This is a genomic window from Plantactinospora sp. WMMB334, assembly GCF_049179095.1.
GTDB lineage: Bacteria > Actinomycetota > Actinomycetes > Mycobacteriales > Micromonosporaceae > Plantactinospora.
On sequence record NZ_JBMHME010000002.1, the window covers coordinates 2,355,020 to 2,412,690 of the forward strand.

General features: G+C 72.4%; 47 protein-coding genes (2 of these 47 running past the window's edge). 19 read left to right on the plus strand and 28 right to left on the minus strand.

The annotated features are described in order from the left end of the window. Positions 1-276: the 5' portion of a hypothetical protein gene (locus ACN27G_RS09975; protein WP_421492498.1), read on the minus strand. Its footprint begins 642 nt before the window's first position; the window shows 276 of its 918 coding nt (coding positions 1-276); the start codon lies at positions 274-276; its stop codon lies off the left edge, out of view. A gap of 200 nt (positions 277-476) precedes the next feature. Here ACN27G_RS09975 and ACN27G_RS09980 point away from each other — a divergent pair, with 200 nt between their 5' ends. After that, positions 477-980 (plus strand): helix-turn-helix transcriptional regulator, encoded by a 504-nt coding sequence (locus ACN27G_RS09980; RefSeq protein WP_421492499.1) that lies wholly within the window; start codon positions 477-479, stop codon positions 978-980. 67 nt (positions 981-1,047) lie between these two features. Here ACN27G_RS09980 and ACN27G_RS09985 read toward each other — a convergent pair whose 3' ends face one another. From ACN27G_RS09985 to ACN27G_RS10020, 8 genes are read right to left on the minus strand one after another with little or no spacing between them, the layout of a single operon-like run. After that, the gene (locus ACN27G_RS09985; protein WP_421492500.1) at positions 1,048-1,416 is read right to left on the minus strand and encodes a holo-ACP synthase; all 369 of its coding nucleotides are present in this window, start codon (positions 1,414-1,416) and stop codon (positions 1,048-1,050) included. After that, positions 1,400-2,599, minus strand: coding sequence for an acyl-CoA dehydrogenase family protein (locus ACN27G_RS09990; RefSeq protein WP_421492501.1), 1,200 nt, complete (start codon positions 2,597-2,599; stop codon positions 1,400-1,402). Before ACN27G_RS09990 ends, ACN27G_RS09985 begins: the two co-directional genes overlap by 17 nt. Continuing rightward, positions 2,592-3,245, minus strand: coding sequence for an acyl-CoA dehydrogenase family protein (locus tag ACN27G_RS09995; protein WP_421492502.1), 654 nt, complete (start codon positions 3,243-3,245; stop codon positions 2,592-2,594). The genes ACN27G_RS09990 and ACN27G_RS09995 overlap by 8 nt, the downstream gene beginning before the upstream one ends. After that, on the minus strand, positions 3,242-4,084 hold the full coding sequence (locus ACN27G_RS10000; protein ID WP_421492503.1) for a hypothetical protein: 843 nt from the start codon (positions 4,082-4,084) through the stop codon (positions 3,242-3,244). Before ACN27G_RS10000 ends, ACN27G_RS09995 begins: the two co-directional genes overlap by 4 nt. Positions 4,085-4,089: 5 nt before the next feature. Continuing rightward, the gene (locus tag ACN27G_RS10005; RefSeq protein WP_421492504.1) at positions 4,090-4,347 is read right to left on the minus strand and encodes an acyl carrier protein; all 258 of its coding nucleotides are present in this window, start codon (positions 4,345-4,347) and stop codon (positions 4,090-4,092) included. Then, positions 4,334-5,659 carry a diaminopimelate decarboxylase gene (locus ACN27G_RS10010; RefSeq protein WP_421492505.1) on the minus strand — a complete coding sequence of 442 codons (1,326 nt, stop codon included), beginning with the start codon at positions 5,657-5,659 and terminating at the stop codon, positions 4,334-4,336. Before ACN27G_RS10010 ends, ACN27G_RS10005 begins: the two co-directional genes overlap by 14 nt. Next, positions 5,656-7,023 (minus strand): ATP-grasp domain-containing protein, encoded by a 1,368-nt coding sequence (locus ACN27G_RS10015; RefSeq protein WP_421492506.1) that lies wholly within the window; start codon positions 7,021-7,023, stop codon positions 5,656-5,658. Before ACN27G_RS10015 ends, ACN27G_RS10010 begins: the two co-directional genes overlap by 4 nt. 14 nt (positions 7,024-7,037) lie before the next feature. Further along, on the minus strand, positions 7,038-8,006 hold the full coding sequence (locus ACN27G_RS10020) for a 3-oxoacyl-ACP synthase III family protein (protein WP_421492507.1): 969 nt from the start codon (positions 8,004-8,006) through the stop codon (positions 7,038-7,040). Between the two features lie 290 nt (positions 8,007-8,296). Between ACN27G_RS10020 and ACN27G_RS10025 the strand changes: the two genes are divergently transcribed. From ACN27G_RS10025 to ACN27G_RS10060, 8 genes are all read left to right on the plus strand, one after another. Beyond that, positions 8,297-10,123 carry a condensation domain-containing protein gene (locus ACN27G_RS10025; protein ID WP_421492508.1) on the plus strand — a complete coding sequence of 609 codons (1,827 nt, stop codon included), beginning with the start codon at positions 8,297-8,299 and terminating at the stop codon, positions 10,121-10,123. Further along, on the plus strand, positions 10,120-11,007 hold the full coding sequence (locus ACN27G_RS10030; RefSeq protein ID WP_421492509.1) for an ABC transporter ATP-binding protein: 888 nt from the start codon (positions 10,120-10,122) through the stop codon (positions 11,005-11,007). The genes ACN27G_RS10025 and ACN27G_RS10030 overlap by 4 nt, the downstream gene beginning before the upstream one ends. After that, a complete protein-coding gene (locus tag ACN27G_RS10035; protein WP_421492510.1) occupies positions 11,004-11,828 on the plus strand; it encodes an ABC transporter permease in 825 nt (274 codons plus the stop codon). The genes ACN27G_RS10030 and ACN27G_RS10035 overlap by 4 nt, the downstream gene beginning before the upstream one ends. Positions 11,829-11,841: 13 nt before the next feature. Continuing rightward, on the plus strand, positions 11,842-13,656 hold the full coding sequence (locus ACN27G_RS10040) for a carbamoyltransferase (RefSeq protein ID WP_421492511.1): 1,815 nt from the start codon (positions 11,842-11,844) through the stop codon (positions 13,654-13,656). A gap of 64 nt (positions 13,657-13,720) precedes the next feature. Beyond that, positions 13,721-15,496, plus strand: a complete 1,776-nt coding sequence (locus ACN27G_RS10045; RefSeq protein WP_421492512.1) for a glycoside hydrolase family 15 protein — start codon at positions 13,721-13,723, stop codon at positions 15,494-15,496. Between the two features lie 86 nt (positions 15,497-15,582). Then, positions 15,583-16,182, plus strand: coding sequence for a helix-turn-helix domain-containing protein (locus ACN27G_RS10050; RefSeq protein ID WP_421492513.1), 600 nt, complete (start codon positions 15,583-15,585; stop codon positions 16,180-16,182). Then, positions 16,183-17,568 carry an MFS transporter gene (locus ACN27G_RS10055; RefSeq protein ID WP_421492514.1) on the plus strand — a complete coding sequence of 462 codons (1,386 nt, stop codon included), beginning with the start codon at positions 16,183-16,185 and terminating at the stop codon, positions 17,566-17,568. Continuing rightward, complete coding sequence (locus ACN27G_RS10060) at positions 17,549-18,433, plus strand: tetratricopeptide repeat protein (RefSeq protein ID WP_421492515.1); 885 nt, start codon at positions 17,549-17,551, stop codon at positions 18,431-18,433. The genes ACN27G_RS10055 and ACN27G_RS10060 overlap by 20 nt, the downstream gene beginning before the upstream one ends. Before the next feature lie 59 nt (positions 18,434-18,492). Here the strand turns inward: ACN27G_RS10060 and ACN27G_RS10065 are convergent, their stop codons facing one another. Together ACN27G_RS10065 and ACN27G_RS10070 are read right to left on the minus strand one after the other, a co-directional pair. Then, a complete protein-coding gene (locus ACN27G_RS10065; protein WP_421492516.1) occupies positions 18,493-19,422 on the minus strand; it encodes a diacylglycerol/lipid kinase family protein in 930 nt (309 codons plus the stop codon). Between the two features lie 97 nt (positions 19,423-19,519). Then, positions 19,520-20,650: an NYN domain-containing protein gene (locus ACN27G_RS10070; RefSeq protein ID WP_421492517.1), complete on the minus strand. Its 1,131-nt coding sequence runs from the start codon at positions 20,648-20,650 to the stop codon at positions 19,520-19,522. Between the two features lie 119 nt (positions 20,651-20,769). Between ACN27G_RS10070 and ACN27G_RS10075 the strand changes: the two genes are divergently transcribed. Then, positions 20,770-21,462, plus strand: a complete 693-nt coding sequence (locus tag ACN27G_RS10075) for a DUF2202 domain-containing protein (RefSeq protein ID WP_421492518.1) — start codon at positions 20,770-20,772, stop codon at positions 21,460-21,462. Positions 21,463-21,580: 118 nt separating this feature from the next. Here the strand turns inward: ACN27G_RS10075 and ACN27G_RS10080 are convergent, their stop codons facing one another. Both ACN27G_RS10080 and ACN27G_RS10085 read right to left on the minus strand, forming a co-directional pair. Continuing rightward, a complete protein-coding gene (locus ACN27G_RS10080) occupies positions 21,581-22,969 on the minus strand; it encodes an ATP-binding protein (protein WP_421492519.1) in 1,389 nt (462 codons plus the stop codon). Continuing rightward, the gene (locus ACN27G_RS10085; RefSeq protein ID WP_421492520.1) at positions 22,959-23,657 is read right to left on the minus strand and encodes a response regulator transcription factor; all 699 of its coding nucleotides are present in this window, start codon (positions 23,655-23,657) and stop codon (positions 22,959-22,961) included. The genes ACN27G_RS10080 and ACN27G_RS10085 overlap by 11 nt, the downstream gene beginning before the upstream one ends. A 165-nt stretch (positions 23,658-23,822) precedes the next feature. Here ACN27G_RS10085 and ACN27G_RS10090 point away from each other — a divergent pair, with 165 nt between their 5' ends. After that, entirely contained in the window at positions 23,823-24,890 is a 1,068-nt protein-coding gene (locus ACN27G_RS10090) for a serine hydrolase (protein WP_421492521.1), read from the plus strand. Positions 24,891-24,926: 36 nt separating this feature from the next. Here ACN27G_RS10090 and ACN27G_RS10095 read toward each other — a convergent pair whose 3' ends face one another. The 8 genes from ACN27G_RS10095 to ACN27G_RS10130 all read right to left on the minus strand — a co-directional run bounded on the left by ACN27G_RS10095 (position 24,927) and on the right by ACN27G_RS10130 (position 37,725). Continuing rightward, complete coding sequence (locus ACN27G_RS10095; protein WP_421492522.1) at positions 24,927-27,110, minus strand: alpha-glucuronidase; 2,184 nt, start codon at positions 27,108-27,110, stop codon at positions 24,927-24,929. Continuing rightward, a complete protein-coding gene (locus ACN27G_RS10100; protein WP_421492523.1) occupies positions 27,107-29,263 on the minus strand; it encodes a beta-galactosidase in 2,157 nt (718 codons plus the stop codon). The genes ACN27G_RS10095 and ACN27G_RS10100 overlap by 4 nt, the downstream gene beginning before the upstream one ends. Beyond that, positions 29,260-29,949, minus strand: a complete 690-nt coding sequence (locus ACN27G_RS10105; protein WP_421492524.1) for a hypothetical protein — start codon at positions 29,947-29,949, stop codon at positions 29,260-29,262. Before ACN27G_RS10105 ends, ACN27G_RS10100 begins: the two co-directional genes overlap by 4 nt. After that, positions 29,946-31,511, minus strand: a complete 1,566-nt coding sequence (locus tag ACN27G_RS10110; protein ID WP_421492525.1) for a GH39 family glycosyl hydrolase — start codon at positions 31,509-31,511, stop codon at positions 29,946-29,948. The genes ACN27G_RS10105 and ACN27G_RS10110 overlap by 4 nt, the downstream gene beginning before the upstream one ends. Before the next feature lie 109 nt (positions 31,512-31,620). Then, positions 31,621-33,261: an extracellular solute-binding protein gene (locus tag ACN27G_RS10115; protein WP_421492526.1), complete on the minus strand. Its 1,641-nt coding sequence runs from the start codon at positions 33,259-33,261 to the stop codon at positions 31,621-31,623. A 59-nt stretch (positions 33,262-33,320) separates the two neighbouring features. Continuing rightward, complete coding sequence (locus ACN27G_RS10120) at positions 33,321-34,289, minus strand: carbohydrate ABC transporter permease (RefSeq protein WP_421492527.1); 969 nt, start codon at positions 34,287-34,289, stop codon at positions 33,321-33,323. Then, the gene (locus tag ACN27G_RS10125) at positions 34,286-35,281 is read right to left on the minus strand and encodes an ABC transporter permease (protein WP_421492528.1); all 996 of its coding nucleotides are present in this window, start codon (positions 35,279-35,281) and stop codon (positions 34,286-34,288) included. The genes ACN27G_RS10120 and ACN27G_RS10125 overlap by 4 nt, the downstream gene beginning before the upstream one ends. Then, positions 35,278-37,725 (minus strand): glycoside hydrolase family 3 N-terminal domain-containing protein, encoded by a 2,448-nt coding sequence (locus ACN27G_RS10130; RefSeq protein ID WP_421492529.1) that lies wholly within the window; start codon positions 37,723-37,725, stop codon positions 35,278-35,280. Before ACN27G_RS10130 ends, ACN27G_RS10125 begins: the two co-directional genes overlap by 4 nt. Before the next feature lie 293 nt (positions 37,726-38,018). Between ACN27G_RS10130 and ACN27G_RS10135 the strand changes: the two genes are divergently transcribed. Continuing rightward, positions 38,019-39,053 (plus strand): LacI family DNA-binding transcriptional regulator, encoded by a 1,035-nt coding sequence (locus tag ACN27G_RS10135; RefSeq protein WP_421492530.1) that lies wholly within the window; start codon positions 38,019-38,021, stop codon positions 39,051-39,053. Between the two features lie 9 nt (positions 39,054-39,062). On the opposite strand, the gene ACN27G_RS10140 is transcribed toward ACN27G_RS10135, so the two are convergent. Next, positions 39,063-39,977, minus strand: coding sequence for a cation diffusion facilitator family transporter (locus tag ACN27G_RS10140; protein WP_421492531.1), 915 nt, complete (start codon positions 39,975-39,977; stop codon positions 39,063-39,065). Positions 39,978-40,133: 156 nt separating this feature from the next. Then, positions 40,134-41,123, minus strand: a complete 990-nt coding sequence (locus tag ACN27G_RS10145; protein WP_421492532.1) for a LacI family DNA-binding transcriptional regulator — start codon at positions 41,121-41,123, stop codon at positions 40,134-40,136. 303 nt (positions 41,124-41,426) lie between these two features. Here ACN27G_RS10145 and ACN27G_RS10150 point away from each other — a divergent pair, with 303 nt between their 5' ends. Together ACN27G_RS10150 and ACN27G_RS10155 are read left to right on the plus strand one after the other, a co-directional pair. Further along, complete coding sequence (locus tag ACN27G_RS10150; protein WP_421492533.1) at positions 41,427-42,644, plus strand: MFS transporter; 1,218 nt, start codon at positions 41,427-41,429, stop codon at positions 42,642-42,644. Positions 42,645-42,793: 149 nt separating this feature from the next. Next, positions 42,794-44,245 (plus strand): alkaline phosphatase PhoX, encoded by a 1,452-nt coding sequence (locus tag ACN27G_RS10155; protein WP_421492534.1) that lies wholly within the window; start codon positions 42,794-42,796, stop codon positions 44,243-44,245. An 82-nt stretch (positions 44,246-44,327) separates the two neighbouring features. Here the strand turns inward: ACN27G_RS10155 and ACN27G_RS10160 are convergent, their stop codons facing one another. Together ACN27G_RS10160 and ACN27G_RS10165 are read right to left on the minus strand one after the other, a co-directional pair. Continuing rightward, positions 44,328-45,992: an MDR family MFS transporter gene (locus tag ACN27G_RS10160; RefSeq protein WP_421492535.1), complete on the minus strand. Its 1,665-nt coding sequence runs from the start codon at positions 45,990-45,992 to the stop codon at positions 44,328-44,330. Next, entirely contained in the window at positions 45,989-46,522 is a 534-nt protein-coding gene (locus tag ACN27G_RS10165; RefSeq protein ID WP_421492536.1) for a MarR family winged helix-turn-helix transcriptional regulator, read from the minus strand. Before ACN27G_RS10165 ends, ACN27G_RS10160 begins: the two co-directional genes overlap by 4 nt. 109 nt (positions 46,523-46,631) lie before the next feature. On the opposite strand from ACN27G_RS10165, the gene ACN27G_RS10170 reads away from it, so the two are divergent. The 5 genes from ACN27G_RS10170 (at position 46,632) to ACN27G_RS10190 (ending at position 52,081) form a co-directional block, all read left to right on the plus strand. Beyond that, positions 46,632-47,216 (plus strand): TetR/AcrR family transcriptional regulator, encoded by a 585-nt coding sequence (locus ACN27G_RS10170; RefSeq protein WP_421492537.1) that lies wholly within the window; start codon positions 46,632-46,634, stop codon positions 47,214-47,216. A gap of 111 nt (positions 47,217-47,327) precedes the next feature. Then, on the plus strand, positions 47,328-48,458 hold the full coding sequence (locus ACN27G_RS10175; protein ID WP_421492538.1) for an endonuclease/exonuclease/phosphatase family protein: 1,131 nt from the start codon (positions 47,328-47,330) through the stop codon (positions 48,456-48,458). Positions 48,459-48,528: 70 nt separating this feature from the next. Further along, entirely contained in the window at positions 48,529-49,506 is a 978-nt protein-coding gene (locus ACN27G_RS10180) for a hypothetical protein (protein WP_421492539.1), read from the plus strand. Continuing rightward, on the plus strand, positions 49,503-50,096 hold the full coding sequence (locus ACN27G_RS10185; RefSeq protein WP_421492540.1) for a hypothetical protein: 594 nt from the start codon (positions 49,503-49,505) through the stop codon (positions 50,094-50,096). Before ACN27G_RS10180 ends, ACN27G_RS10185 begins: the two co-directional genes overlap by 4 nt. Then, positions 50,093-52,081: a DNA recombination protein RecN gene (locus ACN27G_RS10190; protein WP_421492541.1), complete on the plus strand. Its 1,989-nt coding sequence runs from the start codon at positions 50,093-50,095 to the stop codon at positions 52,079-52,081. The genes ACN27G_RS10185 and ACN27G_RS10190 overlap by 4 nt, the downstream gene beginning before the upstream one ends. 72 nt (positions 52,082-52,153) lie before the next feature. On the opposite strand, the gene ACN27G_RS10195 is transcribed toward ACN27G_RS10190, so the two are convergent. From ACN27G_RS10195 to ACN27G_RS10205, 3 genes are all read right to left on the minus strand, one after another. Then, entirely contained in the window at positions 52,154-54,148 is a 1,995-nt protein-coding gene (locus tag ACN27G_RS10195) for an adenylyl cyclase (RefSeq protein WP_421492542.1), read from the minus strand. Between the two features lie 333 nt (positions 54,149-54,481). After that, positions 54,482-55,990 carry a hypothetical protein gene (locus ACN27G_RS10200; protein ID WP_421492543.1) on the minus strand — a complete coding sequence of 503 codons (1,509 nt, stop codon included), beginning with the start codon at positions 55,988-55,990 and terminating at the stop codon, positions 54,482-54,484. A 76-nt stretch (positions 55,991-56,066) separates the two neighbouring features. Continuing rightward, positions 56,067-57,671: the 3' portion of a PQQ-dependent sugar dehydrogenase gene (locus ACN27G_RS10205; RefSeq protein ID WP_421492544.1), read on the minus strand. The gene runs 1,230 nt beyond the window's last position; only the last 1,605 of its 2,835 coding nucleotides appear in the window; the start codon falls outside the window, past its right edge — the gene reads right to left on this strand; its stop codon occupies positions 56,067-56,069.

A 57,671-nucleotide genomic window follows, 5' to 3' on the forward strand; every position in this document is an offset into this window, starting at 1 on the left:
GTGGACCTGCCCGGCGTCGTTCATGCCCCACAGGCCCGGTGCGCCGGTCGGGCGTTCCTCGACGCCCCCGGCGGTGATCCGGACGGTCCCGCCGAGGTCGTCGAGCCAGCCCATCGCGAGCGACCTGTCGTGGAAGAGGATGTAGGCGTCCTGGGCGGTCTCCGGGTCACGCCACGGGTGTGGGCGCAACTCGCCGTAGAGCGCCGCGGACATGGTGCCGACGGGCCTGTGGAGGCCGGGCGCCAGGCCCGGCCGGGGCACTTCCCCACTCGTCACGCGTCCTCCTCGTCACGCCGCCGGACCATCACACCACGGTACGGATTCTCGGATCGGCCCGACGCCAACCTGGCCGGACATCAGCACCATGTCGGCATATCGAGGAATGTCACTCAGTGGGGTTCAGTGGACGTCCACGTGCCGTCCAGTTCATCTGGCTACGTTCTGTGTTGTCGATGACACGGACGGGGAGCCGAACAGTGCCAGACATCAGCGAGCCAGCGACGGATCCGGCTGGAATCGAAGAGATCCTCGGAGAGCTCGGTGCCGGCGCGCACGTCGTCGAGGTCACCGGCGAACCCGGCACCGGCCGGACGAGACTGCTGGCCGACATCGCGCGCCTGGCCCGGGTGCGGGAGATCCGGGTGTACCCCGTCGGGGCGCCCCCGTCGGCCGACGGCCCCCTGGTGATCGTGCTCGACGTGCCCGCCGCACCCGCTGCCGGGCCGAACCCACCCGCCGCGGTACGCCCGCGCCGGGGCCAGCGCCGGGCCGGCCGCCCGCTGCTGGCCGCGCTGACCAACCGGGAGCGGCAGGTCGCCGAGCTGGCCGGCGAGGGGCTCACCAACCGCGAGATCGCGGCCGCGCTCTTCGTCACGGAGAAGACCGTCGAGATGCACCTCACGCACGTCTTCGCCAAGCTCGACGTCCGCAACCGGGTCGGCCTGGCCCGGCGGCTGCACGCGACCGGCCGCGGCGAGTGACCGGTTACCGGTCCGGCGGTTACCGGTCCGGCGGTTACCGGCGTGCGGGATCCGCTGGGTGACCGGTTCACCAGCCCATCGCGACGGCGGCGACGAGGCCGCGCTTGTGCGTGATCGAGACGGTGACCTGCCCGACGCCGGCCCGTTCGGCGGCGGCCCTCGCCGCCCGGTGCAGGCGCACCTGGGGAGCGCCGCCCGGGCAGGAGGCCACGGCGACGTCGCGCGGCGCCACACCCTCGAACAGGCCGGTGCCGAGGACCTTCAGCACCGCCTCCTTGGCGGCGAACCGGCCGGCCAGGAACTCCCGCCGCCGCTGCGCCGACAACCCGTCCGCGTGTGCCAACTCGACCTCGGCGAAGGCGTACCGGGTGAACCAGGGCCGCCGGCCGAGCCGGTCCAACTCGTCGACGGCCATCAGGTCAATGCCGAGCCGCACGGCCGTTGCCGCTCGGCTCGGTTGTGGCGAGGAAGGTGCCCTTCAGCACGCCCCGGAAGACCGACATCCGGTGCAGGTTCGTGGTCCCCTCCATGATCTCGAAGGCACGTACGTCGCGGTAGATCTTCTCCAGCCAGGGATGCTCCACCAGCGCGGCCGGGCCGAGCAGCCGCGCGGCGAGCAGCGTGGCCTCCTCGGAGAGGCGGGCGGCCTGCGCCTTGGCGGCACCGAGCCGGTGACTGTTGATCGCCCCCCGGTCGACGTCGGCGGCGCCGCCGCGGATGAGCCGGCGGACCGCGGCGATCCGGTCCAGCACGTCGTCCAGGTGCAACCGGTCGAAGCCGGTGAGGGCCGGGCGCTGCGCCTGCACGTAGTCGCAGACGGCCTGGGCGCAGCCCAACGCCATGGCCGCGATGGTGGGCCGGGCCCGGTAGAGCACCTGGGTCGCGCCGTACAGGCCACGGCGGGTGCGGCGCAGGTGCGCGCCGAGCAGGTTCTCCGCCGGTATGCGGACCCGGTCGAACCGGATCCGGCTGATCCGGGCGCCCCGCAGGCCGACGGTCGGCAGCAGTTCCCCGGTGAAGCCGGGTGCGTCGGTCTCGACCAGGACCGCCTCGATGCCGAGCGGCCCAGGTGCCCGCCGGGCGAAGACGATGCCGAACTGGGCCCGGGCACCGTTGCCGATGTAGCACTTCTCGCCGTCGAGGATCCAACCGTCACCGTCCTCGGCCGGGGTGATCGTGGTGGTCAGCTCGGTGGCGGCGGAGCCCTTGGCCGGCTCGGTCAGCCCGAAGAAGGTGTGCTGCGGCTCGGCGACGAGCCGGTGGTAGTAGCGGTCGGCCTGCTCGGGGGTGGCCAGCACGTCGACGACCCCGCCGGAGAGGGCTGGCCCGGGGCTCGCCAGCCAGACGTTGGGGTCGCCGTAGGCGAGCCGCTCCCACGCCACGCTCTGCCCCAGCACCGTGCGGAGCAGGCCCACCAGGTTGGCCGGTGCCTCCGGACCGGGCCAGTACCGGGGCGGGATGGCGCAGAACCGGGAGAGCCGTACCCCGGGCCGGTCCAGGTGGTCGCCGATGGCGTCTGGATCGTGGTCGAGCAGCCGGCCCAGCTCCCGGAAGTCGGCGGAGACCTCGGCGCAGAACCCGTCGAGCTGGCGCAGGGTGTCGTCGAGCGGCTCAGGCATCGGAGTCCTCCGTGCGGGTTCGCGGGTCGGGCGTTCCGAGAGCCGGGTCGGGCGTGCCGGGAGCCGGGTCGGGCGTGCCGGGATGCAGGTAGAGGTTGCCGGTCACCTCGGCGAGATAGAGCTCACCGGCCGGGCCGTCGAGCAGGAAACCGGCGGCACCGAAGAGGTGGAGCACCGTGCGGCCGAGCCGGACCAGCCGCTGGTGCGTACGCCATCGGGCGGCCACGTCGGCACTGCGCCGCTCCGGCGGCATCGCCTCGTCCTCGCGCAGCGCCATCGCGATGTCGGCGAGCTGTGCCTGGACGAGCTGCCGGGCCAGCAGCGAGGCCCCTTCCGAGCTGCGCTCGCCGAGGTGGCGTACTGCCTCGTCGAAGGCGCGCCGCAGCACCGCCCGGTGCAGGTCGAGCAGCCCGGTGGCGAAGGCCGCGGCGACCTCGGCCGGTGCGGGTGGCCGCGGCCCCGGCAGCACCGCGAGGCCGAAGCGGTGCAACGGGGAGGGCTCGACCGAGGGCAGCGCCGTCACCGGGACCGCGACGTGGCCGGTCGGCGCGGGGACCGGCTCGCCGGAGCCGACCCGCCGGTGCAGCCCGTCCAGGGCGCGGGGATATCCGGTGACGCCGACGTGCGGGGTCAACGTACTGGTCACGGCGCTCTCCTCGGGGTCGGGGCGGTGCCGCGCAGCCGCAGCACGGCGGCCTGGCTCTGCCCGGTACGCGGATCGGTGTCGCAGAGCACCACGGACCGGTACGCGGCACCCCACTCCTCGTGGTGGCGGGCGAGGTCGAGCCAGACCCCGGTGCAGTACGGGCCCGGCGCGCCCCGGTGGATCGGCAGCCCGGTGGCGGCCAGCTCCCCGGCGTCCGCCCACGACCCGGCGACGAGCAGGGTCGAGTCGGGCTCCAGGCCGGCGGTGACGTGGCCGAGCAGGGCGCGCAGCGGGGTGCCCCGGGGCGCCATCCTCGTGCCGTGGAACTCGTACCGCCCGGCGTCGTCGAAGTAGAGCAGTGCCGCCGAGTTGGGCACCTTGTTCTCCTCGACGAACGGGTCGGGGTAGGCGTAGGTGTTCTGCTCGCAGACGATCAGGGCGAGAGTGCGGCACCGGCCGGATCGGGCGAAGGCGTCGGCCACCCGCAGCGCGGTGAACGGCGCCCGGAGCCCCTGCTCGGAGACGGCGAAGCAGTGGCTGCCGCCGCCCAGCAGATAGCTGACCCGCTGGGCGACGTGCTTGAGCGCGATCATGTCCGGCAGCCCGAAGGCGAAGACGAGCAGGTCGGGGCTGGTCAACCGGAACGGCAGCGCCCCGATCACGCTCTCGGCCAGCTCGGTGAAGCCGAGGTTGGCGCCCTGCCTGAGCCGCTCCTCGTCGCGCTGGATGCCGAACCGGACCAGCAGGTCCCGTTCGAAGATCGCGCAGTCGGGATCCGGCCGGTACGGGAGGCTGCCGGGCTCCAGCACCAGGGCGGCGGATGAGAGTGACAGCGGCATGGGAATCAGGTGTTGTCGTTCAGGTTGCCGGTCACGTACTCGGCGAGGGTCTCCAGCGACGTGAAGTCGGACATCTCCAGGTTCTCCGGGTCGACCTCGATGCCGACGCTGTCCTCCAGCGCCATCAGCAGCTCGAGGATGGAGGTGGAGTCCAGGTGCAGGTCCTCGAAGAGCCGGGTCTCCTTCGGCATCCCCGAGACCGGCCGCTGCAGTACCTCGCTGAGCGCCCGCTCGATGTCAGCGATGATCTTACCGTTCTCCATGGCTGGGAATCCTTTCTCCGGTGGCGGTGGCCTCGGTGGCGGTGGCCTCGGTGGTGGCGGCGGTCGCCGGCGCGGGGGGCGTGACCAGGTGTTGCGGCCTGAGCAGGTCCTCGACGGTGTCCCGGCTGCGGATCAGGTGTGGCGTGCCGTCGAGCAGCAGCACCTCGGCCGGGTGGCCGTGGCTGAGGAAGAGCACCGGCGAGGCGCTGGGGCCGTACGCGCCGGAGCGCTCGACCCCGAGCAGGTCGCCGGGGCGCACCTCGGGGAGCCGGACCTGCTTGCCGATCACGTCGCCGGGGGTGCAGAGCGGGCCGGTGACGTTGTAGACGTGCCCGGCCGGCTCGTCGGGCCGGCTCAGCGACCGGATCGGGAAGTTGCGCTTGACGAAGCTGCCGACGCCGACGGCGGCCATGTGGTGGTTGGTGCCGCCGTCGGCCACCACGAACCACTCGCCCTTGGAGCGCTTGACGTAGCGGGCCCGCACCACGTAGGTGCCGCACCAGCCGACCAGGTAGCGGCCCAGCTCGGTGACGACCCGGGTCTCCGGGTGGCGCTCGCGGAAGAGGTCGACCTCCTCGTTGACGCCGTCGGTGGCCGCGTCGCCGTCGAGGTCGGTCTCGTTGTCGAAGTACGGCACGCCCCAGCCGCCACCGACGTCGACCATCTCCAGCGGGATGTCGAGCGCCTTGCCGAGCGCCTCGGCGGTGGCCAGGACGCCCCGGGTGTTGTGCCGCACCGTGGCCGCGTCGAGGATGCGGGTGCCGAGGTAGGCGTGGATCCCGGCGACGCGTACCCGGCGCAGCCCGGTGAGCGCGGCCGGGCCGTCCCGGAGGATCTCCTCGTCGATGCCGAACTGGCGCGGCTTGCCGCCCATCGCCAGCCGCGAGCCGTGGGTGTCGAAGTCGGGGTTGACCCGCAGCACCACCCGGATGCCGTCGGCCTCCTCCATCGCGTCGAGCGCCACGACCTCGTCGAGCGACTCGCAGACCACGGCGTGGATGCCACGCTCGCAGCAGGCGCGCAGCTCCTCGGCGGACTTGCCGGGCCCGAGGAAGATCACGTTCGCCGGGTCGACGCCGGCCCGCTCGGCGGTGACCAGCTCGGCCAGCGAGGAGACCTCCAGGCCGGCACCGAGGGCGCCGAAGAGGGCGCAGATGCTGAGGTTCGGGTTCGCCTTGGCGGAGTAGAAGATGTCCACGTCCGGCCGGAGCCGGGCGCGCAGCCGCGCGTACCGTCGGCGCAGCAGGTCGCCGTCGTAGACGTAGACGGGGGTGCCGAACCTCTCGGCCACCTCGGCGTGGATTCCGGTCATCGCTGCTCCTTCGCGGTGAGATCGGCGAGGGCGGCCTGCGCGGCGCGGTCCAGCGCCGCCAGGCGCTCCTGGTCGGCGGCGACGAGCAGGGCGTAGAGCCGGCCGTCGAAGGGTGCCGGGCGGTCGGCGTCGGCGTTGACCGTGCCGAAGCAGGTGACGACGAAGCGCTCGGCGCCGTCGCGCTCCAGCACCGGGGCGAGCGTCCGGGCGAGCTGGTCGAAGGAGACCGGTGCGGCGAGCCGCAGTGGGTAGTGCCTGGCGAGCGCCATCTGCCCGTCGCGCTGGTGGCGCTCGGTCACCCCGCCCTGGTAGCTCGACATGTTCAGCCGGGCGTTGATCTCCAGCACCGGGTAGAGCTCGCCGCCGGTGGCGACGACCGCGTCCACCCCGACGACCCCGGCGTACCCGTCGGAGTGCAGCCGGACGCCGACGATCTCGGCGGCGTGCGCCAGCTCCGTGCGCTGCGCCGGGGTGAGCGCGACCGGCATGAGATGTCCCTTGTGCACGCCGTTCTCGGTGATCGCCCGCTTGACGAAGTCGAGGGTGATCCGGCCGTCGTCGGCGACCGTGAACTGGTAGTTGAGGTCGTGGCTCTTCTCCACCCACTCCTCCACGACCACGTGCAGCCGGTCGTCGCCGCTGCGCTCGGCCCGGCGGTCGACCATCCGGAGCAGCCGGTCGGCCGTCTCCGGGCGGTCCAGCAGCAGCAGGCCCTTGCCGGAGACCCCGTAGGCGTCCTTCACCACGATCCGGGTGCCGGTGGCGAGGGCCGCCCGCCGCCGGCGCAGCACGGCCGCGAGGTCGTCGCGGGTCTCGCAGCAGTCGCCCGGGACGGCCCGCAGCCCGGCGGAATCGGTCAGCCGGCGCGAGTAGATCTTGCCGTTGACCCGGGCGAAGGTGGTCGCGTCGGGGACCGCGAGCGGCAGCCCACACCGGTCGGCGAGCTTCTGCTCCAACACGGTCGTGCCCATCGGCAGCAGCCGGGCTCCCTCGGCGCCGAGTGCGGAGAGGCGCCGGAGCAGGTCGGGGGAGTCCAGGACGTCCTCGGTCGTGGACCGGTCGGCACGGACGTTCTCCGGCACGAGTACGGTCGGCAGCGGCATCCCCAGCCGGGACAGGTACTCCCGGTATCCGGGGTCGAGGGGATGCTTGAGGAGCAGGACGTCGTCGGCACCGGCCAGCAGGACGCCGTGCTCCTCCATCCGGCTCACCACCGAGGTCGGCGCGGAGAAGCGCGGCGCGGGCAGCCCGACGTGTCCCTCGGCCCACCAGTTCTCGGCCTCGAAGTTGCAGACGAGGACCAGACGACCGTCCGGTGTGCCGAGCAGGTTGGTCTTGAGCGTACGCAGATAGCTCGTGTCCATCGCCCGTCCTGGAGTCAGTATTCGATGACCATGGCGGCGTACGTGGCGCCGACCCCGACCGAGGTCAGCAGGTAACGCTCGCCGGGAATCAGCAGATTGCGGTCGCGCATCGTCGCCAGATTGATGAAGGGATCGGAGCAGTAGGTGTGGCTGTAGCGGGCGATGTTGTCGAGAAAAACGCGACTACGGTCGAGGCCGACCTTTGCGCACAGTCGCAACCAGAGCGTGCGGTTGACGTTGTGCGGGACCACCATCGCGATGTCGGAGATGTCCAGTCCGGCCCGGCGTAGCGCCTCCTCCATCATTTCCCACAGATGGATGTTGTAGGTGTCGTCGAATTCCCGTTGCCGCTCGACGGTCATCCGGAAGCCGTCGGCGAACTCCCCGGCCGTGTGTGCCGCGTAGGAGAGGATCCGGCTGCCGGTGCCGTCGATGCCGAGCAGACAGGCCGCCGAACCCTCGCCGGTCACCGACACGTTGAGCATGTAGCGCACCAGCCCGGTGAAGGGTTTCTCCCCGGTGACCACCAGGGCCAGCGCCTCCGGGTCGCCCTCGGCGCGCAGCAGCTCCCCGGCGACGTCCAGCGCGGCGAGGTTGCTGGCACACATCTGGTGGGTCACGGCGAACGCGTCCGCGCCGGTCAGCCCCAGCCGCTCGCGGAGCCGGTCGGCGGCGAAGACGAAGGAGGGGGTGAGGTCCGGGAAGGTGTGCGCGTAGATCAGGTACCGGATGCGACCCGGGTCGGGTACCGCGCGGACGACCTTCTGGGCCGGCGCCGCGAGCAGCTCGAACAGGTCCATGTCGGGGTCGAGGTGTATCCGGTCGAGCCCGCGGATGCGCCGGAACATGCGCGCCTGGTGCCGGTTCAGCCCGTTCGCCTCGGCTATCTCCTCGACGGCCCAGGAGCGTTCCGGCGCGAACCCCTCGACGCGCAGCAGGCTCGTGACGGGCCCGGCCACCGACTCGTCCACGTGAACGGCCACCGAATTCCTCCAAATAGGCGGGTGCGCCGTGACGTCCCGATCGGTGACGACGGCGCGGCGATGTCAGACTATGTGTGGCGGCCACCATGAGGAACTGGGGAATACCCTAGGAATTCTTTCGACGCGCTTCAATGCACAAAGGGCAGGGTTTACCCGATTGCCAAGGGGTGGCCAATTCGCCTAACGTGTCCGACAGTCGTGCACGTAATAGATGCACGACGATCCCGTGTGGTCGCGTCGACGTGTCGGTCGGGTGGCCGCCACGACCCGGTCGACCTGAGAGGACGGCAATGGGAATAAAGCCTATCGACCTCTTTCCGCCCCCGGTCGTCGGACCCCGTACGTCCACTGTCGAGCTGCGCCGGGTCCGGCGGCGGTACGTGAAGGTCGCCGGCGCCCGTGGCGGCGACGGGCCGCTGACCCTCGGCCACCTCGGCATGCTGAAGTGGATCACCGAGGAGAAGCCGTACGGCCGCTGGGCGGCGGCACCGCTGGAGCTGCCCCCAGGCGCCACCGTCGACGACGTACTGGCCGCGCTCGGCGTGCTGGTCGCCCGGCACGAGGGCCTGCGTACCCTCTTTCCGGCCGAGGGCGGGCGCGTGCAGCGGGTGCTCCAGGACTGCGAGCTGGCCCTGGACGTCTACGAGCACGGCGAGGCGACCCCGGCCGCGCTGATCGAGGAACTCTTCCACCGGCTCCGGGAGGGGGAGTTCGACCTCGCCGAGGAGCTGCCGCTGCGCACCGCCGTGGCCGTACGCGACGGTGTCCTCACCGCCGGCGCCGTCGTCTACTCGCACGTCGTCGTCGACCTGATGAGCGCGGAGCTGCTCGGCCGGGAGTTCACCGCCCTCGCCGCCGACCCCGCCCGCCGGGACGTCGGCCCGCCGCGCCACCAGCCCCTCGACCAGGCGGCGTACGAGCGCTCGCCGGCCGGCCGGCGCCGGCTCGACACCGCCCTCGACTACTGGGGGCGCCACCTGCGGCGGCTTCCGCAGTGCACCTGGGCGGCGCCGCGCTCGACGGCACCACCCGGTGGCGCCACCTCCGGCTGGCTCTGGTCCCGGGCCGGGGCACTGGCCCTGCCGCACATCACCGCCCGGGTCGGGGCCAGCGGGTCGATGGCGGTGCTCGCCGCGATCTGCGCGGTGCTGGCCCGCCGCACCGGCCACCGGAGCTTCCCGCTGCCGACCCTGGCCAGCAACCGGACCGAGCGCCGGCTGCGGGAGTACATCGGCCCGCTGGCCGCGGACAGCCTGGTGCCGATCGACGCCGACGCCGACAGCTACGACGACCAGGTGCGGCGGGTCGGCGGCGCGGTGCTGCGGGCGGGCCGTCAGGTCATGGTGGACGACACCGCCCGGAGCCGGGTGATCGACCGTATCCACCACGACCGGGGCACCTGGTACGGCCGGGACACCACCTTCAACGACGCCAGCACCTTCAACGACGCCAGCACCTTCAACGACGGCGAATCCGCCCCCACCGTGACGGACCCGGGCACGGCCGATCCGAGTACGAGCGACCCGGCGCAGGTGCGGCGGGCGCTCGGCGAGAGCCGGATCTGGTGGCAGGACTGGCCGGCCATCTCTCCGCTGCTGGCGTTCCGACTGATGCAGAAGCGCGGCGAGCTGGTGCTCGGCGTGATCAGCCACGACCGCAACCGGATACCGCCGGAGGAGATCGAGCCGCTGCTGCGCGGCGTGGACCGGGTGCTGGTGGCGGCGGCCGAAGGGGACTTCGCGCTCTCCCGGATCGGCGAGGTGAGCGGCATCGGGCCGATGGAGCGTGGCCCGGGATGGCGGCGGGTCGACTCCTGCTGGGTCGAGCTGGCCGAGGTCCAGCGACTCCTCGACGAGGCGCTGGACGCCCCGGTCCGGCGGGTCTTCGCGATCCCGGACGGCGACGGGTGCCGGCTGGTGGCGTACCTGGTCGGCGGCTCGCACCGGACGCCACGGGAGGCGCACGGCGCCTGCGTGGCCGCGATGCCGGGCCGCCGCACCGCGATGACCCCGCAGCGGTACGTCTTCTGCGCCGCACCGCCGGAGGACCCCGCCGACCCGGCGGCCTGGGCGCGGCAGCCGGTGCTGGTCGACGGCGACGGCCGGATGGAACCATGAGCGGGCGGACCGTCCCCCGCGACGTGCCCGGTGCCGATCCGGCCATCCACGTCGTGGACCTGCGCAAGTCGTACCGGGGCCGGCCGGCGGTGGCCGGGATCGACCTGACCATCCCGCGCGGGGAGGTCTTCGCCCTGCTCGGCCCGAACGGCGCCGGCAAGACCACCACGGTGGAGATCCTGGAGGGGCACCGTCGCCGGGACGGCGGGCACGTCCGGGTGCTCGGCGTCGACCCGGCGCTGGGCCGGGCGGACTGGAAGGCCCGGATCGGCATCGTGCTGCAACGCTCCGACGACCTGACCCAGGGCGGTGCCCTCACCGTACGGGACTGGGCGCGCGCGATCGCGGCGTGCTTTCCGAACTCCCGGGACCCGGACGAGGTGATCGATCTGGTCGGGCTCGGTGACCGGCGGGATTCCCGCGCGGCCCACCTCTCCGGCGGGCAGCGCCGCCGGCTCGACGTCGCGCTCGGCATCGTCGGCCGGCCGGAGCTGCTCTTTCTGGACGAGCCGACGACCGGGTTCGACCCCGAGGCGCGGCGCCGGTTCTGGGACCTGATCACCACCCTCGCCCGGTCCGGCACGACCATCCTGCTCACCACCCACTACCTGGAGGAGGCCGAGCATCTCGCCGACCGGGTCGCCGTGATCGTCGGCGGCCGGATCGTGGACGTCGGCCCGCCACAGACCCTCGGCGGCCGGGCCACCGCACCCGCCACGGTCCGCTGGTTCACCCCCGACGGGCCGCGCAGCGTCCGGACCGGCACCCCGGCGAAGCTGGTCGCGGAGCTGGCCACCGAGTACGGGCCGGACGTGCCGGGGCTGGCCGTCGAGCGGCCCAGCCTGGAGGAGATCTACCTGCGGATGATCGGGCAGCCGGCATGAGCGCGCCGGGAATCCCCGCACGGGTGCCGGCCGTGCTGGCGGTCAGCCGGGCGCGGGCCAGGGTGGAGTTCCTGATCTTCATCCGGGAACGCATCTCGGTGGTCTTCACCTTCTTCTTCCCGGTCCTGCTGCTGATCGTGATCGGGGCGATCTTCCACGGGCAGCAGTTGCCGGGCGGGATCGACCTCGCCCAGTACTTCGTCGCCGGCATGATCGGTGCCGGTCTCTTCGGGGTCAGCTTCCAGAACGTCGCCATCGCGATCCCGATCGAACGGGACATCGGCACGCTCAAGCGGCTCGCCGGCACCCCCATGCCCCGGTCGGCGTACTTCATCGGCAAGATGGCGATGGTCGCGTTCGTCGCGCTGGCCCAGAACGTGCTGCTGCTCGGCATCGGCTCGGCCTTCTTCGGCCTGCGACTGCCGGACACCGCCGACCGGTGGCTGACCTACCTCTGGGTCATCTCCCTCGGCATCGCCTCCTGCACCATGCTGGGCATCGCCGCGAGCGGCTTCATCCGCAACGGCCGAACGGCGCCCGCGGTCATGACGCCGATCGCGATCGTGCTCCAGTTCATCTCCGGCGTCTACTTCGTCTTCGCCACCCTGCCGACCTGGATGCAGACGGTGGCGGCGGTCTTCCCACTGAAGTGGATCGCCCAGGGGATGCGGTCGGTCTTCCTGCCCGACGACTACCAGGCCCAGGAGCCGGCCGGGAGCTGGGAACTCGGCCGGGTGGCGCTGGTCCTCGTCGCCTGGTGCGTACTCGGCTTCCTGATCGCCGCCCGCACCTTCCGCTGGCGCAGCAGATTCGACGACTGAAGGGAAGAGACCGATGGAGGCTGCGCAACGTCCCCGGGTGGTCCTCGGCTACAGCGGGCTGGACGGCTCCGCCGAGCTGAAGGCGGCCTGCTTCCCGGGGCTGGACGACCGCGAGGCGCGGCTGTTCCAGGGGCTGGACTCGGCGGCGGCGCTGGTGGTCGACGGCTCCCTGGTCGCGGCGGTCCAGCAGGAGCGGTACTCGGGCCGCAAGTTCGACCACGCCTTCCCGATCGACGCGATGCGATCCTGCCTGCGCCTGGCCGACCTCGACTTTCCCGACATCGACGCGGTGGCGCACAACTTCGACCACACCAGGTTCGAGATCTTCGCCCGGGGCGAGCCGTACGCACACCGCCGCTACGCCGAGGTGCTCGCCCCCGCCCGGCAGACCGAGCTGCTGCACCGGTTCGTCCCGGAACTGGCCGGGCACCGGGTGCGCCCGGTGCTGCACCACCACGCCCACGCGCTGACCGCGGCGATCCCGGCCGGCTTCGACGAGGCGCTGGTGGTGGTGCTGGACGGGATGGGCGAACTCCAGGCCGTCACCGTGCACGCCTGGCGGGACGGCACCCTGCACCGGCTGGCCGCCCTGGACTACCGCAGCAGCCTCGGGCTCTTCTACGCCCTGGTCACCATGTTCACCGGCTACTGGCCGAACAGCGACGAATACAAGGTGATGGCGCTGGCCGCGCTCGGCGACCCGGAACGCTACCGGTCGGTCATGGCCCGGGCCGTCACCCTCGGCCCGGACGGACGGTTCGACGTGCCGATCCTGCGCCGCAACCGCGACCCGCGCAGCCGGGAGACCTTCGCCGGATCCCGCGCCTGGCTCGCCGAGCAGTCCTGCCCGGAACGCGGGCCGGGCGAGCCGCTGAGCCAGGCCCACGTCGACCTGGCCACCGCCGCGCAGGAACGGCTGGAACAGGCCCTGTTCCACCTGGTCGGGCACTGGGTCCGCCGGACCGGGCTGCGTCGGGTCGCGTTCGCCGGCGGTGTCGCGCTGAACTGCGCGGCGATCGGAAAACTCGCGTACTCGGGGCTGGTCGACGCGATCTACGTGCAGCCGGCCGCCGGGGACGAGGGGAGTGCGGTCGGTGCCGCGCTCGCCGTGGCCGGCCCCGCTGCCGGGGACGGGGCCGGCTACCCGGCGATGACGTACCTCGGGCCCGAGGTGACCGAGGACGGGCCGCCGGCCGACCAGCCGTACTGGTCGGTGCCGGTCGCGCCGGGGGTCGCCGAGCGGGTGGTGGCGCGGCTGCTCGTCCGGGGTCACATCGTCGGCTGGGCGCAGGGGCGGCTGGAGTTCGGGCCGCGTGCGCTTGGCAACCGCAGCATCCTCGCGGATCCGCGCGACCGGGGTGCCCGGGACCGGGTCAACGCCGCCGTCAAGTTCCGGGAGGAGTTCCGGCCGCTGGCCCCGGCGGTGAAGGCCGAGTCCGCGAGCCGCTTCTTCGTGCTGCCCGCCGGGACCAACCTGCGGCACATGACCGTCGCGGTGGCGGTGCACCCGCACGCCCGGCCCGCCATCCCGGCGGTGGTGCACGACGACGGCACCGCCCGGGTGCAGGCCGTCTTCGCGGCGGAGAGCCCCCGGTTCTGGCGCATCCTCGACGAGTTCGAGCGGCTCTGCGGGGTACCGGTGCTGATGAACACCTCGCTCAACGTCAAGGGCCAGCCGACGGCGCGGGCCGGTGCCGAGGCGTACCGCACGTTCGCCTCGTCCGGGCTCGACCTGGTGGTCATCGGTGACCGGCTGTACGCGAAGCCGTCGGCGGTGGAGGACGCCACCGAGGCGCTGGCCGCCGTCACCGGAGCGGTCCCGGTCTGAGCGGCAACGGCATACCCCCGGAACGGCCGGTCTAATCCCTGCCGGCCCCGGGTAGTCGCGGAGAATGTCCGAGGCTGCCATCGCCGACTACGGTCTGCTCTCCGACCGCACCTCGGCCGCCCTGGTCAGCCGGGACGGGTCGGTCGACTGGTGGTGTCCGGGCCGGTTCGACTCCCCGTCGGTCTTCGCCCGGCTGCTCGACCCGGACGCCGGGCGCTGGGCGCTCGGTCCGGTGCCCGGCTCGGTACGGCGGACCGAACGGACCTACCTCGACGGTTCGCTGGTGCTGCGCACCCTGCACCGCACCGGCGGCGGCGAGGTCGTGGTGACCGACGCACTGGCGGCCGAGCCGGGAGCCCGCGGGCACGACCTGGGGCGCAACTCCCCCTCGATCCTGGCCCGGGTGGTCGAGGGGATCACCGGTACGGTGCGGATGCGTTGCGAGTTCACGCCCCGGCCGGAGTACGGGCTGATCGTCCCCTACCTGCACTGCCGGCACGGCGAGGTGCACGCCACCGCCGGCCCGCTGACCCTGGTCCTGCGCAGCCCGGTGCCGCTGGACTGCGTACACGGCCGGGCCTACGCCGAGTTCGACGTCAGCGCCGGCCAGGTGCTCGGCTTCGACCTGGCGTACGCGCCGGTCTACGGCCCACCGCCCCGGCAGGTCGATCCGGTGGCGGCGCTCGCCGACACCGCCGAGTCCTGGCGGTCGCTGCGGGACCTGCACCATTACCACGGCCGCTATCCGGAACTCGTCCAGCAGAGCATGCGGGTCGTGCATGGCCTGACCTACCAGCCCAGCGGGGCGGTGGTGGCTGCGGTCACCACCTCGTTACCGGAGCGGCTCGGCGGCAGCGACAACTACGACTACCGGTATGCCTGGCTGCGGGACTTCTTCCTGGCCATGCGGGCGCTCTGGGTGGCCGCCTGCCCGCACGACACCGGCCGGCTCTTCGAGTGGGCCGCCCGTTCCGCCGGCCGCAGCGGCGACCAGCCGGTGCCGATCATGTACGGGGTGGCCGGCGAGCGGGACCTCTCCGAATACTCCCTGGAGCACCTGCGCGGGTACGCCGGCAGCCGGCCGGTCCGGATCGGCAACGAGGCATGGAGGCAGACCCAGCACGACGTGCCCGGCGACGTGTTGGTCTGCGCGTACCTGCTCCGTGACCAGCTCGGTGATCTCTCCGAGGAGCTCCGGGCGCTGCTGGTCGGCCTCGCCGAGCAGGCCACGCGCTGGCGGGAGCCGGACGCCGGGATGTGGGAGCGGCGCGGCCCGGAGCGGCACTACCTGGCCTCGAAGGCGCTGTGCTGGGGCGCGCTGGACAGTGCCGTCCACCTCGCACCGTTGCTCGGCGACCGGGCCGACCCGCGGCGCTGGGCCGTTGTGCGGGACGAGATCCGCGACACGGTGCTGCGGGCCGGCTGGAACGAGTCGGTCGGCGCCTTCACCGGCGCCATCGGCTCGACCGAGCTGGACGCCTCCGCCCTGGTGCTGCCCTTCAGCGGCATGGTGCCGGCCACCGACCCGAGGATGCGGGCCACCATCGAGGCGATCGCGTCCGGGTTGGACGCCGACGGTCTGGTGCGGCGCTGGCCCGACGATCCGGCCGGCTTCGTGGCGTGCACCTTCTGGCTGGTCGAGTGCCTGGTGATGGCCGGGGAGCCGGAGCGGGCCGCGACGCTCTTCGAACGGACCGCCGCCCGGGCGAACGATCTGGGGCTCTTCGCCGAGCAGATCGACCCGCGCACGGGCGCGCACCTCGGCAACACCCCGCTGGCGCTCTCCCATGTCGGCCTGGTCGGCGCCGCCTGGCGGCTCACCAGACCGAGTTTTGTCTAGGCCGGCAGTCGCCGTGCGTCGCTGACCGGCCAGACATTCCAAGCGCTTACTTGACAAGCGGATGCTGTCGATCCGAGACTCCAAGCATGTCTTTGGAGTCAGCCCCCGAGCGGCGCGTCGTCACTGATCCGCTCGCACTGCGGGCGCTTGCGCATCCCTTACGTCTCAAGCTCTGTGCTCTCGTCGGTCGCGAGGGATCGCTCACCGCCGCGGACGCCGCCCGGCAACTCGGGATCAGTCAGGCGCTCGCTTCGCATCACCTGCGTCAGCTCGCCAAGTACGGCTTTGTCGAACACGCCGACGCCGGTGACAACCGCGAGCGGCCCTGGCGGATCACCGCGCTGTCGCACCGGTTCGAGGCGGCGGACGGGTCGGCCGAGGCATGGGAACCCGTCGAGCTACTCAACCGCCATCTCGTCGAACAGGCTGCCGCCCAACTTGAGGACTGGCAGCAGCGACGCGCTGACGAGGATCCGCGCTGGGCTGAGCACGTGGGCGTCTCGCAGAGTCTGCTTTACCTGACGCTTGAGGAGTTCATCGAGCTCAGACGGCGGTGGGACGAACTCGTGGCGCCGCTCGTCCACCGGCGGCCGCTCGGTGACGCGGGCAAACGGCCTGTCGGCGCGGTGCCGGTGAATCTGACGCTCGTGGCCGCGCCGCTGCGTCCGACGCCCTCGGGGGGATGAGTGCGACGGCTCTGGCGGATCCTCGCCAGCAACAGGGACCTGCGTCTGTTGCTCGGCGCGAACCTGATCTCGCTGACGGGCGACTGGATCCTACGGACCGGGCTCGCCTACCAGGTCTATGTCCTGACCGGGTCCACGCTCGCATCGGCAGGCTCGGTCCTGGCCTCGCTGCTTCCGCAGATCGCGCTCGGATCGGTCGCGGGCGTCTACGCCGACCGATGGGACCGCCGCCGCACCATGGTCGTCGCCAACCTGCTGATGGTCGTGGCCCTGCTCCCACTGCTCGCCGTGCAGCACGCGGGTCAGGTCTGGCTGGTCTACCTGGTGATCGCGGTGCAGAGCTGCCTCGCGCCGTTCTTCACCTCGGCCGAGGCGGCGCTCGTGCCGTCCCTGGTGGCGAACGACCACCTCGTCACGGTGAACTCGCTCAACGGCCAGGCCCGCGACGTCGCCCGCCTGGTCGGCGCCGCGCTGGGCGGGGTGATCGCGGCAATCGGCGGCATTGCCCTGCTGAGCCTCGCGGACATGATGACCTTCGCGCTCGCGGCCGGGCTGCTGTGTCGGATCCGCACCCGGCCGCGATCCGGCTCGGCGAGGCGTACACCTGTGCTGGGGGAATGGGCTGAAGGCATGCGTATCGGGCTCGCCAGCCGGGTCTTGCGGGTCTTCCTGGCGTTCACCGTCATCACCGGTGTCGGCGAAGCGATCATGGGCACGCTGATTGCACCGTTCGTACGCGACGTGCTGGGTGGCGACGCCCGCGCATTCGGTGTGATCATGGCAGCCCAGGCGGTCGGCGGCATCGTGGGCGGCGTTGTCGCGACGCTGATCGGGCACCATTTCGCACCCCGCGCGATGTTCGGCTGGGGAACGCTCGCATTCGGCGCACTGGACCTCGTGCTGTTCCTGTATCCGCTGGTTACGCCCGTACTCTGGCCTGCGCCGGTACTCATCGCGCTCGTCGGGCTGCCGGCCGCGCTCCTGACCGCTGGCGGCATGACCGTCTTTCAGAACGCGACGACCGACGATCACCGCGGGCGGATTTTCGGAGCGATGACCGCCGTGAACGGCGCGGCGATGCTGCTCGGCACGATCGCGGCGGGCACCCTGGGCGAACGCATCGGCATCCTCCCGGTCCTGGCCACTCAGGGTGCGGCCTACTGCCTGGCCGGTGTGGTCGTGCTGCTCGCCCTCCCGGTGCCGCCTCCGACGCAGCGCCAGCCTCGTACCCGCGAGATGGCCGCTACAAAGAACTACCAGACCGGAAATTCCGAGGTCAGCGGTGGACCGGACGGTGAGCGGCGTTACCGCCGGCCACCACTGACGCGTCAGTCCGCCGCTGGCGCGGGACTGCCACGATTGGGGCATGCGGTCGTGGGCACATGAGGAGTGGGGCGACGGGGAATGGGCCCGGCACCACGCGTGGCGGGAGAGCGATCTACACGCCCGCCAGGGCAGAATCGACCAGGCGATCGCGGTGCTCCGGCCGCACGCCGACGCCGGTGACGGCCACTCGGCGACGATGCTCGCCGCCCTGCTGGTCCACCACGGCCGCCACGACGAGCTCCGCGAGCGTGCCTCGGCCGGCGACCACGTCGCCGGGATGCAACTGGTGCGAACGCTCGCCCGGTGGCACCGCGATCCCGAGGCGGCCGAGATGCTGCAACGCATGGTGGCCGCCGGATACTGGCCGGCAGCCTCCATGATGGTCGACTCGCTGCGGGCGGCCGACCGCCACGACGAGGCGCTCGCGCTGCTTCGCCGCTTCGTCGACGCCGGCGAGACATCCGCGGCCGTGGTGCTTGCCAGGTGGCTGCGCCGGGAAGGACGGCGCGACGAGGCACTGGACGTGCTGCGACCGGCTGCGGCGGCCGGAGATCCGGCCGCGCTGGCGGACCTGACCCAGTGGCTCACCGACCGCGGCGGCTCGGACGAGGCGATCGCGGCGCTGCGCGAGTACGTCGACCGAGGCGTCGTACAGGCGGCGGTCAGACTGGCGGAGCTGCTCCTCGAGCTGGGCCGGACCGACGAGGGGATCGAGCTCGTACGCAGCGTGGCGCACGAGGACGAGACCGCGGCGACGCGCTCGGGCGTCCTGCTCGGCGAGCGGAGTCGGGTGGAGGATGCGGCGGCGGCGATCCGCAGCAGCCCTCGACCACTGCGGACGTTGGACTCGGTCTACTCGCAACTCAGCCACGACGGGCACGTGCTCGCGGCGGAGGCGATCCGCCACGCCGTCCGCCCGGACTAGGCTCCCGAGTCTTCTGACGCGTTCCGCGGTGCGTCTCCGCGGTGGTGTCGCGGTGCCGTTCAGCGGTCCGGGGCGTCCGGCGGGGCCATCACCCGCAGCGCGTTGGCGTCCAGCCCGATCCTGACCGGGGTGTGCCCGCGTACCTCGCCGTCGACCTCGACCGGTGCCGGCCGGTCGGTGTCGAGCAGGATCTCGCCGCCGGTCAGGAACGGCTCGTCGGCGAGGGTGCGGCGGTGACCGGTCGCCGCGTGACGCGCCGTGGCGCGCAGCAGCCCCCGCCGGGTCGGGCCACCCACCGGGTACGCGACCAGCAGCCGGTCGTCGGCGTTGGCGTCCGCCGTGATCGGGCGGCCGGCCTGGAAGCCGCCGTTGGCGACGTAGAGCTGGTGGGTGGCGACCTCCCGGACCCGGTCGCCGGAGCGGACGGTGACCCGGACCGGACGGTGCCCGGCGAGCAGCGCCAGCGCGGTGACCGGGTAGGCCAGCCGGCCGGCGACCCGCTTGAGCCCGGCCGGTGCCCGGGCCATGATGTCGGCGGAGAGGCCGACCCCGACGTGGTTGGCGAACGGCGTGCCGTCGGCGAGCCCGAGGTCGACGTCGATCACCTTGCCGGCGGCCAGGGTGCCGACGGCGGCATCGAGGTCGAGCGGGATGCCGACGGTCCGGGCGAAGTTGTTGGTGGTGCCGAGCGGCAGCAGCCCGAGCGCGATGTCGCGGTGCGCGAGCAGCCGCGCGGCGGCGCCGATGGTGCCGTCGCCGCCACCGACGGCCAGCAGGTCCGGGGCCAGGTCGACGGCGGCGCCCAGACTCGCCTCGAGTTCTCCTGGCCGCTCGACCGGAAACGTGCCGAGCAGCGTGAAGCCGGCCCCGGTCAGCCGGCTCCGCGCCTCGGCGTAGCGCCGGCGACCCCGCCGGGAGCGGGCGTTGACCACCAGCGCCGCCCGGCGCTCACGCCGGATGGCGGCGTCCAGCTCCTGCTTCGACCGCATGGGCCAAGAGACTATCGCCGGTGGCGACCCCGAGCTGCCGGCGGCGGCCCTGAACGTCTGTCCGCACGGCCTGACCGGGACGCGTCCCGGCCGCCGGTCAGGACGCGCGGGCGGTGAGCAGGTAGTCGTCGGTTTCCGGACTCCACCGCAGCTCGACCGCGCCGCTGGTGGCGGCCGCCTTGCAGAACTGGAGGAAGCTCCGGTAGCCGAGCTTCTTCTCACTGAAGTCGGGGCGGGCCCGACGCAGCTGGGTCTTCAGCCCGGAGAGCGCGACCGCCCCGTCGGCGCCGACGAGGTCGAGGACCACGGTCCGGAGCAGCCCGAACGCCACCTCGCGGTCGCCGTGTTCCGGCAGGGAGACGCCGGGATCGCCCTTGGCTGGACCCTCGGTCAGCTCGACCACGTTCTGCTCGGCGAGGTGCCGGAGCAACTCCCCGAAGGCGCGGAACCCGTAGTCGGACTCGCTGAAGGTCGGGTCCTTGCGCAGCAGGGTGCGCTTGAGCGTCGAGGCGGTCACCTCCCCGCTGGAGCTGCCCTGCAGGCCCGCCACCGTCTGGGCCACCAGCTCGGCGAGGGTGTCGACGTCGCGTACGGCCTCCTCGCCCTCCTGCCGGGACTCGGCGCCCGGCTCCGCCCGGTGCTCCGGGGCCGCCCGCTGCCCCGGCTCCTCGGCCTGGTCCGGCTCGGCCGTCGGCGCCCCGCCGCCGGTGAGCCGGGCCGGCCGGCCGCGCCGGCTCCGGCTGGCGGGGATGTCGACTCCTTCGAGGCGGTCGTAGTAGAGGAACTCGTCGCAGGCGGGCGGGAGCAGCGCCGAGGTCGACTTCTCCACGCCGACGCCGATCACCCGCTTGTTGAGCTCGCGGAGCTTGTGCACCAGCGGGGTGAAGTCGCTGTCGCCGGTGCAGATCACGAAGGTGGAGATGTAGTCGCGTTCGAAGGCCAGTTCCACGGCGTCGACCGCCATCTTGATGTCGGCGGCGTTCTTGCGGCTCGCACCCATCCGCTGCGGGATCTCGATCAGCTCCACATGTGACCGGGTGAGCATCCGGCGGTCCTCGCCGAAGAACGACCAGTCGGCGTACGCCCGGCGGACCACCACGCGCCCGCGCTCGGCGAGCGCGTCGGCGATCGGGCGGAAGTCGAAGACGAGGCCGTCGAGATGGTCCCGCGCGCCGAGCGCGAGGTTCTCGTAGTCGAGGAAGAGGGCGATCCGATCTTCTTGATCCACGCAGCTCAGCCTACGCCTCGGCGGGCCGCTGCCAGCTTCTCCACACGCTCTGCACGCCGGTTCCACGCCGTCACCACGCCACCGCGCCACGGTGGGGGTACGAAAGGAAGGGAGGAGTCATGAAGACCAATCGGCGCATGTCCATCGTCGTCGCGGCCGGCCTGCTCAGTCTGGGCGGGCTGGCGATCGCGGCTCCGGCTCTCGCCGGACTGGGTCCCTCCGGCCCCGGCCCGTCCGGACCGGCCCGGACGGCCACGGCGAACCCTGGTGATCGTGGTCAGGGGATGGGCTACGGCCACGGCATGGGCTCCGGCTACGGCATGGGCTATGGCGACGGCAGTTGCATGGGGCTGGACGTCACCGCCGAGCAGGGCACCCTCACCGGGGCCCAGCAGGCGACGCTGGTGTCGATGGCGTGGGAGGAGAAGGTCGCCCACGACCTGTATGTGAGGTTCGCGGACCGCTACGACGCGGTCGTGTTCGACCGCATCGCCACGGCCGAGAACCGGCACCTGGCCGCGATACGGACGCTGCTGGCGCGCTACGGCATCACCGACCCGACCGCCGGACTGCCGGCCGGCACGTTCACCGACCCCGCGGCCCAGGCCAGCTACGACCGGCTGCTGGCACAGGGCAACGCGAGCCTGTCCGCGGCGCTGGCCGTCGGGCAGCAGGTCGAACGTGAGGACATCGCCGCGCTGAAGGCCGCCCTCAACGGGCTGACCGCCGCCGACGTCACGCAGGTCTACAACAACCTGCTGACGACGTCCGAGCGACACCTGACCGCCTTCACCCGCTGGCCGACGCGGTGACGGCGCACCGGTGGGGCGGGGTGTCCCGCCCCACCGGTCGCGGCAGCACCGCGGGTGGGACCAGCACCGCGGGTGGGACGAGGTCGCGGTCGGCCGTCGCACGACGCATCACCGGTGGTCACGGTCGCCGCGCCCGCCCCCGGGAGGCGTGGGCGCCGGCCGGCAGTGACCGCGGCAGCCGGAGTGTGACGGTCACCCCTGGCGGCGAGTCGATGGCGACGGTGCCGCCGTGCGCGGTCACCAGTTCCCGGACGACGGCCAGACCGATGCCGGTGCCGGCGATCCGGGTCGCGTCCCGGCCCCGCCACAGCCGCTCGAAGGCGTGCGGCAGCTCGTCGGCCGGGATACCGGGGCCGGTGTCGGCGACCTCCAGCACCGCCGCCCGCTCCTCGGCACGTACCCCGAGATGGACGGTGTCGCCGGGCCGGCAGTAGCGGGCGGCGTTGGCGAGCAGGTTGGCCACGGCCTGGTGCAGCCGGTCCGGGTCCGCGCGCACCGGTGCCGGGGTATCGAGATCGGTGGTCACGGTCAGTCCCGCGGCGTCCAGCCGTGCGCGTTGGGCAGCCAACGCGGACGCGGCGACGGCGGCGAGGTCGGTGTCGACCGGGCGTAGCGACAGCGCGGCGGACTCGGCGGCGGAGAGGTCGGTGAGATCCTGCACGGTCCGTCCGAGTCGCAGGGTCTGGTCGTGCAGGGCCGCCAGCCGCGCCGGATCGGCCGGTTGCAGGCCGTCACGCAGCTCCTCCAGGCCGGCCTGCAACCCGGCGAGCGGAGTACGCAACTCGTGGGCGATGTCGGCGGCCAGCCGGCCGCGCGTGGTCTCGGCACGGACCACCTCGTCGGCCATGGTGTCGAACGCCCGCGAGACCTCCCCGAGCTCGCCCGGCGCGCGCAGCCGGGCGCGGGCCGTGCGCTCGCCGGCGGCGAACCGGCGGGCCGTCGCGGCCAGCACCACCAGGGGACGGGCGAGCCGTCGCGAGACGTACGCGCTGACGGTCAGCGCGGCCAGCAGCGCGGCCACGGCCGCCGCCGCAACCCACGACCAGGCCACTTCCCGGCCGCCGGGTGCGCCGGCCGGGAACGCCAGCCGGACGGTGCCCACCCGTTGCTCCCCGGCCGTGACGGCGGCGTCCACGACCGGCCCGACCACGGTGCCCGTGCCGTGCATGCCACCCATGCCCGGCCCTCTGCCCCGGCCCGGCCAGACCATGTCGCCGTCGGTGTCGCTGACCACCAACCGGGCATCCGCGGCCTCGGCCAGGGCCGAGGCCGCGGTGAGGTCGGCGACGCCCCAGCCACCGGACCGCAGGTACGCGTCACCGGCTGCCGTGGCAACCCGGGCGGCCACCTCCTGACGTTCCTGCTGCTCGGCACGGGCCAGGCCACGGTCGGTCGCGACCAGCGCGGCAACGGTGAGCACCGCCACCGACGAGAGCGCCACCAGCGCGAACGCGGCCAGCAGCCGTCGACCCAGCGGGCCGGTCGACGTCGGACGGTCACCGGTCACGCGTCCACCCCAACCGGTAGCCGACGCCCAGCACCGTCTCCACGATCCGTGCGGCGTCATGCCCGAGCTTGCGTCGCAGGTTCTTCACGTGCGAGTCGACCGTGCGCTCGTAGCCGGGGAATTCGTACCCGCGCACCTGGTTGATCAGCTCGTAGCGGGAGTACACCCGGCCCGGCGTCGCCGCCAATGCGGTCAGCAGACCCCATTCGGTCGGCGTCAGCTCCAACCGGGCCCCGTCGAGGTGCGCCTCATGGCGGACCTCGTCCAGCCGTAACCGCCCACCTTCGAAGGTTGTGGCAGCGGCAGCGGCACCTTCACCTCTGGACGTGCGGTGCAGCACCGCCTCGACCCGCAACACCAGCTCCGTCGGAGAGAACGGCTTCGTCACATAGTCGTCAGCACCCCGGCGCAGCCCGTCGATACGGTCGTCCACACCGCTGCGTGCGGTGAGTACGATCACCGGCACCTGCTGATCCTGGTCACGGGCGGCCACCAGCACCTCCCGCCCGTCGATGTCGGGCAGGCCGAGGTCGAGCACCACCAGCTCCACCCCACCGCCGGCCAGCAGACCGATGGCCTCGGCACCCGAACCGGTGCTCCGGACCCGACGACCGCCCCGCTCCAGGTAACGGCGGACCAGCTCGCGCAGCTCGCGGTCGTCCTCGACGACCAGGACCGTACCCGACATGTGTCCCACCCTGCGCCGTCCGAGCGGAGCCGGCCAGGGCCGACAGACCCGCGCGGGCCGGGATCCGGTACCGCTCGGCGTGTCCGGCCTCGTCCCGGGTTGTCACCGGGAGCACGGTCGGTACTCTCCCTCACGACAGTTGTCGATGATCGCGGGGGAGGAACTGTGTCGGAGCATGTCAGTCGCCGTGCGGCGATGGGGGTGGGAGCGGCAGCGGCAGCGGCCGCGCTGGTGGCGACGGGTCGGCCCGCTGCCGCCGCACCGGTCGGCACGGTCGCGGTCGGTCGGGCACCGGTCTCCGGGCCGGGCGGGCCGGTCGGGCAGCTCGGCGCCCGCACCGCCCAGGCGAGGATCCAGCAGGCGTACGCGACCCAGAGGGCCCGGGCCGGTGGGGTCTGGCACTCGCACATAGCGATGGTGAACGCCTCCGGTGCCCTGGAGACGGTCGTGGCGGACGACGTCGACCGGGTGACCCACGGCTACAGCGTGCAGAAGCTCGCGGTCGCGGTGGCGGTGATGGACAAGATCGACCGTGGCGAGCTGCGGCTCGACCAGAAGCTCGACCTGACCGCCGACATCATCCTCGGCGGCACCGGCATCTACTTCCTGCACACCGTCTGGGGCGACGACATCACGGTCGCCAACTTCCTCACCGCGATGCTGCTCGTCTCGGACAACACGGCGGTCCGGATGTGCGGGCGGGTCGTCCCGGCGTTGGAGATCAACGAGATCCTCGCCGCCAAGGGCTTCACGCACACCCGGGTCGAACCGGTCGCCAACCCGAACCGGTTCTTCCTCGGCGTCACCACGCCCCGGGAAACCCACGACCTGCTCTGGCGACTGGCCAACAAGACGATCCTCACGGCGAGGTCGGCCGACTTCCTGCTCGGCATCCTGCGCTGGATCAACGGCTACCACGACGGGGTCCGCCGCACCATGTCCTCAGCCGAACGCAGCCGGGTCGCCACCAAGTACGGCGCGGACTTCGACGACCTGGGCGCGGCCCGGCACGAGGCCGGCATCATGTTCGACCGCGGCGGGGCGCCGACGCTTACCTACGCGATGTTCGCCGACTCCCTCGGCGACCTGGACAACTACGGCGCGACGCATCCGGCGGTGCAGGCGCACGCGGTGCTCGGCCGGATCATGTTCGACGCGATCGACACGGTCACCAACCGCACCGCGAAGGCCCGGCACGCGGTCGACCCGTTCCGCCCGGTCGACGGCGGCTGACCCGGCCGGCGACGATCCCGCGGCGGGGGTGGCGGGTCAGTGGATCCGCCGCCCCCGCGCGTCCGGCACCCCGGACTTGCGGAAGAAGTACGTGTTGACCCGGTCCCGCCACTCCTCGGCGCAGCGCAGCTGCTCGTCGAGGCGTTCGGCCACCCTGTCGTGCAATGCCGGGTCGACCAGCCCGGCGCCGGCGATCCGCTCCCACCGGCGCCGCATCTCGGCCACCTCCTCGACCCCGGCGAAGTGCGTGTCGTAGATGTGCTGCACGACCGTCGACCCGGAGCGCAGCACGTGCCGGTAGGGCACGTGGTGGAAGAAGAGCAGCAGCTCGTCCGGGCACTCCGCCAGCGACTCGTACCGGTCCGCCCACGGCTGCGGGTACTGGCCGGTGAACCCGGTGCCGGTGGCCCGGGTACGGTCCACCCCGACACCGTCCCGGTCGGCGAAGTGGTAGGTGCCCCAGCGCGAGTACTCGTAGCCGTCCACGGCCGGCCCGTAGTGCGTGCCCGGCACGACCATGAAGCCGACGCCGAGCGGCGCGGTGTAACGCTCGTAGGTCCGCCACGAGCCGTCCATCATCGCGTGCAGCGTGCCGCGCAGCAGTTCCGGATCGCCGGTCGCCGCCGGCGTGAAGGTGAGGTCGATCCACTCGTCGAGTACGGCCAGCGGGTCGAGGTCGGGCGCCCAGGCGAGCCGGCCGATCGTGTAGAGGTTGGCCTGGGCGAGCGGGTGCCCGGTCCAGTAGCGGTCGTCGCCGACGTTGGAGACCACCACCAGGCCGCCGCCCCGGGCGGGCGCGGTGTCGGCGTCCCGTGCCGCGCCGCCGACCAGGTCGGCGACGGTCGGCCCGTCCGGGCCCCACGGGGCGAAGCGCAGCACCTCGCTCCAGTACGGGCCCAGATAGCAGACGTGCCGCTGCTGCCCGGTGTATTCCTGGGTCGCCTGGAACTCCACCGCCAGTCGGGTGCCGGGCATGGCCGCGAGCACCGGTGAGACCGGTTCGCGGGCCTGGAAGTCCATCGGACCGTGCTTCACCTGGAGGACCACGTTTTCCCGGAACCGGCCGTCCAGCGGGGTGAAGTGGTCGTACGCCGCCCGGGCCCGGTCGGTCGACCGGTCGCGCCAGTCCTGCCGGTGGTTGTAGACGAAGGCACGCCAGTGCACGAGACCACCGAACGGCGCGAGCGCGTCGGCGAGCATGTTCGCACCGTCGGCGTGGCTGCGGCCGTAGCGGAAGGGGCCCGGCTGCCCCTCCGAGTCGGCCTTCACCATGAAGCCGCCGAAGTCCGGGATCGCCTCGTACGCCCGGCGGGCCGCCTTCGACCACCAGGCCCGCACGTCGTCGTCGAGCGGGTCGGCGGTGGGCAGCTCGCCGAGTACGACCGGCGCGGCGAAGTTCACCGACAGGTGCAGCCGGATCCCGTACGGGCGGATCAGGTCGGCGATCGCCGCCACGTCGTCCAGCCGCTCGGTGAGCAGCCGGGTCTCCGTCCCGTGCACGTTGACGTTGTTGACCGTCAGCGCGTTCAGGCCGCAGGCGGCGAGGAGGCGCGCGTAGTCGCGTACCCGATCGGGGTCGTGCCGGAGCGCGCCGTCGCGCCAGAAGATCGACCCGCCCGCGTAGCCGCGTTCGACCTGCCCCATCCGTGGGTCCACGGCGACGTTGTCCCAGTGGCTGACCAGCCGCAGCCGCAGCGCGGGCCGGTGCACCTCGGCCGGGCGGTCCGCCCCGAACGCCGCCGCGCCGAGCCGGACGAGGTGGAAGAAGCCGTAGAGCAGGCCGGCGGGCTCGTCGGCGAGCACCACCGTGACGCCGTCCCGGCGGGCCAGCGCGAAGCCCTCCGGGCCGAGCCCGGCAGCCGTCCCGGTGACGATCGTCGCCGCGACCTCCTCCGTCGCGGTCGCCGCACCGGGTGGCAGCGGCCCGGCCGTGCGGAGCGCGAGCATGAGGTCGACCCGGGCGGACGTCCCCGGCCCCGGGGCGACGGTGCCGGCTCCGCCCCGTTCCGGAGCCGCGTCGCCGGGCATCCGTCGGACCGTGCCGCCGTACCGGGCGCAGGCCCGGCCGATCTCGTCGCGCACCGTGTCGACGAGCATGCCGTCGCCACTGACCAGGGTCTGCCGCGAGCCGACCGCCCGGAACGCCTCCGCCGGCAGCCACGCCGGATGGGTCCCCGCCGGTCCGACCTCGGCCGCTGCCGTCCGGGACGGGCCCGTCATCGCTCCGCTCCCGCGCCGTGGCTCTCCTCGCGCAGCACCAGCACGCCGCGCGGGTCGAGCCGGATCGGCTGGCCCGACTCCAGCCGGCCGCCGCCGAGCAGGTCGGTGGCGGCGGTGTGCGCGACCGTCTCGACCGGCTCGGTGCCGTGGTTGAGCAGGAAACGCAGCCGCGTCCCGTCCGCAGCGACCCGCACTGTCGTCTCCAGGTCGGGGACGTCCGCGTACGGGCCGACCAGGTCGTGCCGCTCCAGCACCCGCCGGACCACCCAGTCCACGCCCGGCTGGTCCAGGCCGGCGGCGACGTACCAGCCGTGTCCGGCGCCGTAGGCGTGCCGGGTCACCGCCGGGGTGCCGGCGTAGAAGTCGGCCCGGTAGGTGCCGAGCACCTCGGCGCCCTCCGGGATCACCAGCTCGAAGAGGAGCCGCGCCTCGACCTCGACCTCGGCGGCCTCGCTGCCTGTCTCGGCGGCCTCGCTGCCTGTCTCGGCGGTCTTGGTGCCTGTCTCGGCGCCCGCGGCGGCGCCGGTTCCGGCCGGTGCCGCCGGGTCGCGCAGCCGGACCGGGTTGACCACCTCGGGGCCCCGGGCGTCCCACTCGTCGATCCGGATCCCCATCAGCGGGCCGAGCGGGCCCGGCACGTCCGCCAGGAAGGCGTTGTCGTCCTCGTCGACCCGGCCGGAGAGGAAGGTCGTCAGCACCGAGCCGCCGCGCTCGGCCACCTCCGCCAGCCGTTGCGGCAGATCGTCCTTGAGCATGTGCAGTGCGGGCGCGACCACCACCGGGTAGCCGGCGAGGTCGGCGGTGACCGGCAGCACGTCGACGTCGGCCCCGGCGGCCCAGAGCGCCCGGTAGTACGCGTGCACGATCTGCTGGTAGCGCAGCAGCCGGGACGGGCCGTCGGAGATCTCCAGCGCCCACCAGCTGTCCCAGTCGAAGAGCAGGGCGACCCGGGCCGGTGTCCGGGCGCCCAGCGTCGTCGGCCCGAGCCGGTCCAGTTCGGCGCCGAGCGCGGCCACCTCCCGGAAGACCCGGGTGTCGTCCCGCCCGGCGTGCCCGATGACCGCCCCGTGGTACTTCTCGCAGGCGCCGCGCGAGGCGCGCATCTGGAAGAAGAGGACCGCGTCGGCGCCGTGCGCCACCGCCTGCCAGCTCCACAGCCGCATCACCCCGGGCCGCTTGAGCGGGTTGACGTCCCGGGACGCGGTGTAGCTCGGGGTCTGCTCCATCAGCCAGAACGGCTGGCCGCCCTTGAGCCCGCGCATCAGGTCGTGGGTCAGCGCCATCCAGGCCGGCGAGGTGTCGTCCGGCGGGTAGTTGTCCCAGCAGGCGAAGTCGAGGTGCGGCGCCCAGCGGTGGTAGTCGATCGGCCGGTACATCCCCATGAAGTTCGTGGTGACCGGGACGTCCGGGCTGGACTCGCGGATCGCCGCCTTCTCGTTCCGGAAGTTCGCCAGCATCGCGTCGGACATGAAGCGCAGGTAGTCGAGGGTGATGCCCTGGAAGGCGGTGTGGTTCGGCCCGCGCCAGTGCTCGGTCAGCGCCGACGGCGGCTCGATCTCGTCCCAGTCGGTGAAGGTGTGTGACCAGAAGGTCGTGTACCAGGCGGCGTTGAGCGCGTCGAGGCTGCCGTAGCGGTCGCGCAGCCAGCCGCGGAAGCCGGCGGCGCAGAGGTCGCAGTAGCAGGCGCCGCCGTACTCGTTGCCGACGTGCCAGGCGACGACGGCCGGGTTACCGGCGTAGCGGCGGGCGACCCGGCGGGCCAGTTCGGTGGAGAGCCGGCGGAACACCGGGGAGCTGGGGCAGGAGTTGTGCCGCTGCCCGTACCGGTGCCTGCGCCCCTCGAAGTCCGTCCGGGTCACCTCCGGATGGGCCCGGGCCAGCCACGCCGGGTGCGCCCCGGTGCCGGTGGCCAGGCAGACCTGCCGCCCCTCGGCGGCGGCCCGCTCGACGATGGTGTCCAGGGTCGAGAAGTCGTAGACCTCCGGCGCCGGCTGGGTCAGCGCCCAGTCGAAGACGCCGAGGGTGACGGTGTCGATCCGGGCGGCGTCGAAGAGCCGGTAGTCGTCCTTCCAGACCTCCTCCGGCCACTGCTCAGGGTTGTAGTCGCCACCGAAGGCGATCTTCGGGATGCGGGGCAGACCTGGGCGGCTCACGCCGTGAACTCCTCTTTCACCTTGCTGATCAGCGGGCGGCAGGTGCGGACCAGGGCCAGCACGAAGACCGAGCCGAGCAGCCCGAGTACCGCCTCGGAGCTGACCCAGACCACCCCGGCCGCCACCACCAGCAGGGACAGGGTGCCCAGCGTCACCCCGGGGGTGTGGCCGAGGAAGTGCAGCGCGAGCCGGGCGACGTCCCGGACCCGGAAGCGGAACAGCGAGGTGATCACCAGGGCGTTGACACCCCAGAGCGTCACACCGACCGCGACCAGGACCAGCGGAATCCGCCACCAGCCCGGTACGGCGGCGGCCGCGAAGTTGCTCAGGTTCAGCGCGACGATTGTCAGCCACGCCAGCCAGGGGACCCAGATCGCCAGCGCACCCAGGACGTTCGCCCGGTAGCCGCGCCAGAACAGCACCGCCGGCTTCAGGTCGGTCAGGTCCGGCCGGTGGTGGTGCAGCGCGTACAGGGCGGCGGCCAGGGCCGGCCCGAGCGGCAGCGCGCAGAGCGCGACAAGCGGAAGGTTGCTGCTGTGCCGGTCGAGCAGGAAGAGCGGGACCAGGCCGGGCAGCGTGGTCAGCACCAGCAGCACCTCCACCAGCAGCAGGCTGTAGACCAGCGCGGCGGCCCGGGAGAGTGGTCCGGTGCCGAACCGGTTGGCGGCGCGGCCGAGGTCGTTCATCGCTGCTCCTTCCCGGGGTCCTGCTCGTGCCGGGAGCCTCCGCCCTCCGCCGGAGGCTGGCCGAGCAGCCGGGTCTCGTCCCACCACGGCGGGGTCTCGTCGACCACCGCGGTGATCTCCGCCAGGGTCACCTCGTGCCGGGCCAGGGTGAGGTCGAGCGCGACGCGCCCGGCGACGATCGGCAGGCTGCGGTGGGTGCGGGCCGGTTCGGCCGCCTCCCGCAGCGCGTCGAGCTGCGCCGGGCGCGGCGAGCGGGGCCGGCCCAGCTCCGACCAGGCCGTCCAGGCGTTGCCGAGCTCCTCGTTCACGGTGGAGCGGAGCAGGAAGGCGGCGGCGGCTCCCGGCGGCCCGACCGGGATGGAGAGCGTCACCCGGTGCCGGTCGACCGGTGTCCCGCCGGTGACGTCCACCGGGGCCCAGGCGAGCACGGCGATCCGGCCGGCGGCGTCCCGGGTCACCAGGTGGTCCGCCCCGCGCGCCAGCACCTCGTCGCCGAGCCGGGCGAAGAAGGCGTACAGGTGGTAGGTGGGCTTCTTGATCTGGCGGTGGGTGAGCAGCCCGAAGCCGCCGTGGAAGAGCGAGGTCGGGATGCCCACCTCCTCGAACACGTCGCTGAAGGTCCAGTACGAGAAGGAGTCGACCAGCTCGCCGCCGCCGGCCAGCACCGGTGCCAGGTAGGCGGCGTGCAGCGCCGTGTCGTGGATCGGGTTGTCCGGCCGGTAGGAGGAGTTGAACTCGGTGATGTGCACCGGCAGCCCGGCCAGGGCGGTGTCCCGGAGCAGCTCCCGGGGCGTGCCGAACTGCTCCAGCAGCCGGGACGCCGGAGCCAGTGTCTGGTGCACCCCGAACGGGACGTGCTGGGCCGGCCCGGAGGTGTAGGCGTGCTTGCTGACGAAGTCGACCGGCACGTCACGGGACGCGACGAAGTCGGCGAAGCGCGGCAGCCAGTCGTCGGCGCCGGGGGAGAGGGCGGGCCCGCCGACCTGGAGGTCGGCGTCCACCTCCTTGACGGCGTGCGCGGTCACCTCGTACAGCCGGTGGTACGCCTTCTCGTCCGCGCCCTGCCAGAACTGTTCGAGGTTCGGCTCGTTCCACACCTCGATCGGCCAGCGGCGCACCTCGGCCAGGCCGTACCGGTCGACCAGGTGCGCCAGCGTGGCCCGGACCAGGTCGGCCCACTCCGACTCGGAGCGCGGCGGGGTGACGTTGCCGCGCCACCAGAAGACGGTCTGGGTGCCGGAGGCCAGCTCGGCGGGCATGAAGCCCAGCTCCACGAAGGGGCGGATGCCGAGGTCGAGGTAGGCGTCGATCACCTGGTCGACGTAGCTGAAACTGTGCCGGACCCGGCGCGAGCCCCGGTGCTCGTACGGCCGGTGGACGCCGGCGCCGTCGCTGAGCAGCCCGTGCCCGCGGATGTGCCGGAAGCCGATCTCCCGCTGGACCAGTGCCAGCGAGTCCTGGTAGTCGCGTCGCAGCGCGAGGTCGAAGCGGCCGGTCCCGACGCAGAGCCGCCAGGCGTCGGAGAGCCGTCCCGTCGGGTGCTCCGGTACGGGGATGTGCATCGTGGTCCTCTGTTCCGCGTTGCGCGGGCCCGCCCGCGTGTCCGGGCGGGCCCCCTGGCCGGCGTCCGGTCCGGTCGTGCCCGGGGTGGGCACGACCGGACCGGAACCGTCAGCCGTGTTCCTTCTGGTAGCGCTCGTACGCCTCCTGCACCTTCGCCATGTAGGCGTCCATGTTCTTGCTCTTCAGCTCCGCCACGTAGGCGTCCCACTGGGCGAGGTCCCGCTGCCCAAGGATGAACTGCAGGGTCGCCTGGTAGACGAAGTCCCGCAGCGGCGTCTGCCAGAGCGAGACCTGCTCGCGCTCCTCGTCGGTGAACGGGTACGGCGGTGCCACCGGGCGCGGCGTCCGGGCGTTCATCACGGCCTGGAACTCCTGCTCCTCGGGGGAGAAGAAGGACTGCACCAGTTCGGGCTTGCCGCCGTAGGCGAAGACGCCGTTGTAGAAGCCGAAGTCCTTCTGCAGGTGCTTCGGCGCGTTGGGGTGCAGCCCGATGACGTTGACGTCGGGTGCCAGGGCCGGCTTGCCGGAGGCGTCCTTGACGTGTGTGGTGCCCTCGACGCCCCAGCGGGCGAACGTCTGGCCGTCGTCGGAGTAGTAGAGCCAGTCGATGAACTGCATCATCGCGACGAAGTTCTTGCTGTCCCGGGCCTTCGACGAGATCATGACGCCGTTCTCCAGCCGGCTGGAGGGGTTGATCTCACCCGCCGGACCGATCGGCAGCGGGATCTTGGTCATCGTCGCGCTCGGGATGGTCTTCGCCAGGTCCGGGCGGTAGTCGTTGACCAGCGTCTGCGCGTTGCTGCTGATCACGAAGGACTTGCCGTTGGCGAGCTTCTGCCGGGCCTGGTCGTCGGTCTGGGTGAAGCTCTCCGGGTCGAGCAGCCCTTCCTTCACCAGCTTGTTGAGGTAGGTCAGCATCTGCTTGTACTGCTCGCTGGCGCCGGTGTAGAAGAGCTTCTTGGCGTTCGCGTCCCAGCTGATGTGCTGGAAGTTCCAGCCGGCGCCCTCCAGTCCGTAGGAGGCGGCGAGGATGTTGAGCAGGTTACCGCCCGGGTTGGGCTGGCTGAACCGGTCGGAGAACGGTGTGCTCTCCGGGTACCTCGTCTTCATCGCCTTGAGCACGGTGTAGAGCTCGTCCCAGGTCTTCGGGATCTCGAGGTTGAGCTCGGCGAGGATGTCGGTCCGCATCGCGAGCGAGTAGTCGTGCCACGGCTTCTCGTGCAGGCCGGGGAGGAGGTAGAACTTCCCGTCCGCCTGGCGGCGCTGGTTGATCTCGGGTGTGAGGTTCCACTTCTCGATCTTGTCCTTGAAGTTCGGCATCAGATCGATGTAGTCGCTGACCGGGAGGATCGCGCCGGAGGAGACGAAGGTGTCCTCCTGGCTGGGGTAGGTCTTCGGGATGATGAAGGGCGCGTCACCGGCACCGATCAACAGACTCCGCTTCTGCTCGTAGTCGCTCAGCGGCACCTCGACCGGCTCCAGCGTGACGTTGGTCCGCTTGTTCAGCTCGGACCAGAAGAGCCAGTCCTTCTTGTTCGGGTAGTTCGGGTGGTTGTTGTAGAGAATGGAGAAGGAGAGCGGCTCGGTCGCCGTGAACTGCTGGTTGACGCCGTAGTCGGCCATCGCGCCGGCGCGGTTCTCCGACAGGTCCTGGGCGTCGCCCTCGTCGCCACTGCCGCAGGCGACGAGTGAGAGGGTGAGCGCGCCGGCAGCGACCACCGCTGCTCGGCGCCGGGCTCGTGGGAACATCGGGCTTCCTTTCGCTGGTGGTTCGTGGGTTTGCGACGGGCTCACACCCGCCTGCCGGGCTATCCCTTCACCGCGCCGAGCATCACGCCCGACACGAAATAGCGCTGGACAAAGGGATAGACCAGCAGGATGGGCAGGGTGGTGAGCACGATGGTGACGGACTTGAGCGTCGCCTCCGCCTGCACCTCGTTCGCCTCGTTGATGGCGCCGACGTTCTCCGCGCCGACGGCCCCGGCGATCAGGTTGCGCAGGTAGACGGTGACGGGCAGCAGGTCCTGCCGGTCCATGTAGAGAAAGGCGGAGAACCACGAGTTCCAGAAGGAGACGGCATAGAAGAGGATCATCGTGGCGATGACCGCCTTCGACAGCGGAAGGACGATCCGCAGCAGGATCCCGTACGTGTTCAGGCCGTCGACCGCGGCGGCCTCCTCCAGGTCCACCGGCAGGCTCTCGAAGAACGCCTTCATGACCAGCAGGTTGAAGACGCTTATCGCGTTGGGCAGCACTATCGCCCAGATCGTGTTCTTCATGCCCAGGCTGCTGATCAGGACGTAGTTGGGGATCAGCCCGCCGTTGAAGAACATCGTGAAGACGGCGACGCCGATCAGCGCGGTGCGTCCCTTGAGGTGCTTCTTCGACAGCACGTACGCGAAGCAGGTGGTCATGACCATCGCGATGAGCGTGGCGACGACGGTGTAGACCACCGTGTTGCGGTAGTTGGTCCAGAAGAGCGAGTCCCGCATCACCAGCGCGTACGTGTCGGTGTTGAACCCGCGCGGCAAGAGGGTCACCTCACCGGCGATGATGTACGCCTCGTCGCTGAGCGACCGGGCCACGATGTTGAGGAACGGATAGAGCGTCACCACCACGACACCGGTCAGCACGATGGCGTTGACCACCTGGAAGACCCGGTAGCCCCGGGTGTCCTTGATGCCCCGTCGCCGCTTTCGGGGCCGGGCGAGCTTCTGGGTGGCCCGGTCCGGGTCGGCGGCGGTCTCCGGATCGACGGTGCTGGAATCGACGGTCACCACAGGCTCGTCCCCACTGTGCGACGGGAGATCGCGTTCGCGCTCAGGACCAGGGTCAGCCCGATCACCGCTTCGAAGAGTCCGATCGCGGCGGCGTAGCTGAAGTTGCTCGACTGGAAGGCCATCCGGAACAGGTACGTGGAGATCACGTCCGCCGTCGGGTACGTCAGCGGGTTGTAGAGCAGCAGGATCTTCTCGAAGCCGACCGCCATGAACGTGCCGATGTTGAGGATGAGCAGCGTGACCATCGTCGGCCGGATACCGGGCAGGGTGACGTGCCAGGTCTGGCGCCACCGGTTGGCGCCGTCGATCCGGGCCGCCTCGTAGAGGTTCTCGTCGATGGTGGTGAGGGCGGCGAGGTAGAGGATCGTGCCCCAGCCGACCGTCTGCCACACCTCGGACGAGACGTAGATGGCCCGGAACCACTCCGGCCGTTGCAGGAACGGGATGGGGTCCTCGCCGATGAGCCGGACGATCTGGTTCATCGTGCCGTCGACGGAGAGCAACTGCATCACCATCGCGGCCACGATCACGATCGACAGGAAGTGCGGCAGGTAGGAGACCGACTGGACGAACCGCTTGAGCTGGCGGGTCCGGACCTCGTTGAGCAGCAGCGCCAGCACGATCGGCAGCGGGAAGACGACCACCAGGGTCAGCGTGCCCAGGATCAGGGTGTTGGTGAAGACGTTCCAGAACGACGGGTCGCTGAGAAACATCCTCACGTACCGCAGCCCGACCCAGTATTCGCCGAAGATGCTGCCGCCGGGCTGGAACCGCCGGAAGGCGATCACGTTGCCGAGCATCGGCAGGTAACGGAAGATCAGGAAGAAGAGCAGTGGCAGGACCGCCAGCGAATAGAGCTGCCAGTCCCGGCGGAACGCCTGCCGCCAGGTCCGGCGGTGCGGGCGGGACCGGCGCCGGGGCGTCGGCCGCTGCGGGTCGCCCTCGACGGTGATCCGCGGTGGTGGACCTGCCGTGGTCGGTGCGCTCATCCTCGTACCTCCGCAGTGCTGGGCGGGAGTGCGGCGACCGGCGCGACGCGCGCCGGTGACAGCAGCCGCCGCTCGGGACCGACCTCGCGCTCGGCGCCGACCAGGCGCAGCCGCAGCGTCGCCGCCGGGTCGGCACTGGACCGGCCGAACCGCAGCTCGACATCGCCCGGCTCGACGATCCGCCGGCCGTGCAGCCCGCAGAAGGACGTGACGTCGGCCGGGACCACGAACGTCACGTACGCCGCCTCGCCGGCTTCCAGCGCGACCCGGGTGTAGCCGATCAGCCGGACCACCGGCCTGGTGACCTGGGCGACCGCGTCGTGCAGGTAGAGCTGCACGACCTCGGTGCCGGCCCGCGACCCGGTGTTCCGGACCGTGATCCGCACCGTCACCTCGCCGTCGACCGGCCACGCGACCGAAGAGTCCGGGCCGCCGCCGCTGTTGCCACTGGTGCCGTTGCCGGCACCGTCGGCGGTGCCGGCGTCGACGATCTCCGGCTCGGTCCACTCGAACGTCGTGTAGCTCAGCCCGTGCCCGAACGGGTACGCCGCCGTCGGGTCGACCGACGACACCTCCGAGCGGCGGCCCAGCGGCGGGGCGAGATAGGTGGTGGGCAGCCCGGCGGCGTCCCGGGGCACGCTGACCGGCAGCCGCCCGGACGGGTTCACCGCGCCGGTGAGCACCTCGGCCAGCGCCTGGCCACCCAGCTGCCCGGGGAAGAAGGCGTGCACGACCGCGGCGGCGGCGTCGAACTCATCGCCGAGCGCGTACGGGCGGCCGGCCAGCAGCACCAGCACCACCGGGGTGCCCGTGCCGAGCACGGCCCGGACCAGTTCCGCCTGCACGCCCGGCAGCCGCAGGTCGACGGCGTCGCACCCCTCGCCGGAGGTGCCCCGGCCGAAGAGGCCGGCCCGGTCGCCCACGGCGAGCACGCAGACGTCCGACTCCCGCGCCGCGGCGACCGCCTCGGCGAATCCGGAGGTGTCGTCGCCGGTGATGTCGCAGCCCCGAGCGTGGCGCAGCCGCACCGGAAGCCGGTCGAGCGCGTCGCGCAGCGAGGGGATCCCGACGCCCATCCCGTGTTCGGGGTGCTGCACCCCGACGTGCGCGGGGAAGGTGTAGCAGCCGAGCATGCCCATCGGATCGTCGGCGAGCGGACCCACCAGCGCCACCCGCTGCTCCGGGGCGAGCGGCAGCACGCCGCCGGTGTTGCGCAGCAGGACGACGGACTCCCGGGCCAGCGCGAGCGAGACCGCCCGGTCGTCCTCGTCGTCGAGGTCGAGCGTCTCGACGTCGTCGGGGAGCGGCCGCCACTCCTCGTCGAGCAGGCCGAGCTCGGCCTTCTGGACCAGCACCCGGCGCAGGGCCCGGTCGACCAGCGCCTCGTCGACCGCGCCGGAGCGCACCGCCTCGACCAGCGGGGCTCCGTAGACGTCCACGGTGGGTAGCTCCACGTCGATCCCGGCCCGCAGGGCGAGCCGGGCCGCGTCGCCGGCCCCGGCGGCGACCCGGTGGTTGGTCTGCAGGAACCGGATCGCGAAGTAGTCGGCGACCACGATGCCGGTGAAGCCCCACTCGTCGCGGAGCAGGCCGGTCAGCAGCGACTCGTCGGCGGCGGCCGGAAGGCCGTCGATCTCGGCGTACGAGTTCATCACCGACCGCGCGCCGCCGAGCCGCACCGCCATCTCGAACGGCGGCAGGATGACGTCGGCGAACTCGCGGCGGCCCATCGGCACCGGCGCGTGGTTGCGCCCGCCGCGCGAGGCCGAATAGCCGGCGAAGTGTTTCAGGGTGGCGACGACGCCGCCGCGTTCCAGTCCTCGGACGTACGCCGCACCCACCGTCCCGACCAGGTACGGGTCCTCGCCGATGGTCTCCTCGGTCCGGCCCCACCGGTAGTCACGGGTCACGTCGAGCACCGGCGCCAGCCCCTGGTGTACGCCGGCGGCGCGCATGGCACGCGCGATCCGGCCGGCCGCCTCCGCCACCAGTTCGGGGTCGAAGGAGGCTCCCCAGTTCAGCGGTGCCGGAAAGACGGTCGCCTGCCAGGCGGCGAAGCCGGTGAGGCACTCCTCGTGGACCTGGGCCGGGATCCCGAACCGACTCGCCGCGACGATCTGGGCCTGCGAGGCGGCCAGGGAACGCGCACCGGCGACCGGGTCGACCGGCGCGGTCCCGAACGGGCGGGTGAGCTGGCCGAGGCCGTGCGCGATGATGTCCTGCCACCGCACGCCGTCACCGACCATCTCGGCCTGGTGCGGGGCGACCCCTTCACCCGACGCCTCGGCACCGACCCAGACCCCGACGAGCTGGGCGACCTTCTCCTCCAGCGACATCAGCGGAAGGAGCGCCTCGGCCCGCTGGGCAGGGGAGAGCCGCGGGTCCCGCCATGCGGCGGAGATCTCCGTCGTGGCGCCGTCGGTGACGGGCGACTGGCCTGTCATGCCATCCCTTCGGGGTCGACCGGGACGCTGTCCTACGTGGGTGGTGGGGCAGCCCGGGCCGGTACGTCTTCGAAACTTTCGGCAATGTCCGCGTTACCTGTGCCGGGGAACTTAAGCGTCGTGACGAAGATGTGTCAAGGGTCTCTGAACTGCTGTATCCGTGATGGGACCGAGTATCGGGCGGTAACGGTCCGGATGGCTGGTCGAGACGCGCCGCACGATCACGCAACGATCGGGTGGTCCGATGTTAAGGTTTCGCACCGAAAGTTTCGGGACCTTGCGGGAGGCTGTCAATGACGAGATCCCGGCGGATCGTCGGCTCGGGCGCTGCGACGATCGCGACCATCGCCGACGAGGTCGGCGTCTCCCTCACCACCGTCTCCAAGGTCCTCAACGGTCGCTCGGACGTCGCGCCCGAGACCCGGGCCAGGGTCGAGGCCAGTCTGGAGCGGAACCGCTACCGGCGCCGGGTCAAGCGCCAGCCGGCCGCGGCGAGCCAGATCGACCTGGTCTTCCACGAGGTCGACTCCGGCTGGGCCACGGAGATCATCCGTGGCGTGGACGCGGTCGCCGAGGCCGCGAAGGTCGACGTCGTACTCTCCCAGCTCGGCGGGAGTCACCGGCCGCCGCAGCGGTGGCTGGACGGGGTGCTGCTGCGCCAGCCGCTCGGCGTACTGCTCGTGCTCTGCAACCTGACGGAGCCGCAGTCGCAGCAGCTCCAACGCCGCTCGATTCCCTTCGTGGTCGTCGACACCGACAGCGCGACCTCGGCCTCGGTGCCGACCGTCGGCTCCAACAACTACAACGGCGGGCTGCTCGCCACCCGGCACCTGCTGGAGCTCGGCCACCGCCGGATCGCCTGCATCTCCGGCCCCGACGACATGCTGTGCAGCCGGGCCCGGACGGCCGGGTTCCGGTCCGCGCACGACGAGGCCGGGATACCGGTGGAGCCGGGCCTGGTCCGGTACGGCATGTTCGCCGCCCACGCCGGCTACCAGCACGGGATGGAGCTGCTGAGCCGGCCGGACCGGCCGACGGCGATCTTCGCCGGCTCCGACATGCAGGCCCTGGGTGTGCTCCGGGCGGCCCGGCAACTCGGCCTGGCGGTCCCGACCGACCTCTCCGTGATCGGTTACGACAACCTGCCGGTGGCCGCCTGGGTCGGCCCCGCCCTCACCACCATCAACCAGCCGCTGCGGGACATGGCCGGCACGGCCGCCCAGATGCTGCTCGACCTGGCCAGGGGAGCGGCGCTGCCGACCAGCCGGATCGACCTGGTCACCGAACTGGTCGTCCGCGAGAGCACCGCCCCGCCACCACCCTGGTGAGCGGTGCCCTCACCAGTCCGCGTCCTGGCACACCTTCTCGGTGGTGGGAGGCTCGATCTGCAGGGTGCAGTGGTCGATGCCGAAGATGTTGTGCAGCCGGGCCCGCGCCGCGGCCAGCACCGGCGCGACGTCGGCGCCCGGGGCCAGCGCGAGGTGCGCCGAGGCGACGTCCATCCCGGAGGTCAGGGTCCAGACGTGCAGGTCGTGTACGCCGGCCACCCCCGGCACCGCGATCAGGCAGGTCGCCACGGCGCCGACGTCGATGTGCGGTGGCGCGGCCTGCACCAGCACCCGCACCGCGACCCGGGCCAACTGCCAGGTGCGGGGCAGGATGAAGAGGCCGACGGCGACCGCGACGACCAGGTCCGCGTACCGCCAGCCGGTGGTGGCGATGACGACGGCGGCGACGATCACGCCGACCGAGCCGAGCAGGTCGCCGAGGACCTCGAGGTACGCCCCCCGGACGTTGAGGCTCTCCCGGGCGCCCGCGCGCAGCAGCAGGAACGCGACCACGTTGGCGGCGAGGCCGATGACCGCGACCACGAGCATCGGTCCGGCCAGCACCTCCGGTGGGTCACCGAAGCGGCGGACAGCCTCGACGAGGACGAAGATCGCCACGCCGAAGAGGAGCACGGCATTGGCCAGCGCGGCGAGCACCTCCAGCCGGTAGAGCCCGAAGGTGCGCTGGGCGTGCCGGGCCGCCCGGCTGGCGGCGGTGATCGCGGCGAGGGCGAGCCCGATGCCGAGCACGTCGGTGAACATGTGGCCGGCGTCGGAGAGCAGGGCCAGCGACCCGGTCCACCACGCCGCCGCCGCCTCGACCACCATGGCGGCGCCGAGCACCGTCACCGCTGCCCAGAGCGGCCTGCGATGGCGTTCCCCCGCTCGTATCGCCTGGCCGCCGTGGTCGTGGCCCGCGCCCATGTGTCAAGCCTCCCGCCGTCGACGCCGTCGGGAACAAAATATGCGTACATTGCAATGTGTGCAAGTTGAAACTGGGACCCGATGTCGACGCTGACGTGCGCGGACCGCTCCGACCGGCCGCCGGCAGACCCACCCGGGCCTACCCGACGGACGACGTCAGGCGCTCTCCCGCAGGACCAGCTCGGACGGGTACGCGGTGGCCGGCGGCACCCGGGCCCGGTCGAGCGCGGCCGCCGCCGCTGCCGTGGCGATCCGCTCGACGGGGTGGCTTGCCGTGGTCAGGGCCGGCGCGCTCAGCCCGGCGAACGGCACGTCGTCGAAGCCGGCGACGGCGATGTCTCCCGGCGTGCCGATCCCGCGCCGGCGCAGCGCCGCGAGCGCGCCGAGCGCCATCGCGTCGCTGTTCGCGAAGACCGCGTCGGTGTCCGGCCAGCGGTGCAGGATCGTCAGCATCGCGGCCCGGCCGCCGGCGGCGGTGAAGTCGCCCGGCACCAGCCGGATCGGCAGCCCGGCCGCCGTCATCACCTCGTGGTAGGCCGCCACCGGCCGCCGGGTGCAGGGCATCCACTCCGGGCCGGTGATCATGGCGATCCGGCGCCGCCCCGATCCCTGGAGGTGGCCGACGATGCTGCGGGTCGCGCCCCCGTTGTCGACGTCGAACGACGGTACGCTCCGGGAGCCGACACCGATCGAGACGACCCGTCCCGTCAGGGCGGCCGGCACCGCCTCCAGGATCGGTTCGGTGGTGTTGACCAGCAGCACGCCCCGGACGCCCCGGTCCTCGGCCAACCGCGACAGCCTGGCGGGCGCGTGCAGCGGCAGCCACTCCAGCGACACCCCGACCTCGCGCAGCGCGCAGACCTCGGCGGCGGCCCGCACCACCCGGTCGACGTAGGGGTCGTGCAGCACGTCCGGCGCCCAGCCCGCGACGGCCACGACCAGGCGTACCCCGGTGCCGGAGGCGAGTGCCCGGGCCGCCGGGTCGGGTGCGTAGCCGAGTCGCACGGCGGCCGCGACGACCCGGTCCCGGGCGGTCTCGGAGGCCGCGCCGTACCCGGCGATGACCCGGGAGGCCGTCGACCGGGAGACTCCCGCGATCCGGGCCACGTCCTCCAGGGTGGCCCGGCGCGGCGCCGGCCTAACCACGCCGGCTTCCCGGAACGGCGCGCGGCGGAGGAGAGACAGGCGAAGCGGCGGTACGACCCTGCTGGCGCATGGAAAAACTATGCCACGGCCCCGGGCGGGCGGGGTGCCGGCGAACCCGTACCATCCCGCCCCGGCCAGCACTGACCGCCCCACCGCCACCGACCCCACCGTCACCGACCCCACCGTTGCCGGCCACGTTGATTACAGGCTTGCGTCGAGAGCGCTCCCAGGGGTGCGATCGGACCGGTGGCGCGCGCCGGTGCGGGGGCGGTGCGCGCCGTCGAGGAAGCGGAGGGAAACCAGGTGAAGCGGTCTGCCGGCACACTCCGGCCGCCGTCCGTACCGCCTCAGGTCGTCGCGGCCCGGACCGGCGTGGCCGTGGTCTTCGGGCTCAACGGGCTGGCCGTCGCCTCGTGGTTCGCCCGCGTCCCGGCCGCCCGGGACGCGCTCGGGCTCACCCCGGGACAGCTGGGCGCCCTGCTGCTGGCGCTCTCCGCGGGCGCGGTGCTGGCGCTCTCGACCGCCGGAGCGCTGACCCACCGGCTGGGCACGGCCCGTACGGTCGCGGGCGGGACCGGGCTGGCCGCGCTCGGACTCGCCCTGGCCGGTGTCGCCGCCAGCGACTGGCGTGCCGTACCGGCCGTGGCGGTCGGGCTCTTCGCCCTCGGCTACGGCTCGGGCACCTGCGACGTCGCCATGAACGTCGAGGCGGCGGTGGTGGAACGGCGGCTGGTGCGCACGGTGATGCCCCGGTTCCACGCGGCCTGGAGCCTGGGCACGGTCGCCGGGGCGGCGGCCGGCGCCGCCAGCGCCCGCGTCGGCGCCGCCATCGGTCCGCATCTCGGGCTGGCCGCCGCCGTGACGCTCGGCGGTACGCTCCTCGCGGTCCGGTCGTTCCTGCCGGCGTCCGCCCCGCCGGCCGACGCGACGACCGGCTCCCGCCGGGGCAGCGGGGCGCTGGCCGCCTGGCGTGAGCCGCGCACCCTGCTGATCGGCCTGCTGGTGCTGGTGATGGCCTTCACCGAGGGGACCGCCAACGACTGGCTGGCCGTGGCCTTCGTGGACGGTCACCGGGTGACCGAGGCGCTCGGCGCGCTGGCCTTCGGCGTCTTCGTCGCCGCGATGACGGTCGGCCGGACCACCGGCACGATCGCCCTGGACCGCTGGGGCCGGGTGCCGGTGCTCCTCGGCGGCACCGTGCTGGCCGCGATCGGCGCGACGACGACGGTGCTCGCGGACCCGTGGCCGCTCGCGCTCGCCGGAGTGGTCGTCTGGGGGCTCGGTGCGTCGCTCGGCTTTCCGGTCGGCATCAGCGCCGCCGCCGACGAGGAGGAGCGGGCCGCCGCCCGGGTCAGCGTGGTGTCGATGATCGGCTACACCGCGTTCCTGGCCGGGCCGCCGCTGGTCGGGTTGCTCGGCGATCGGGTCGGCAGCCTCCGGGCCCTGCTGGTCGTACCGTTCATGCTGCTGCCCGCGCTCGTCCTGGTGCCGGTCGCCCGACCGCCCGCCGACCGGCCGTGAGGCACGGCGTCGTCGCCTGGGCGATGCCTGGGCAGCCCTGACTCTTAACCTCGTCGTCGCCGGTCCATCGCGTGGATGACGTGCCGTTGTCGGCGCGCAGGAGTTGCTTGTCAAGGGTTCCCATCGTCCCTGAACAGGAGCCGATCCACGTGCCTCCATCTCGTCGTACCCTCCTCACCGGTGGCGCCGCGGGCGTCGGCCTCGCCGTCGCCGGTGGGGTCCCGTCCCTGGCCCAGGCCCACCCCGGCCGGCCCCGCCCGCCGGTCCGGGCCGGTCACGTGCCCTTTCCGCCACTGGTGGACGACCCCGACGGCATCCTCGCCCTGCCCGAGGGCTTCAGTTATGCCGTGGTCACCCGGGCGGGCGTGACCCGGCTCGACCGCGGCCAGGGCCTGACCCCGGCCGACCACGACGGGATGGCCGTCTACGACGCAGGCCGCGGCCGCTACACCCTGATCCAGAACCACGAGATCGACCCGGGCGCCGAATTCGGTGTGCCGCACGTGCGGGGCACGGTCTACGACCCCGGCGCCGTCGACGCCGGCGGTTGCACCGTGATCAGGACCGACCGGGCGGGTCGCAACCTCGGTGAGTTCGTCGCCCTCTCCGGCACCGTCGCCAACTGTGCGGGCGGGCCCACCCCGTGGGGGACGTGGCTGACCTGCGAGGAGACGGAGGACAGGGCCGGCGACGGCTGGGCGGAGGACGGCCGGACCGGCGTCTTCCGGAAGGATCACGGCTACGTCTTCGAGGTCTGGGCCGACGGCAGCGCGGACCCGCGGCCGATCAGGTGCCTGGGCCGCCTCTCCCACGAGGCCCTGGCGGTCGACAGGGACCGCACCAGGATCTACCTCTCCGAGGACGCCGACGAACCCAACGGCCTCTTCTACCGCTGGAGCGCGCCCCGCGGAGTCCGGCTCGGCCCGGGGGTGCTCACCAGGCTCGGCCCGGATGCCGGCGTCCTCGCCGCCATGCAGATCATCATGGACGACGGCTCGGTGCTGCCGGACGTCGCCTACCTGACCTCGGCTCAGCTGGGCCGTCCCTTCCCGGTGCGCTGGATCGAGGTGCCCGAGCGCGACGCGCGGACCACGAGCCTGCGCGAGCAGTTCACCGATGCCCAGGTCACGCGCGGACGCAAGTTCGAGGGGGTGTGGGGCACCGACGAGGGCGTGTACGTGGTCAACTCCTACGCCTGGGAGGACGGCGACCTCCCGGCGGACGCGGCTCCGCACGACGGCATGGTCTGGTTCTACGACTACCGGGCGCAGACCATCCAGCTGGTGACGTACTTCCCGCACCAGACCGCGTCGGAGGAGGGTACGGCGGTCAGGTACACCGACCTCACCTTCGACGGCCCGGACAACGTGACCGTCACCCCGTGGGGCAGCCTCGTGCTCGCCGAGGACGGCTCCGGCGCCTCCCACGTGCTCAGCGCGGTTCCGGGCGGCCCGACCTACGCGATCGCCCGCAACCAGCTCAACGACTCCGAGTTCTGTGGTCCGACCTTCACCGCCGACGGCAGGGTGCTGTTCGTCAACATGCAGGACCCCGGCCTCACCCTGGCCATCACCGGTCCCTGGGAGAAATACCTGGGCTGACGGCGGAAAGCCGGAGCGGGCGGTGGGGCCGGGCGATCTGCCTGACCCCACCGCCGCCGACCAGCCGACCGGAAAGGTCCGGTCAGCGCCGGACAACCGCCGGGTCCGGGTCCGGACCCGGGCCGGTCGCCGGTGGCGCGCCGTCGACGGCGCCGGCCGCGGTGGCGGCCCTGGTCGCGGTGGCGGCGCCGGTCGCCGGGTCGGGCAGGTCGAGGCTGGTCCGCAGCGTCACCGGCCTGAGCAGGAGGGCGGCGATCACCCCGACCACCGCGATCGCGGCGGAGATCAGGAAGATGTGCCCGGTGGCGTCGCCGTACGCGTCCCGCACGATGTGCACGACGGCGTCCGGCAGCGCGTTCAGGTTGAGGCTGCCACCGGCGCTGCCCGCTCCCGAGGCCGGGATGCCGGCGGCGGCCAGGTCGTGGGTGATCTGTTCGGTGACCCGCCGGGCGAGCACCGCACCGAGCACCGAGACCCCGATCGTGCCGCCGAGCGAGCGGAAGAACGCCACCGAGGCGCTCGCGGCGCCGATGTCCCGCAGCGGCACGGCGTTCTGCACCGCGAGCACCAGGTTCTGCATGGTCATCCCGACCCCGGTCCCGACCAGCAGCATCGCCCCGCCCACGAAGACCAGCGAGGTCGTGTGGTCGATGGTGCCGAGCATCAGGAAGCCGGCGACCAGCAGGACCGCGCCGACCACGATGTACGGCTTGATCCGCCCGGTGCGGGTGATGAGCCGCCCCACCACGATCGAGGAGACGAGCACCCCGACCATCATCGGGATGGTGAGCAGGCCGGCCTCGGTCGGGCTGTAGCCACGGCCGATCTGGAAGTACTGGCCGAGGAAGACGGCGCCGCCGAACATGGCCATCCCGACCGCGAGGCTGGCGACGATCGCGAGTGCCGTGGTGCCCTGCCGGACGATGTCGAGCGGCACCACCGGCTCGGCGGCGCGGGCCTCGACGGCGACGGCGAGGACGAGCAGCAGCAGGGCGCCGCCGACCATGGCGCCGGTCTGCCAGGAGAGCCAGCCGAACGAGCCGTCGACGAACGAGATCCAGATCAGCAGCAGGCTGACCCCGGCCGCGATCAGGCCGGCGCCCAGGTAATCGATCTTCACGTTCTCCCGCCGGACCGTGACCAGGTGCAGGGTGGCCTGGAGGACGAGCAGGGCGATGATCGCGATCGGTACGCCGACGAAGAAGCACCAGCGCCAGCCGAGCCAGGAGGTGTCGACGATGACGCCGCCGAGCAGCGGACCGCCGACGGTGGCGAGCGCCATCACGCCGCCCAGGTAGCCGTTGTAGCGACCCCGCTCCCGCGGCGGGATCATCGCGGCGATCACCACCTGGACCAGTGCCTGTAGCCCGCCGACCCCGATTCCCTGGAAGGCGCGGGCGGCGATGAGCTGGCCGGCGTTCTGGCTCAACCCGGCCACCACGGAGCCGAGTACGAAGATCAGGATGGCGCTCTGGACCAGCGCCTTCTTGTTGAACAGGTCCGCCAGCTTGCCCCAGATCGGGGTGGTCGCGGTCGCGGTGAGCAAGGTGGCGGTGACCACCCAGGTGTACTGGGTCTGCGTGCCGTTCAGCGCACCGATGATCTTGGGTAGGGCGGTCGAGACCACGGTGCTGCTCAGCAGTGCGACGAAGAGCACCAGCAGCAGGCCGCTGAGCGCCTCCAGGGTGCGCCGATGGCTCATCGGCTCCGCTTGGGGCGCGGATGCCGGGGCGGTGGGTGCGCTCATCGCGCGGCCTCCAGGTCGTGTCGGGGGTTGATCGTTCCAGGCCCCTGGTCGGGGCTGCCGTGGATGGTGCCGAGCTGGTCGAGGCTGCCCTGGATGTCTCTGCCGAGCCGGTCGAGGGCGGTGCTCAGCGCCTCGATCTCGGCCGGCCGCCAGCCGGCGAGTGCGCGGCCGAGCAGGTCGCCGTACCAGTCGCGGGCCTCGGCGAGGGCCCCGCGCCCGTGGTCGGTGACGGCGAGGAGGCTCGCCCGCCGGTCCGCCGGGTCGGCCTGCCGGACCACCAGGCCGCGCGCCACCAGCGTCGCCACGGCCCGGCTGACGGTGGAGGGGTCGAGCCCGGAGCGGTCGGCCAGCTCCTTGGCGTGGCAGCCGCTCGCCGGGCCGGCCAGCTCGTCGATCTGGAGCAGCATGCCGACCATGCCGGACGGTACAGCCGGGCGTTCGACCTCGCGCCGGTGCCGGATCATCCGCAGGGCGGACATCAGGTCGCGCAGCCGGTCGCCGAGCTCGGTGTGCCGAGCGCTCGTCTCCACCTCGCCTCCCCGTGCGGTTGGTTGCCGCACACAAGGATCTCCGTTTAGTTGCCCATTGTGCAAGTTTTCTCGATGAGAAGTGATCCACCCCACCGGTACGCTGTTCCCGATGGATGAGACGGTGGGGCGGCGGGAGCGCAAGAAGGCCGCGACGCGCGAGGCGCTGCACCGGGCGGCCCTCCGGCTCGCCGCGGAGCAGGGGCCCGACCGGGTGACGGTGGAGGCGATCGCCGATGCGGCCGACGTCTCCCGCCGGACATTCTCGAACTACTTCTCAAACAAGGAAGAAGCTCTCTTCCACCTCGATGTGGTGCGGATCCGCCGCCTGCTGGAGCTGGTGCACTCCCGGCCGCTGGAGGAGCCGCCCTGGACGGCGCTCACTTGGGCAGCCGAGCAACACGCCCGGGAAGGCGCGGACGTCGACCCGCTCTGGCTCGCCCAGCGGCGGCTGCTGCGCAACCATCCGAGCCTCGCGGCCCACCAGGTCGCCGCGTACGGCACCGCCGAGCAGGAGTTCGCCGCCGAGATCGCCCGACGCCTCCCCGACGACCCGGAGACGCCACTGCGGTCCCAGGTGCTCGCCGGTGCGTTCCTGCACGCGCTGCGCGCGGCGAACCGGCACTGGGCAGACCATCCCGAGCGTTCCCTGGCCGAGCTGGTGCGCGCCGCCCTCGGCTATCTGACGACGGTGTGACCGACCGGGCGGCCCCGGCAGGTGCCGCCCCGACCCGTCGGGGCCGACGGGCCACGGGTCGTGCTGGCAACGTGGACATACGGTGGGCGGGGCAAGGTCGACCGGACGGCCGTGCGGGAGGTCGACGTGCGCATCGCCGGCTACAACGTGGAGAATCTGTTCGACAGGGCCCGCGCCCTCGATCAACGGACCTGGGCGGAGGGGCGGCCGGCGCTGGAGGCTTTTCAACGCAGCTGCGAACTGCTCGAGGAGCCTGTCTACACTACCGGGATCAAGCACGATATCTTACGCGAGCTGCGTCGACTCGGACTGCACCGGAGTGACAAGGCCCGCTTTGCCCGCCTGCGCCAGAACCGGGGACGCCTGTTGAGACGGTCGCGCGACGGCCGCGTCGAGATCCTGGCCGACGGCCGCGCCGACTGGGTGGGCTGGGTCGAGTTGACCACCGACCGGGTCGACGAACTGGCGTTGCTCAACACCATGAGGGTCATCCTGGACGTCGGTGCCGACATCCTCGGGGTGGTCGAGGCCGAGAACCGCCTCGCCCTCAGACGTTTCGCGGACTCCGGCCCGGCCGTCGCCGATCGGGTCCGGTACCCGCACGTCATGGTGGTCGACGGTAACGACGAGCGGGGAATCAACGTCGGGGTGATGTCCACGACGGAGTATCCGCTCGTCGCGCAGCGCAGCCACGTGGACGACGCCGACGACACGGGGCGGATATTCAGCCGGGACTGCCCGGAGTACCACTTCCGGATCCCGGACGGACGGCGCCTCGTGGTCCTCGTCAACCACCTCAAGAGCAAGGGCTACGGCGGCAAGGCCGCCTCCGACGCGATCCGCCTCCGGCAGGCACAACGGGTCGCCGAGATCTATCGCGACCTGGTGGCCGACCACACCCCACTGGTCGCGGTGCTCGGCGACCTGAACGACACACCGGAGAGTGCGCCGCTGGCTCCGCTGCTCGGTGGCACGGACCTGCGCGACATCGCGGCACACCCGGGCTTCGACGACGGTGGCCGCCCGGGTACGTACGGCTACTGCGCCGCCCGGAACAAACTCGACTACGTCCTGCTCTCACCGTCGCTCTATGCCAGTGCCGTGGGTGGAGGGATCCTCCGCAAGGGAGTGTGGGGCGGTCGCCGCGGCACGCTGTGGCCGATCTACGACACGATGACCCGGCAGGTCCACGCCGGATCCGACCATGCCGCGATCTACGCGGACCTGAATCTGTCGGGATGACGCCGATGCCGCACGCGGGTAACAAGGATCACGGGGTCGGCAGGACTGGTCGTCGCAGGCTGGAGGGGAGATGACAGCGACTGCGGCCGCGACGAACCTCGCCTCCGGTGAGCCCCCGATCAACTTTGCGGCCCACCAGTTCCGCGCCGGCAACATGGCGGGTGCCCGCGACGACTTCGAGCAGATGCTCGCCATGCTGATCCAGGCGGTCCATCCCGGTGCCCGCGCGATCGCGGCCAACCCGGGCGACTGGGGAATCGACATTCTTCTCGGCGAGCTGTCGGGTCTGGTCGTGATCTGGCAGTCGAAATACTTCTGGCCGGCGGTCACCCGATCGGCGCAGGCGCAGATCCGCGAGTCGTTCGACTCCGCCCTGTCGGCCGCGAAACGCAACGGCTACGAACTGAGCCAGTGGATTCTCTGCGTGCCGTCGAGCATGGACCCGGCCACCGCGCAGTGGTGGGACAGGTGGCAGGAGCGGCGTCAACGGGCGACCGGTGTGGCGATCGAGCTCTGGCACGAGACGACCCTGCGGAACCTGCTCGCCAAGCCGGACGTCAGCCACGTCCGGCGGCACTTCTACGACCCGTACGTCCCGGCGCAGGTGCCGCGTACCCCGCTGCGCGACCTGGACCCGGGCGCCGCCACCGACCTGGATCGGGCACTCTTCGTGCGGCAACTGCGCGCCGCCGGGCACACCGAGTTCCATGCCGCCAAGCGCGAGTTCTTCAACGCCGAGCTGCTCGCCCGCGAGATCGCGGACAAGCGGGTCGTCGCGGAGCTCAGCGCCCTCGGCGAGGCGGACGGGCTCGTGCACAGCATCTGGGAGGCCCGGTTCAACGCGGCCTGCCAGCAGGAGCCGGTCGACGTACGGCTGCCCGGCCTGCACGCGGGCGTCATGCGGGAGATCCGCGAGACGACGGCGTTTCCGGCGGCGCTGCCCGCCGGCCCGGTACACCGGTGCGGCCTGATGCACCGGGTGGTGCAGGACCGCCGGGCGGGCTGGGTGGTGCGCTGGCGCGAGATCGCGGCCGAGGGGGCGCCGTGAACCCGGACGAGGTCGCCGTCTTCCGCCAGGCCCGGCTCGTGCTCCTGCTCGCCGCGAGCGCGGAGCGGGCACCGGAGGGGGTCGACGCCGAGCGGTTGGGGATCTACGACTTCCTGGCCGCACATCCGTTGCTGCTGGCCCGGGGGGAGGACGATCCCGACCGGCTCACCCTCCGGCTCACCGGCTTCGACGAGCGGTCAATCTGCTACGCCAGCCCCGCCCAACGCTTCGTCAGCGGTCAACTGGTCCTCGCCCGCGACCTCGCCGACCTGGTCGGCCGTGGCCTGGTGAGCGTGACCGTGTCGGGCCGGATCAGATACCGGCTCACCCCCGCGGGCGCGAGCATGGCCAGCCGATTCAGCGCGATGTATTCTCAGGCGTACGTCACAGCCGCCCGGATCGTCATCCGGCGGACCCGACGGCTGAGCGGGCGGAAACTGCGTGAGAGCCTGCGGCAGTGGCTCAGCACGCCGGGCCGGCCGGACGGACAACTTCATCCGGCGCACCTCCTCGACAGCGGACATGTCCCAGACGCTCCGTCCTCCACCGATCCGACGGGGCAGACCAGACGGCCGGAGGACAGGACATGATCGACGACCCGGTGCCGCCGCTCGGCGGCTCGCACTCACACGGGATCCGGCTCCGCCGACTCCGGTTGCATGCCGAGGGCCGGACATATGACGTCGACTTCCGCGGCGCAGACGACTCGCCCCGACCACTGTCGGTGATCGCCGGGGCGGTCAGCACCGGAAAGACGACGATTCTCGAGTTCGTCGACTACTGCCTGGGCGCCTCGGACCATCCACGCCACCCCGAGATCACGCCGAAGGTGCGGGCCGCCACCCTGGAGGTCGAGCTCTCCGGCTCGCCGTACCTGATCGAACGGGCCGTGGGCGAGCCCTCCACCTTCGCCTACGTCCGGGCCGGACGGCTGGACGAACCCGGTGCCACACCGCCGGAGCGACGCCCGGTACGACCGGCCGGGCATCCCGACAGCCTCTCCAGCCTGCTGCTGTCGCACTGCAAGCTCGAAGGCGTCCAGCTCCGGGACGATCTCACCCGGGCCGAGGCCGACACCGACCCGCTCAGCTTTCGCGACCTGATGTGGCTCTGCTTCCTGCCCAACGAGCGGCTCGACGACAAGAACCTGCTGTTCGAGAACGTCACGATGAAGCACCTCAAGCTCCGGCAGGTCGTGGACGTCGTGTTCGACATCCACGACGACCACTCGGTGGAGCTGGGCAGGCGCATCCGGGCGGTCGAGGCGGATCTCGTCGCCGCGCGCGACGCCTACCGGGTGGCCGAGCAACTCGTCGAGGAGCAGCAACTGGGCGGCCGGGCAGAGCTGGAGGCACTGCACCGCAACGCCAAGAGCGAGATGTCGGAAGCGGCCCTGGCCGTGGCCGCACTCGACACCCGGGCGCGGGCCGACACCACCTTCGCGGAGGACCTGCGGGAGCGGCACCGGGCGGCGGCGCACGACGCCCGCCGCGCCGCCGCGATGCTCCGCGACCGGGAGACGCAGGTGGAGCGGATGACCGCCCTCCGCACGACCTACGCGGAGGACGTGAGCAAGCTGACCATGCTCGCCGAGGCGGGCCGCCTCTTCGAGCCTCTGCGGGTGACCGCATGTCCGTCCTGCCTCACCCCGCTCGCGGGCTCGGAGAGCCGGTGCGGGGCATGCCAGTCCGACCTCACCGCGCAGACCGCGACCGACGGAGCGGCCGGGGCGCTGGACGTGAGCGCCGAACTCCGCTCGGCCAAGGCGAAGCTGAGCGAGCTGACCGACTACCTGGCCGAGCTGGAGCGCGAGGTGCCGCAGTTGCGGGTGGCGGCGGAGCGTGCCCAGGAGGCCGAGGCCCGGGCGGCGGCAGAGGTCGACGTGGTCACCGCCCACGTGGTGACACCATACCTGGCACAGCGGGACGCGCTCGCCCGTCGCCGGGAGGATGCCGGCGCCGCCATCCAGCGGGCGGCGGGCGGTCTTCGCCTGATGCACAGCCTGGAGCGACGCGCGGCGAACATCGACCGGAAGGCGGCGTTGCTCGCGTCGCTGCGCGAGGAGTTGGCCGGTGCCGGCGGCCAGCCGTCCCGCACGGACCGGTCGACGATGATCGGCCGGCTCGGCCAGCGGTACCGGCAGATACTCGAGGAGTGGCGCTACCCGAAGATCGCGGACGCGTACCTCGCCGAGAACCTCACCCCCTACATGCGGGGCAAGCCCTACACCGCCGCGTCTGCCGGCGGTCGCACCCTCATCGCCCTGGCCTGGCAGCTCGCGCTCTTCGAGATCGCCTGGGAGACGCGCTCGTCCCACCCCGGGTTCCTGCTGCTCGACAGCCCGCAGAAGAACTTCGGCCAGACCGGGGAGCACGGCACCGACCTGGCCGACGCCGCGACCATCGAGCAGATCTACCGGCACCTGGACACCTGGTTGGCGGGCAGGGGCGCGGGAGCACAGATCGTGGTGGCGGACAATGCCCCGCCGCTCTCCGCGGCCTCCGGGATCATCGTGCGCTTCTCCCGCCGGCCCGAGCAGCCGCCCTACGGGCTGATCGACGACGAGACGAGCTGACGCGGCGGCCGGTCGGGTACGCCGACCGGCCGCCGCGGCGCGTGCCGAGCCTCGTCACGCGCCGGGTCCGCCCTACGGAGCCGGATACTCCGTGAGGTAGACCGGCACCCCGACCCGGGTCGTGTCGGCCGGCTCGCCGACCCCGTTGACGACGTGGTCGATGGTGCCGGCGCTGAGGTTGACGGTCATGACGTGGTGCAGCCGGACGCCCGGCGTCACCGGCACCTCGAAGCCGTTCTCGGTGTGGATCGACGGGTTGTTCTGGTTGAAGACGTACACCCCGCCGCCGTGCAGGGTGTGCCGGCGTACCCGGTCGCCGACCTTGTAGCCGGCCCAGCCCTCGACGTCGCCGTTCATCCAGTCGGCCTGGGTCGGCGGGTCGTAGGGCAACTCGTTCTGGTAGAGGACCGTGGTGCCGTCCTCGCCGTTCCAGACCGTGTTGTAGCGCTGGAAGTGCTCGACGAAGAGGCCGGTGGCGGTCACGTGGTCGCCGTTGATGACGGCGCCGTAGCGACCGGTGTTGGTACGCCAGCGGTCCGTGTCGCCGTTGACGCCCTCGGTGAAGCCCTCGACGCCGTGGTCACCGCGCCAGACCCAGGTGTGGTCGATGAGCACATGGTCGCTGTTCACCTCCAGCGCGATGTGCGTCCGGCCGATGTGCGGACCGCCGACCCGGAAGTAGACGTCGGAGAGGGTCGTCGGGTTGGCCGGGGTGCTGTGGTCGCGGCCGCGCCGGCTGCCGACCCGGAGCAGCACCGGCGACTCCCGCAGCCCGGCGTCGATCGTCACCCCGGCCACCACCACGCCGGGCACCCCGGCGACCTCCAGCGGCACCGCGCCGTGCACGGCGGTGAGGGTGGCGTGCCCGATGCCCAGCACCACGGTGTCGGGGCGCCGGACCTCGATGCTGCGCGCGACGTCGTAGACGCCGGGGGTGAGCAGCAGGTGCCGGCCACGCGCCAGCTCCCGGTTGATCACGTGTACCGGATCGGAGGGCCGGGCGACGAAGAAGTCCCGCAGCGGGATCGTCCGGCCCGGCGTCATGCCCTCGCCCCAGGTGATGCCCCGGGTGTTCCGCCGCACGGCCGGCACCCGGACCTGGTGACGCCCCTTCCCGTCGACGAAGAGATACGGCTTCTCCCGGCTCAGCGGCGTGCTCTCCAGCGTCGTGTACGGCGGGTCGGGGAACCCGGCGTCGTCGGGTGCGCCGACCACACCGGCGAAGACCTGGTTCCAGACCGCGTTGGACCAGCTCTCCACCTCGCTGTTGCGGGTCAGCCACTGCTGCTGCGAGCCGTTGGTGGTGGCCGGCAGCCGCGAGTCGGCGATGAAGCCGCCGCTGGCGTACTGCGGGCCGGCGGTGCAGTAGTCCATCAGGGAGAGTCCGCCCCCGCCGATGTTCATGCGGCGCAACGAGACCGCCTGGGAGACGGCCCAGAAGTTCGCCGAGGCGCGGCAGTCGTCCTGACCGGTCGCAATGATGTTGACCGACAGGTTGGAGAGGGTACGCCAGAAGTTGACAAGCGCGATGCAGTTGCCGGTGCCACCGCCCTCCAGGCAGCGGTTGTAGACCTCGACCTTGCCGTTGATGACGACGTCGGTGGGGGAGGCGCCGAGCCCGGAGATCTCGGTGTAGTAGCCGACCTTGATCTGGAGCGGCCGTTCCGGGCTGCCGTAGCTGCCGGGCTTGAAGAGGAAGGCGTATCGGTCGGTGCCCATCTCGTTGCCGACCTGCCGGGCGTGGGTGGCGTCGAGCGTCGCCTGGATCTCCTCGACCGGCATGCCCGGATCGAAGACGGTGACGTTGCGCCCCAGATCGGGCGCACCGTGGCCGGGCGCACCGTGGCCGGGCGCACCGTGGCCGGGCGCACCGTGGCCGGGCGCACCGTGGCCGGGCGCACCGTGGCCGGGCGCACCGTGGCCGGGGGTGCCGTGCCGGGGCGGGCCGGCGCTGGCGGGAGTGCCCGTGAGGGTGGCGGCGGTGACCAGCGCCAGGCCGAGCGTGAGCACCCGGCGGAGCCGGCGGCGCGGGGTGCGCCGCTGGCGGCCGGGGGAGGAGGTCGTCATGCGGTGTCTGTCCTTTCCACCGGTGGCGAGGCGGCCCGGCGAGGTCTGAGAGCGCTCTCTCGATCGTCCGGTGCCGACCACGCCATCGAACAAAGGTGATCGAGGCATTTCTACCGCCTCGACCGCCGGCACGCCATGGGCCGACCCGGTCTCGCCGCCGACCCAGCGGGCCGGATCAGTGCGGCCGGATCAGTGCGGCCGGATCTGCGAGGCCGGATAAGCACGGCCGGATCAGTACGGCCGGAGCGGCGACGTTCCGCCACGGTCGACGGCGAGCGGGGTCCGGCCCTGACCGGACCCCGCTCGCCGCAACTCCCTCGCCGTCGCGGGTCCTCAGCCGACCAGGTCGAACCGTTCCCACGGCCCGATCGCGGTCCGGTTGGCGATCAGCGGCGCGGCACCGGCGTTCTCCGCCGTCACGTACCGGTCGTTGACCGTGGCGCGCAGGCTGACGCTGCCGTCGCCGTTGCGGACCAGCTGAAATCTCTCCCAGCCGCCGACCGCGTCCCGGTTGGCGATCAGCGGTGCCGCTCCGGCACTCTCGGCGGCGACGTACCGGCCGTTGGCCCGGGCGCGCAGCGCGACGATGCCGCCGCCGAGCTCCACCACCTCGAACTGCTCCGCCGTGCCGAGCGCCGTCCGGTTGGCGATCAGCGGGGCGGTGCCGGCCGGGTCGGCGGTGACGTACCGGCCGTTGGCGTGGGCGCGCAGGCCCGAGCCGCCCGGCTGGGGCTGCTGGCCCGAGTCCACCGCCGGGTTGAACTGGCGCACCCAGTGGCGGGTCCGGTCCAGGTACGCGGTTTCGGCGGCGGCACCGGTCTGCCCGTACGCACCGGAGTAGCTGAGGTAGCCGTGCCCGGCCGGCGGGCTGCTGCTGGCCGGCTCGATCGTCGAGCCCTCGTGCCACTCGTTGAACGACGTGATCGAGACCCAGGTCGGCGGGCCGCCGTTCGCCGCGCTCAGCGCGTTGCCCCACTGCCGGTCGTAGGCGGCCCCGTCCGCCCGGTCCACGGTCGGGGTGGTGTTGCCCGGCACCGCCCGGTCGTCGAGATAGCCCGGCGCCACCGACGGGGACCAGACCAGGCCGTTCGCCGCACAGTACGCGCTGGCGTCGGCCCAACCGGGTGCGGTCGCCCCGGCGATCCCGTCGTAGGTGTACATCCCGCCGAAGTGCGCGACCCGTGTGGTGTCGGTGGTCTGCGCCAGCACGATGCTGTTCGATTTGACCTGCTCCAGCGGCGCCCAGTCGGTGATCCGCAGGCTCTCGAAGACATAGAACGCCGACCGGTTGCCGTGCGCGGAGTCCCGGTGGAAGGCCGGGTGGCCGCCGTACCGGTTGTGGATGTAGGTGATGTCCGCGACGGTCGACTCGGCGGTCCGCCCGGCGTACGGCTCCAGGTGCCAGGCGACCTCCAGGCCGTGCTCGGCGGCGGCGTCCAGCACCAGCGGGGTCAGGTTGTCCTCGAAGGAGCCCTGCCCCCACCAGCTGTGGACGAGCACCCCGACCCCGGCCCGGCTGATCCACGCCATGTGCTGCCGCACCGCCGCCGGGTCACCGGAGTCGTACGCCCCGAGGGTGGGATAGAAGTTGGCGCCGACGTCCTGGGGCGGGGTGTGCCCGCCCTGCTGCCAGTGCCGGTAGCTGCCGGAGTGCGCCGGGTTGCCGTACCAGGAGTAGTAGAAGATGTGCACGTCCTCGGCGGTCTGCGGCGGCGCCGCGACCGCGACGGGTGTGGTCGGGCCGGGCGGAGCCGCGCCCGCCGGGGTGGTCGGGGCGGCGAATCCGGCCGCCAGCAGCAGGGCGGCGGCGCTGCCGCGCAACCAGTGCTTTCGCAGGTGCATGGATACCTCCGTGGTCGCGCCGGACCGGTGGTGGTGCGGCCGGGGACGCCGACCGCACCACCCGGCCCGGCGATGGTCAACTGTTGACCGGGGTGAACTTCTCCCAGGGACCGATCGCGTCCCGGTTGGCTATCAGGGGCTCGGCGCCGGAGTTCTCGGCGACGACGTACCTGTCGTTGGCGGCCGCCCGCAGGCTGACCGTGCCGTCCGGGTTGCGGACCAGCGCGAAGGTCTCCCAGGCGCCGACCGCGTCCCGGTTGGCGACCAGCGGTTCCGCCCCGGCGTTCTCCGCGCAGACGTACTTACCGCTGCCGCGCGCCCGCAGCGCCACGTTGCCGCCACCCAGGTCGACCAGGTCGAACCGTTCGGTGGCGCCGATGGCGGCCTTGTCGGCGATCAGCGGTGCGCTGCCGACGGCGCTGACGTACTGGTCGTTCGCCGTCGCCCGCAGCCCGGTCCCGCCCCCGCCGCCGGTGCCGCCGGTGGTGAAGGTGAACGAGTCGACGTCGAAGAGGTTCCCGGCGCCGCCGGTGAAGACCAGATGGAGCGTGGTCGGGCCGCTCGGCTGGTTGGCGAGGGTGGTCGAGACGGTGGTGAATGTGTCCCAGCTGCCGGTGTTCGGCACCGCGACGCTGCCGAGCAGGGTGCCGGTGGCCGATCCGGCGCGCACCTGGATCGTGCCGCCGGGGCCGCCGGAGGAGACCCGCGCGCTGAACCCGGTGGCGTTGCCGAGCTGGTACGGCCGGTACGAGATCCAGTCCCCGTTGTCGATGAAGCCGGCGGTCCGGCCGCCCTCGGCGGCGGCGTGCTCGGCGAGCTGCACCCCGCCGGACTGGCCGCCGAAGTGCTCGCCCTGGCGGTGCTTCGGTTGCAGCGTCCGGATGCTGTTGGAGGTGAGGCCGCCGTTGTCGGTGTAGCTGGCGTCGAAGACCCCGAAGATGTTCGCGGCGGAGTCGTGCTCACCGTCCACCGGCACGGTCATCGTGCCGGAGCAGCCGGTCCTCGCGCTGATCTGGTGGGCGTGGCTGTCGTGCCCGAGAGCGTAGGTGACCCGCACCCGGGAGCAGTCGATGGTGCCGTCCTCCGGGTCGGTGACGGTGACCTGGAACGGCACGGTGTCGCCGAAGGCGAAGAGCTGTCCGTCACCGGGGGCGGTGAGCGTCACCGTCGGCGCCGTGTTCCCGACGGTGATCACCAGGCTGGCGGTGCCGGTCAGCCCGGTCGGGTCGGTGACCCGCAGCGTCGGGGTGTAGCGCCCGTTCGCCGGGTAGGTCTTCGTCGGGTTCGCCGCCGTCGAGGTGGTGCCGTCGCCGAAGGTCCAGAGGTAGCTCAGCGCACCGCCCTCCGGGTCGGTGCTGCCGGCCGAGGAGAAGCTGACGGTCAGCGGGCTCGGCCCCGAGGTGCGGTTGGCACTCGCCACCGCGATCGGGTTGCGGTTGCCGCCGCCGATGTACTCGATCCGGTAGAGCGCCTGGTTGTTCGACCCGGTGCCGTAGTCGAGCACGTAGAGCGCGCCGTCCGGGCCGAACGCCTGGTCCATTACCTGGGTGCCGTGCCACGGGAAGTCGGAGATCTCCCCGGGGGAGCCGTCGGCGTTGACCGCGATCGCCTTGATCCAGCGGCGCCCGTACTCACCGGCGAAGTAGCGGCCGTCGAGCGAGGCCGGGAACTTGACGCTGGA

Bases quoted from the DNA above. Each gene is read 5' to 3' on its own strand.
- ACN27G_RS10200 (WP_421492543.1), bottom strand. From the start codon at position 55,990: ATGCACCTGCGAAAGCACTGGTTGCGCGGCAGCGCCGCCGCCCTGCTG.
- ACN27G_RS10190 (WP_421492541.1), top strand. From the start codon at position 50,093: ATGATCGACGACCCGGTGCCGCCGCTCGGCGGCTCGCACTCACACGGG.
- ACN27G_RS10025 (WP_421492508.1), top strand. From the start codon at position 8,297: ATGGGAATAAAGCCTATCGACCTCTTTCCGCCCCCGGTCGTCGGACCC.
- ACN27G_RS10095 (WP_421492522.1), bottom strand. From the start codon at position 27,110: ATGACGGGCCCGTCCCGGACGGCAGCGGCCGAGGTCGGACCGGCGGGG.
- ACN27G_RS10005 (WP_421492504.1), bottom strand. From the start codon at position 4,347: ATGGAGAACGGTAAGATCATCGCTGACATCGAGCGGGCGCTCAGCGAG.
- ACN27G_RS10000 (WP_421492503.1), bottom strand. From the start codon at position 4,084: ATGCCGCTGTCACTCTCATCCGCCGCCCTGGTGCTGGAGCCCGGCAGC.
- ACN27G_RS10115 (WP_421492526.1), bottom strand. From the start codon at position 33,261: ATGTTCCCACGAGCCCGGCGCCGAGCAGCGGTGGTCGCTGCCGGCGCG.
- ACN27G_RS10010 (WP_421492505.1), bottom strand. From the start codon at position 5,659: ATGACCGGAATCCACGCCGAGGTGGCCGAGAGGTTCGGCACCCCCGTC.
- ACN27G_RS10170 (WP_421492537.1), top strand. From the start codon at position 46,632: ATGGATGAGACGGTGGGGCGGCGGGAGCGCAAGAAGGCCGCGACGCGC.
- ACN27G_RS10180 (WP_421492539.1), top strand. From the start codon at position 48,529: ATGACAGCGACTGCGGCCGCGACGAACCTCGCCTCCGGTGAGCCCCCG.
- ACN27G_RS10110 (WP_421492525.1), bottom strand. From the start codon at position 31,511: ATGCACATCCCCGTACCGGAGCACCCGACGGGACGGCTCTCCGACGCC.
- ACN27G_RS10085 (WP_421492520.1), bottom strand. From the start codon at position 23,657: ATGTCGGGTACGGTCCTGGTCGTCGAGGACGACCGCGAGCTGCGCGAG.
- ACN27G_RS09990 (WP_421492501.1), bottom strand. From the start codon at position 2,599: ATGCCTGAGCCGCTCGACGACACCCTGCGCCAGCTCGACGGGTTCTGC.
- ACN27G_RS10050 (WP_421492513.1), top strand. From the start codon at position 15,583: ATGTCTTTGGAGTCAGCCCCCGAGCGGCGCGTCGTCACTGATCCGCTC.
- ACN27G_RS10195 (WP_421492542.1), bottom strand. From the start codon at position 54,148: ATGACGACCTCCTCCCCCGGCCGCCAGCGGCGCACCCCGCGCCGCCGG.
- ACN27G_RS10130 (WP_421492529.1), bottom strand. From the start codon at position 37,725: ATGACAGGCCAGTCGCCCGTCACCGACGGCGCCACGACGGAGATCTCC.
- ACN27G_RS10015 (WP_421492506.1), bottom strand. From the start codon at position 7,023: ATGGACACGAGCTATCTGCGTACGCTCAAGACCAACCTGCTCGGCACA.
- ACN27G_RS10065 (WP_421492516.1), bottom strand. From the start codon at position 19,422: ATGCGGTCGAAGCAGGAGCTGGACGCCGCCATCCGGCGTGAGCGCCGG.
- ACN27G_RS10140 (WP_421492531.1), bottom strand. From the start codon at position 39,977: ATGGGCGCGGGCCACGACCACGGCGGCCAGGCGATACGAGCGGGGGAA.
- ACN27G_RS10075 (WP_421492518.1), top strand. From the start codon at position 20,770: ATGAAGACCAATCGGCGCATGTCCATCGTCGTCGCGGCCGGCCTGCTC.
- ACN27G_RS10040 (WP_421492511.1), top strand. From the start codon at position 11,842: ATGGAGGCTGCGCAACGTCCCCGGGTGGTCCTCGGCTACAGCGGGCTG.
- ACN27G_RS10045 (WP_421492512.1), top strand. From the start codon at position 13,721: ATGTCCGAGGCTGCCATCGCCGACTACGGTCTGCTCTCCGACCGCACC.
- ACN27G_RS10135 (WP_421492530.1), top strand. From the start codon at position 38,019: ATGACGAGATCCCGGCGGATCGTCGGCTCGGGCGCTGCGACGATCGCG.
- ACN27G_RS10035 (WP_421492510.1), top strand. From the start codon at position 11,004: ATGAGCGCGCCGGGAATCCCCGCACGGGTGCCGGCCGTGCTGGCGGTC.
- ACN27G_RS10105 (WP_421492524.1), bottom strand. From the start codon at position 29,949: ATGAACGACCTCGGCCGCGCCGCCAACCGGTTCGGCACCGGACCACTC.
- ACN27G_RS10160 (WP_421492535.1), bottom strand. From the start codon at position 45,992: ATGAGCGCACCCACCGCCCCGGCATCCGCGCCCCAAGCGGAGCCGATG.
- ACN27G_RS10060 (WP_421492515.1), top strand. From the start codon at position 17,549: ATGCGGTCGTGGGCACATGAGGAGTGGGGCGACGGGGAATGGGCCCGG.
- ACN27G_RS10030 (WP_421492509.1), top strand. From the start codon at position 10,120: ATGAGCGGGCGGACCGTCCCCCGCGACGTGCCCGGTGCCGATCCGGCC.
- ACN27G_RS10125 (WP_421492528.1), bottom strand. From the start codon at position 35,281: ATGAGCGCACCGACCACGGCAGGTCCACCACCGCGGATCACCGTCGAG.